The organism is Ferruginibacter paludis (assembly GCF_030409685.1).
GTDB classification, from domain to species: Bacteria; Bacteroidota; Bacteroidia; order Chitinophagales; family Chitinophagaceae; genus Ferruginibacter; species Ferruginibacter paludis.
Genome location: NZ_JAUFQJ010000001.1, coordinates 288,358 through 346,028, shown reverse-complemented (window position 1 = coordinate 346,028; position 57,671 = coordinate 288,358). Strand labels below are relative to the sequence as shown.

The window sequence follows — 57,671 nt, the reverse complement described above, 5'->3', positions numbered from 1 at the left end:
CACCTCAACAGGTTCCACTTGTATCAACCGAAATAAATCACTTTTGCCATACCAGCCGGTTCCGATCAAGCCAACCCGCAGCCGCTCCGGCGGTAACATAAAATTTAATCCGTTTACATCGAGGGCACCGAGGGCCAGCGACGCTGTTGCACCTTTAATAAATTTGCGGCGGTTGATTTCGAATGAATTCATGGAAGCATGTTTGAAGTGGATAAGATTTGCTTATTGAAGATAAGTATTGCGATTCATAAAATGCATTATAGATTGACTGGAATTGTTGTAGCAGGTCCGCAGCACCGATTAGTTAAATTGCAACACAACTCAGCTGAATCATACTTTGTTGCATTGATTAACTCTTAATCCAGCTATTCTTTTCCAGCCAATAAATAAGCGGTAACATCAGCCAGATTTTTTTCTGTTAACCCGGTTGTTGAAGGATCAGGCATCAGGCTTTTGGACTGCTTTTTCTTTGAACTTATTTTATCCTGTGCGATAACGTGTTTCTTACCCATGATATCTCTTATTACCAAAGACTGTTTATTATCGGAAACAAGAAACCCAAAAACAGATTCTCCATCCTTTGTATTTACCAGCCATGGTTCATAGCCGAAAACAATAGCGGCACTAGGATTAATAATGGCATCCAGCATGGCCACCTTGTCAAATTTTTTACCAATGGCCGTAAGTTCCGGTCCTATATCATTCCCTGTTGTACCAATGCGGTGACAGGTACTGCAGGTAGTTTTAAAAACAGCTTTACCCAAGGCGGCATCACCGGTTAGCCTGGCAATTGCATCAATGGAAAATGTTTTACCACTACCCTTGTTGATGTATTTACCAGCCTGAACTCTGACAGCTAGATCCGGGTTATTGGAAAGATGCTCCTGCACAACCGGGAATAAAATGGCAGGTAATTTATTTTCTGCCATTAGGCCAATGAGCAACTGTCCACCAACTGAATCGGCTGCCATTTCTTCGGTTCGCCAGCTGCGTTCATCTTTCGACTGACGCTCGTCCAGTATCGTCTGTCGCTTTACTTTCATTGCTGCAAGCTTTCTTTCGTACGCTGTGTTGAGGTTTATTTTTGACCAGTCAATCAAACTATACCAATCATTACTCTGGCGAAAAGACAGCCAGTAAACCGCCTGTTCTTTTACATCCGGCAGGCCAGACTTTGCAACGCTGACCATTGCCGTTGCTGCAGATTGATCGTTTATAAATGCCAATGCCGTGATCATTCTTTTTCTTTCTTCAGCGGGCAATAAGGAGTCGGCAGCTCTTTGTGCGATATCGTTTACTGCATTTACAGGGTGCAGGCGCCAGGCAAAATCAGCCATTCTTTTATTCCATTTAGCAGGTGGCTGTGTATTTTTTTCCGTCAGTAATATTTTCAATTCATCATACCATGCACCCGCAGTGGCATCCATCGCACTCCCCAAAGCTTCAAGATACCATCTGTCCTTACCATCGTATTGCGCAGCGAGTGAAAGCAGTATTTCTTTTTTTGCCGCATACGGTGTATCTCTTAAAGCAATGGCTATTTCCCTTCGTACAAAAGCCGATGTATCAGTTGATAATTGCTTTGCATAAGGCATTATATCAGCAGCTACCTGGCGTAAAGAACGGAACGCAACAGCCCGGAGTGATGCATCCCGGTTGGTTAATATTTTTTCCACTTCCTTTTTCCCATCAGCACCTAATTTAGATAATAACCACACTGCCCTCGCCTGTACAAAAGGATTTTCATCCTGCAATAATGCCTTAACTGGAGTAACAACTGTTGCGCCTTGCTGTCTAAGCTTTTCAAATGCGCTGTTGCGAACATTGACAGCTGGATTTTTAAGTGCCGCTATCTGCCCTTTTACTATACTGAGATCAATCACCGGGTTAATTAGTTTTTTATTTTTGGGAGCAATGCGATAGATCCTTCCGTACCCAATGCTATCCTTCATCTGGTGGCCACCCACAACAGGGTCGTACCAGTCTGCAACATAGATGGCACCGTCAGTTCCAATGGTAACATCAGCCGGGCGAAACCATTTTTCTTTTAGTGTATTCTGTGCGCTGTCATTCCATACATAGCCTTCATTATCTCCGGCAAGTGAAGTGATAAAATTTTCCCGTTTGCCCAAATTATAGCCTGACTGTTGCATGGCCGGATGATACCCAAAAATTACATTCCTACCAGCATCGGCACTTAACAACATACCCCTGTAAGCCTTCCCCAACGCATCACTTTCATTCATAACAACACCGGTAGGTGCACCTGCACCAGAGCGGTCACCGGCAGGCATTACACCCGGATCATCCTGGTGCCAGTGCGCAGCAAAAATATCCTGTCCGGGCCGCTGATCAGCCTGCCAGAAACGTGTACCATCCGTGCTGAAATAACCCGCATTACCGCCTTCCATCAACCAGGTGGTGCGACAAGTTACAACCTGGTCATCATTATCATTCTGCCAAAGGTTGCCATAAGAATCAGTAACCACTTCGTACGAATTACGGAAATTATGTCCCAATACTTTCAGGCCCGTTCCATCAGGATTGATGCGAAGTGCTAAACCGCCCACCCAAACTTTTCCATCGTCACTTTTTTGATTGCCTTCATTGGTATTATTATAAATAGATCCGCCGGTATAGATGCTTCCTGAATGCAGGTTCCAACCGCTTTTATCTTTTACGTGATGCGGGCCTGCGTTACCCACATTAAAATACCAGTTGCCATCCGGCCCGGCGGTGACAGAATGCAGTGAATGATCATGGTCTTTACCACCAAAGCCAGTTAATAAAATTTCCTTCTTATCGGGTTTGTCATCGCCGTTTTCATCCGTATAAACAATCAGGTTAGGAGAGCAGGAAACAATTACTTTATTGCCGATCACAGCAATGCCAACTGGTGAAACGAGGTCGCTGTCCTGTACAAATACTTTTGACGTGTCTGCTTTTCCATCCTGATCGGTGTCTTCCAGAATCATTACCCTGTCGCCACCTGAATGATGTAAAAATTTCGTTGAATCATTATTATAATTCCGGTAATTCACCGCTTCTGTAACCCATATCCTCCCCTTACTGTCCACATCCATATTTGTTGGGTTATACATCATGGGCGACTCCGCCCAGAGTGTCGCAATAAGATCATCAGGCACATACAGCCCGGTTTCATTTTTTGGAGCAGGGGAACGGCATGCATTGAAATAAATTACTATTATAATTGTAATGGAGGTTAATGAAAGAAATCGTTTCATGAAAAGTGATATTAGTAAACAGGTTTCGGGAAAATATTTTTTAAAAACTGAAGATTCTGTTGATAGCTTTCCACCAAATTGGCTCCCCCTGGCATGGCCCATTCTATCTGCATCCATCCATCGCCATAGTAACCGGTTTCATACACTGCATTGCTCACAGTACGCCAGTCAATGGTGCCTTTACCAAGCAGAAAGCCATTTTCCTTCATGTGCAATTCGCCCACCATATGCTTACCCAGTTTTTTAAATTCCTTGACGGTATCAAAACCTGCATCAGCAGTATTACGAAAGTCATAATATACTTTTATATTTTTTGAACCTACCTTATCAATGATATCCATATGCTCATCTGCATCAAGGTAAGATTCTATGCCCAGTGTGATCCCGTTCTTTTCTGCATGCGGCGCTACTTTCTTTAAACGGCTGATCACTTCTTTTTTTCCGGCAGCATCATTGCGTAGATCATTGTTGCTGAAGAACGCCAGCAGTACCATTGAAACATTTAAATTTTTGGCTACATCCACACTGTCCCAAACCCATTCTTCTGTGCGTGCATCAGATTTGTACGGCACGGCATTCAATTCGCCAATGGCAAGACTCGAAATTTTAACACCTGTTTTTTTAGATGCATCAAGATATTGCTGCTGCAAACTTTTATCACGCAAATGCAGGTTATTTTCCAGCGACCCCATGTTTACCATGATGCCATCCAACCCTATCTGCTTTGCAATATCAAAAGCTCCGATATCACTGCTTTTGCCCAGGCTCCAGTCGCAGGCCCCTATTTTAAAAATATTTTTTTTACCCTCAACACTGGCAATGGTGTCAAAAGCATTTCCTGGAAAGACAGCCAGTAAGGCAGCATGTTTAAGTAACTGTCGGCGTGTAAGCATATCGGCAATTTGAATGGCAGAATATTCTGCTCATAAATATAGCATAGGTTTTCAGTGAATAACAAAGTCACTGAAAATATTTTGCAACCCAGCCGGATTTGTGAAATCTGATTGAAAAGTAAACACCGTTTAGAGCCATAGAGCAAATCGCAATTCAGCTATATCTTTCTGTAACTAGCAAATGCCCTTTCTTCTTTTGTAAAACCAACTTTTGGATAATAAGTCATTGCCTCAGGAACAGAAAGCAGCAGAACCATTGTTTGTTCTCCTGCTTTTTCCCTTGTAAGCTCAATCAATTTTTTGCCGATGCCTTCTTTTTGATAACCCGGTTGTACTGCAAGATCTGCGAGGTAGCAACTCCAGCACCAGTCCGTAATACAGCGGGATACTCCAACCAATGTTGCTCCATCCCAGGCAGTAATGACCAGGTTAGAATGAGCGTACATTTTTTTTATCCGCTCTGCATCCCCGGTCGGTCTTGGTAAACCAGCATTATTATATAAGATGATTACCTGTTCTGCTGTTGGTATTACATCTTCTTTATAAACAATCGGCATAAATGAAATTTGTTATTCTAAAAAGATAGTACAAAATACTTATTTTCTGCAGCCCGTAAAAAACCCAATCATTAATTGTTCAATAGTAAAAGGCCCACCCCTCAAATTTTTGATTTGTACACCTAATCCTTAAACATCAACATCAGCTGATCTGCAATTGCTTCCAGCAAATCCCTTTCAATATTTTTGTCTGCTTCCATGTCATCCGGGCTTACCACCGCACGGAAATATCCCTCCTCATCAGGCTCAAACGAAATAATTTTTCCTTTCACGTACACTATTATTTTATAACTATATCCTGCAGTAACTAACTCAGCAGAAAAATGGTAATGTGTCGCATTGTATTGCAGCGGTATGTCAAAAAAATTATCCATGTAAATATTTTCAGCGGCAAGGTAAGGTCATTTTTATACATGTCGCAACATCAATTCGTCTGCAAAATCTTGCAAAAAAAATGCTTTTTGTAAAGTGCTTTTTGCCAAAATCAAAAGTGAACATTTTATAGAAAATATTGGCATGCTTTTTTAGCTCTTGATTGCTGCCGATATTACAAGTAGTTAATTGACCCTGTGATATCTATAAACAATAACCACAAAAATCCTTATCATGATTAACCGGTAAGTGGGCCAGGCACATCAATACAATAGCGTACAGGTATAGTAATAAACTCCTATTACAAATATCAAAATTCTTATTATCCAAATTGATTTATCATACTTAAAATTATTAACCGAATGTTATCAGAATCAAACAGGACGCAGACAACGAATTCAACCGACATAATTAAAAAAGTGGATGAACGGCTTGACAATATTTATGCCGGCTAATGTGAGCGTGTTGTTCTGTAAATTCCTCGTGCCGAGAGAAAAAAAACGGGGAAAAATATGGACACTTTTTGGTAGACTGTTAACGAGTAATATTTAAAATCAATATTTTTTAAACCGGATCCAATACTAATAAATCCTTTTATACATGCCTGTCAACAAGCCCCTTAAGATTCTAATTATTGATGATGATGAAGATGATTTTTTTATTACAAGTGAGTTAATAAAAAAAATAGATAATGGCCATTCATTCACCATTGACAGCTGCTCATTTTATAAAGCAGCATTGGACAAAATCTGCAAAGGTGAATATGATGTTTATTTTGTTGATTACAGGCTGCGTGGACAGACTGGTTTAGAGCTCATCCACGAAGCTATTAACAATGGTTGTGAAGAACCTCTAATACTACTCACCGGTCTTGGCAACAGGGAAATTGATGTGTTAGCCATGCAGGCAGGTGCGGTGGACTATCTTGTTAAATCTGAACTTACAACAGAAAAATTAGAAAGGTGTATTCGTTACGCATTGGAACGGTTTACTTATTTAAAAGCCCTCCGTGCCAATGAACAAAAATTCCGCAACTTTTTTGAAAATTCCCGTGACGGTGTTTTTATGGCAGATGAGCAGCTGATGTTTAAAGATGTAAACCATGCCGCTTCCTTGCTATGCGGATACACAAAAGAAGAAATGCTTCACTTAAGTATTTATGATTTATTGGCGGACAAAGAAAACCAGCATTTAATTGAAAAGGAGTTGGCTGCAGCCGGTGAGTTATCTGATAAAGAATTGGATTTATACACTAAAAACCGGGAACGAATTAATTGCATTGTTTCTGTTACACGTGAAAAAGATGGCAAGGGCCATTTGTATATGCAGGGTATTATTCATGATATAACAAGTTTAAAAAAAGCAGAAAAAATTACCCTTCAAACCGAAAAATTAAAATCTACACAACGGTTTGTGCGCATTCTCGCTCATGAAGTACGCAACCCGCTTAACAATATTTACCTTTCGTCAGACCAGCTGACCTCATTGATTCAGGCGGAAGAACCTGCCTTTTTGCTGGATATTATTACACGCAACAGCAAACGCATCGGAAACCTTATAACGGAACTGCTAAATTCCGCCAGGCCTGCAGAAATCATTCTCGATAAAATTTGCCTCCGCTCAGTAATTGAGGAAAGTATCAATAGTGCGTCAGACAGAATTATGCTTAAAAACATTCGCCTGGAACGTAACTATACCATGGATAGCTTATGGATCATGGGGGATTTTGAAAAGCTGAAACTAGGCTTTGTAAATATTATCATCAATGCAATTGAAGCCATGAAAGACAACGAAGGGAAACTAACGATTGGCATAAAAAATGACAATGCCAATTATGTAGTTACCATTGACGATAACGGCAGTGGTATTAGTGAAGAAAATATCACCAAATTATTTGAGCCTTATTTTACTTCCAAATCAAACGGCATGGGATTGGGACTTGCTGCTACAATGAACATTTTTCAATCGCATTCGGCACTCATAGAAGTGCAATCAAAAATTAATCATGGCACCAGCTTTATTATTAATTTAAAAAAAATGAGCGCGTAAATAATTAAAACTCATGCTAAAGAAGCATTCACACCTGCCCGGAAAAAAGTTTATAATACGACTATTCAGCTCGTTGACAACCTATTTACAATATGAATACACAATCTTGAGCATCCTGTTTATCAAAAGCAATTAAACCCATTTTATCCAATTTTAACACTGTTCAAAATCACGCAATGGCCAATAACAAATCTAAAAACCTAACCTCTGGCAATGGCACTGCTTCCAGTGATCTAAGTGGCATTGCAATGCTTACGGACGATTTACCCGCGGCTGCTAAAAAAAATACGAAGCAGTATAAGGAACCATCTTTTCAAAATGATGAATTGAATGCAAGGGATTTACTGCAGGTTTTAACGGAAGTTAAAAACGGCAATTTTACCGTGCGTATGCCTATTGACCAGGTAGGATTGAGCGGAAAAATTTGTGATACACTCAATGAAATTATATCGCTCAACGAAAAAATGATGCAGGAATTTACCAGGGCGGGCAGTACCATCGGTAAACAGGGTAAATTAACACAACGCATTGAAGTGCCCAGTGGCAGAGGCTCCTGGAGCACCGGTGTAGATTCATTGAATACACTGATATCCGACCTTGTACATCCCACCATCGAAATTGCGCATGTTATCAGTTCGGTGGCCAAAGGAAATCTTAGCCAGGAAATGCCTTTGGAAATTGGCGGTCACACATTGCAGGGCGAATTTTCCAGGATTGCAAAAGAGGTGAATGACATGGTAAAACAATTGAATCTTTTTTCAATGGAAGTTACCCGTGTGGCAAGGGAAGTAGGCTCTGAAGGAAAACTGGGAGGCCAGGCAAAAGTAAAAGGCGTGGGTGGCGTGTGGAAAGATTTAACGGATAGTGTAAATCAAATGGGTAGCAATCTTACAGCCCAGGTAAGAAATATTGCGGAGGTAACAACTGCGGTAGCAAAAGGTGATCTGTCGAAAAAAATAACGGTGGATGTAAAAGGAGAAATACTGGAATTAAAAAATACCATCAACACCATGGTGGATCAGCTCAACTCTTTTTCTTCGGAAGTTACCCGTGTGGCGCTGGAAGTAGGAACAGAGGGAAAGCTGGGCGGGCAGGCACAGGTAAAAGGTGTGGCCGGCACATGGAAAGACTTAACGGATTCTGTAAATCAAATGGCCAGTAACCTTACCGGCCAGGTAAGAAATATTGCAGAGGTAACTACCGCATTTGCCAAAGGCGATTTATCCCGCCAGATTACCGTAGATGTAAAAGGAGAAATCCTTGAATTAAAAAATACCATCAATACCATGGTGGATCAGCTCAATTCTTTTTCAGGTGAAGTAACCCGTGTGGCACGTGAAGTAGGTTCTGAAGGAAAACTCGGCGGACAGGCAAAAGTAAAAGGGGTAGGTGGCGTTTGGAAAGACTTGACAGACTCTGTAAACCAGATGGCAAGTAACCTTACCGGACAGGTGCGTAATATCGCAGAGGTAACTACCGCAGTGGCAAAAGGTGACTTGTCAAGAAAAATTACGGTGGATGTAAAAGGCGAAATTCTGGAATTAAAAAATACCATCAACACCATGGTGGATCAGCTCAATTCCTTCTCCTCTGAAGTTACCCGTGTGGCGTTGGAAGTAGGTACCGAAGGTAAGCTGGGTGGACAGGCACAGGTAAAAGGTGTGGCTGGTACATGGAAGGATTTAACCGATTCTGTAAACGGTATGGCCAGTAGTTTAACCGGCCAGGTGCGGAATATTGCAGAGGTGACCACAGCGGTTGCTAAGGGCGATTTATCAAGAAAGATTACGGTGGATGTAAAGGGTGAAATCCTGGAATTAAAAAACACCATCAACACCATGGTAGATCAGCTGAACTCATTTGGTTCGGAAGTAACCCGTGTGGCAAGAGAGGTAGGATCAGAAGGCCGGTTGGGCGGACAGGCGGATGTGCCGGGCGTAGGTGGAACATGGAAAGACTTAACCGATTCGGTAAACATTATGGCGGGTAACCTTACCAGCCAGGTGCGCAATATTGCCGAAGTAACAACGGCTGTAGCTACCGGTGATTTATCAAGAAAAATTGATGTGGATGTAAAGGGTGAAATCCTGGAATTGAAGAATACCATCAACACGATGGTGGATCAATTGAGGGGTTTTGCATCGGAGGTTACCCGTGTGGCAAGAGAAGTAGGTAGTGAAGGAAAGCTGGGCGGACAGGCAACTGTAGAAGGTGTGGGCGGTGTTTGGAAAGACCTTACTGATTCTGTAAATGGAATGGCCAGTAACCTGACGGGCCAGGTAAGAAATATTGCCGAGGTAACCACGGCTGTGGCAAAGGGTGATTTATCAAGAAAAATTACCGTGGATGTAAAAGGCGAAATCCTGGAATTAAAAAATACCATCAATACCATGGTGGACCAGTTGAATGCCTTTGGTTCAGAAGTTACCCGTGTGGCACGTGAAGTAGGTTCAGAAGGTAAACTGGGTGGCCAGGCGGATGTACCCGGCGTAGCAGGTACCTGGAAAGATTTGACCGACTCTGTAAATAAAATGGCCAGTAACTTAACCAGCCAGGTAAGGAATATTGCGGAGGTAACCACAGCAGTTGCCAATGGTGATTTATCAAGAAAAATTGGTGTGGATGTAAAAGGCGAAATCCTGGAATTGAAAAATACCATCAACACCATGGTGGATCAGTTAAGGGGTTTTGCATCAGAAGTAACCCGTGTAGCAAGAGAGGTTGGTACCGAAGGTAAACTGGGCGGACAGGCCAACGTACCCGGTGTTGCTGGTACCTGGAAAGACTTAACCGATTCTGTAAACCAGATGGCAGGTAACCTTACCGCACAGGTAAGAAATATTGCGGAAGTGGCCATCGCCGTGGCGAATGGAGATATGTCTAAAAAAATTACGGTGGATGTGCGGGGAGAAATTCTGCAGCTGAAAGAAACACTCAACACGATGGTGGATCAGCTGCGGGCCTTTGCATCAGAAGTAACCCGTGTGGCACGTGAGGTAGGTACCGATGGTAAACTCGGCGGACAGGCATTTGTACCGGGCGTTGCTGGTACCTGGAAAGATTTGACTGACTCCGTAAACCAGATGACGGGTAACCTTACCGCACAGGTAAGAAATATTGCCGAAGTAACAAAGGCGGTTGCTTCCGGTGACCTTTCAAAAACAGTGGCCATTGATGTGAAGGGAGAAATTTTGGATCTAAAAAATACCATCAATACCATGGTGGAACAGTTGAACTCATTCGCATTTGAAGTAACCCGTGTGGCCCGTGAAGTAGGTACCGAAGGTAAGCTTGGCGGACAGGCAGAGGTAAGAGGTGTTGGTGGCACCTGGAAGGATTTAACGGACAGTGTGAACATGATGGCATCTAACCTTACCAACCAGGTACGTGGTATCGCAAAAGTGGTAACAGCGGTGGCAACCGGTAACCTGAAACAAAAACTCGCCATCGTATCCCGGGGTGAAGTGGCGCAGTTAATAGATACCATCAATGAGATGATTGATACGCTGGCCTTGTTTGCCGACCAGGTAACAACGGTGGCCCGGGAAGTAGGTGTGGACGGGCGTTTGGGCGGGCAGGCTTCTGTACCGGGCGCTTCGGGCATCTGGAAAAATCTGACAGAGAACGTAAACCAGCTGGCACAAAATCTTACCACACAGGTAAGGTCCATTTCTGAGGTTGCTTCGGCAGTAACCAAAGGAGATCTTACCCGTACCATCCGCGTTGAAGCGAAGGGCGAAGTAGAAGCATTGAAAGATACCATCAACCAGATGATCGCTAATCTTAAAGAGACCACCCTGCGTAACCAGGAACAGGATTGGCTGAAATCCAACCTTGCCAAATTTACCCAGATGCTGCAGGGACAAAAAGATTTGAAGACCGTTACACAACGTATTTTATCCGAACTGGCGCAGGTGGTTACCGCCCACTATGGCGCCTTCTACATCTTAAAACAAAATGAAGATACGCAGGCCGTAAAACTCAGTCTGTTTTCGGCTTATGGTTATAAATCTGAAAAAAATATTCCCACTGAATTTGCTATCGGAGAAGGCCTGGTAGGCCAGGTAGCATTTGAAAAGGAAAGAATTATCTTATCCAATGTACCGGGCAATTATATCAAGATAAGTTCTGGTTTGGGAAGAGCAAAACCAACCAACCTTATCATATTGCCGGTATTGTTTGAAAATAAGGTGAAGGCGGTAATTGAACTGGCATCGCTGGATGTGTTTAGTGAAACCCATATTGACTTTTTGGAACAGCTTACAGAAAGTATCGGTATTGTAATTAATACAATCGAAGCCAACTCCCGTACAGAAGAATTGCTGACACAATCGCAATCACTGGCAGGAGAATTAAAATTACAGCAGGAAGAATTGAGCCGTACCAATGATGAATTGCAGGACAAAGCACTGCTGCTGGTGAAGCAAAAAAATGAAGTAGAAGATAAGAACAGGGAAGTAGAAGAAGCCAGGAAATCACTGGAAGAAAAAGCGGAGCAGCTTACCCTTACTTCCAAATACAAATCGGAATTTTTGGCCAACATGTCGCATGAATTAAGAACGCCTTTAAACAGCTTATTAATTCTTGCCCAGCAATTATACGAAAATGCAGAAGGTAATCTGAATGATAAACAGATCCGCTACGCCAAAACAATTCACTCCTGCGGCGATGATTTAATTCAGCTAATCAATGATATCCTGGATCTTTCCAAAATTGAGTCGGGCTTTATTACAGCTAACATTTCACCTGTTCGCTTTGCAGAAATCGCCGCCTTTGCAGAAACTACCTTCAAACCAATTTCTGAAGCAAGGCACCTGCGTTTCAATATTGAAACGGATGCCAACCTGCCGCCTTCCATGGAAACCGATGTACAGCGGCTTAACCAGATATTGAAAAACCTGTTATCCAACTCATTTAAGTTTACTGAAAAAGGAGAAGTAAAACTGCGCATTTACGAGGCGCATAAAACCTGGAAAACCGGTAATGTGAATTTAGATAACGCAAAAAAAGTGGTGGCCTTCGCCATCAGTGATACAGGTATTGGCATTCCGCAGGAAAAACAAAATATCATCTTTGAAGCATTTCAACAAGCCGAAGGGTCTACGAGCCGCAAGTATGGTGGTACCGGTTTGGGCCTTTCTATCAGCCGCGGTTTAGCCGACTTGCTGGGTGGCACTATTGAGCTGGAAAGTAACACCTCACAGGGAAGCACTTTTACCTTATTTCTGCCAGTGGTTGATAATAATTCCAGCATTAAAAAACTGCCCGCAGAAGCCCTGAATGCATATCAGCAATTTCACCTTGGTCCGGATGCCACAGAAATCGACACATTGTTACATTCTATCCGTGTAACAAGCGAAGGCGACTCAAAGAACCTGGCGATTGTGAATGAAATGATCAATGATACAGGCGACGACAGAACAAATATATCAGCCGGCGACAAAGTGATATTGATTGTAGAAGATGATCTGCGTTTTGGAAAAATCATTATTGAAAAAGCGCATAAAAATAATTTAAAAGCGGTAGTAGCGGTAAGCTATATTGAAGTGTTTGATTTTATCAACCGCTTTGCCCCCATTGCCATTACACTGGACGTAAAACTACCTGATACCAGCGGATGGAAAGTGCTGGATCTTTTAAGGAACGATCTTAATTACCGCCACATTCCCATTCACCTTATTTCGGGTGAAGAAAACAGGAACCTGGCCTTAAAACGGGGTGCCCGCAGCTTCCTCTTAAAGCCCCTGGACAATGATTCGCTGAATGAATTATTTGGAGATATTGTGACCTTCAATGAAAAGGCTGCCAAGAAAATTCTGGTGGTGGAAGACAATGAGCTTGAATCTTCCCAGATAGCAAAAATGCTGGAAAGCGATTACATGAAAGTAGATATCGCCGCTACCGGCAAATCAGCCATCAGTCAACTATTGGCGTTTGATTATGATTGCATTATTTTAGATTATACACTACCCGATGTGTCTGGAACTGACCTGGTAAATGAAGTGGCGGAGGTAAAGAAAAAATTAACACCGGTAATTGTTTATTCAGCCAAAGACTTCACTAAAAAAGAGCTGCACGATTTAAATCAAGCCTCCAATAGTGTATTGTTGAAAGGTGTTAATTCACTGGAACACCTGCTGGAAGAAACGGTGTTACAACTGCACATCAACCACAAGGAATTGGCTGCAGATAAACGCAGGGTGATAGAAAATATCAGGATGAAGGAAGATATTTTAACCGGTAAAAACATATTGGTAGTAGATGATGATGTGCGGAATTTATTTGCACTCACCACTGTCTTTGAACGCTATAACATCAACGTGATTACAGCTGAAAGTGGTAAAGAAGCCATTGAGATCATCAATGACGGTCAAACAAAAACCGATATGGTATTGATGGATATTATGATGCCCGAAATGGATGGCTATGAAACCACTCAAAAAATAAGACGGGAACATAAAAACAGCACACTACCCATCATTGCAGTAACGGCCAAAGCAATGAAAGGTGACAGGCAAAAATGTATTGAGGCCGGCGCATCGGATTATATTACAAAGCCCCTGAAAATTGATCAGCTGCTTTCGTTAATGCGGGTGTGGTTTTATAAATAAATAGAAATAAATAAACTGGATTAATGAAGCAAAGAATTTTGTTGGTAGATGACAGGGAAGACAATCTCTTTTCGATGGAGACTATTCTGGAGCCCGACGGTTATGAATTTGTGAAAGCCAGTTCGGGCCGCCAGGCATTGAAAATACTGTTGGCTGAATTTGACTTTGCGCTTATTCTGATGGACGTAAAAATGCCCAACCTCAATGGCTTTGAAACGGCCGCATTGATATACGAGCGGGAAAAATTAAAACACATTCCTATCATTTTTATAACCGCCAATACCTATGGAGAAGAAAATATTTTTAAAGGCTACCGCACCGGCGCTGTCGATTATATTTATAAACCGGTAAACCCTGATTTGCTGCGTGCAAAAGTAGCCGTGTTTGTAGACTTGTATAAAAAAAATCAACAGCTATTGCTACAGGAAAAAAAATTAACAGCCATTAATAAAAGCCTGCAGAACGAGATCAATGACCGCAAGGCTTCTGAAGAAAAAATTATTGAGCTGAACCACCAGCTATTAAAAAATATTGACGGGCTTGAAAAAGCTAACAGGGAACTGGACAGGTTTGCCTTTATGGCTTCGCACGATTTACAGGAACCATTAAGAAAGATACTGGCCTTCACCGACCGGTTGTACATCCGGCATAAAGACAAGTTGGATGAAGATGGCCTTTTTAATATTGACCGCATTCAAAAATCCGCGGCACGAATGCAGGAGCTTATAAAAGATATTCTTACTTTTTCAAAATATTCTGCGCAGCAGGATCATTTTGAGCAGGTAGATTTAAACCTGCTGCTGCAGGATGTGGTGGACGACCTTAAACCAATGGTAGCAGAAAAAAAAGCCCGCATTGAAATTTCCGGTCTGCCTGTTTTATTTGTAAACCCGGGCCTTATAAAACCACTTTTCTCAAATCTGTTAAGCAACTCGCTTAAGTATTGTAAAAAAGACGAGCCCCCTTTTATTAGAATTTACACTGCAAATGCTGACAATGCAGGCAGGGATGCCGGAGCGCAAACAAAATATTGCAGGATACATGTAAACGACAATGGCATTGGCTTCGGGCAACAATATGCAGAACAAATCTTCGAAATGTTTCAGCGGCTGCACTCCAATACCGAGTACGAAGGTACTGGCATCGGGTTGGCACTTTGTAAACTGATTGCTGAAAAACACAACGGCTTTATAAGCGCTTTAAGCAAAGAAAGTGAGGGCAGCACTTTTATTGTTTCGTTGCCCTTGCATCAGGAGGTAACGAGAAAGGAAATTGCATAATATTTTTTTCTGCTTTGCATCCCCCAGGTTCAGGCCAGCAGGTTTTTTAGATAATTGATGAGCCCTGTAAAGTCGGGTGGTTTTACAAAAAAATTAAAAGCACCCAGCGCATGGCTTTCATCTATAAACGCTTTGTTGGATGAGGTAGAGTAAATAATGACGGGAATATTTTCCAGGAAGGAGGTTTTTTTAATTTCGGCCAGGCATTTCAATCCGTTCATCACCGGCATATTTAAATCCAGAAAAATAAAATCGGGTAATTCAAATAAGCCACCTTTTAACAAAAACAAGGCTTCCTCCCCATTTTTTGCCATAATACACTTGATAGCAGGGTTTATTTCAATCAAGGCCTCTGAAAAAAGCATACGGTCATCTTCATCATCTTCAGCCAAAAAAAACAGGATATTTTTTATCATAGACTTGGGGGCGACTTCAGGGCGTTAAAGATAGTGTAAGGCTAACAATATTTACAGCACAAAAAGAAAAAATCTCCCGACTTTTTTATAAAGAAAAAGAATACTCCTGCAGTAATTAAAAAAATTTACCGAACTGGCTTTCTTTTTAATTTTTTTGACGAAGCTGGTCCACAACAAAGGCCGGCACCTGGGCGGATTGCCCTCCAACTCGAAAAAATAATTTTCATAATTATGTTGATGGCTGATGTTGTTTTTGCATTTTTTTTAGTAATTATCGGTATCAAAGCTGTGCAACCTGTATTTGTTTCCGGCTTAACAATTACACCGTTTTACAAGCTGTAGCAATACCGGTACGTTGTATGATGGTTACTATAACCCATAACTGAACTCACTGGCTTTTATTTGGCTTTTAGTTATTATCTTCATCAATAAAAATATACCGGCATGAAGTCAACGAATGAAATGCTGCCTGACTGATAGTCTGATAATTGTCAACAATAGATAATATTAATATCCCTTAAAAAAGCATGAGCAAGTTTAAAAAAATAAAGCCCAGCACAAGTATCACAAATCGGGCGGCACAATTAATAATGGTACTGCTGTTGGTATTGTCAATATCCACAACCGCCCAAATAAGTTTTACTGCGGGCGAGCTAAAATTGAGCATCAATGAGCTGGGAAGTGTAACTGAAATCACCAATACACTGATGGGTAACAATGTATTGGCCAAAGATACAGCTGCTCCTTTAATGATTTTGGTGAGTAACAATATTAGGTACCTGCCAACTGCGATGTTGTATAACAAGGCTCAACATACCATTAGGCTAACTTATAAAGCCTCGGGTGTAACCATTGATATTAAAGTGCAGGAAAAGCCAGGCCATCTTGTGATGGAAATTATAAAAGCCGTACCTGCTGAAAAAATAGATGCCGTAGTATGGGGGCCCTATCCAACGATAATTAACAAAACAGTGGGTGAAGTAATTGGCGTTGTACGGGATGGCAGTATATCCGTCGGCATACAGGTGCTGAATATAAAAACACTGGGCGGCAATTATCCCAACAGCGAGGGCAGTACAGATCAAAGAGGCATTGCCGCCGTTGGCAAACCATGGGGCAGTGTATTACAGGCCTATGCTATTAACCGCAACCGCACCCGCAGGGTAGATGCATGGGGTGGTCAGTTTAAAAATATGCCGGTAGCGGCGATGAAGGGCGAATCGGTGGCCGGCAGTAAAATAGCTTTCTTCACCTGCGATGAACCAAAAACACTGGACAGGCTGGAGCAGATTGAACTGGCAGAAAATCTCCCTCATCCAACCATAAATGGAATCTGGTTTAAAAAATCTTCCCTGTTCGGCCGGTCGTATATCATTTCTTCTTTCAATGAAAACAATGTTGATGAGATGATTGGTTATACTAAAAGAGCTGGATTAATATCACTGTACCATGAAGGTCCGTTTAAGAGCTGGGGACATTTTATATTGGATAGTACACAGTTTCCCAACGGCAAAGCCGGGTTGAAACAATGCGTAGATAAAGCCCACGCCGCCGGTTTAATGATGGGCATGCATACACTGACTAATTTTATTAATACCAATGATCCCTACATTACACCCATACCCGACGACCGGTTAAGTATTACAGGCGCTGCTGCATTAATAAAGGACATTGATGCTGCAGCCAAAGAAATAGAAGTGGCATCTCCTGAATATTTTAACCAGCAACAAAACAATAGCCTGCACACAATAAAAATTGGCAAAGAGCTGATCCGTTACAAAACAGTCAGTGCTACTACACCCTACATAATAACCGACTGTCAGCGGGGTGCATTCGGCACCAGTGCTGCAATGCATAAAGCAGGAGATATCGCCGGAAAATTATTCGATCACCCGTATGAAGTATTTTTTCCAGACATTGATATGCAAAGGGAAACCGCTAAAAACATCGCCAGCTTAATGAACGAAACAGGTGTTGATCATTTGGATTTTGATGGCATTGAAGGCGGCCTCGCATCGGGCCAGGGCGATTATGGAACAGAACTATTTGCAAAAGACGTATATGATAATGTGCACCATGATTTTATTTGTGGCACAAGCCGCAGCCTTACGTACTTCTGGCACATGTGCTCATACTATAACTGGGGCGAACCCTGGTATGGTGGTTTTAATGAAAGTATGCAACAGTACCGCATAGATAACCAGGGTTTGTTCGACAGAAATTATATGCCGCATATGCTCGGCTGGTATCTTCTCTCAGACAATACTACTATGGCTGAAATGGAATGGATGCTCGCAAGATCAGCCGGCTATGGAGCCGGCTTTGCAATGGTGATAAAACCGGCTTCCATCAAAAAAAATCCATTGGCGCCCGAACTGCTTGATGCCATCCGCGAATGGGAAACGGCGAGAAATGGAGGTGCTTTTTCAAAAGAGCAGCAGGAAAGACTCAAGGATCCAAAAAATGAATTTCATTTGGAAAAAATTGCAGATGACAAATGGAATCTGACCCAATTTGCAGTATCGCCTGTTTTTGTAAGAGAAAAATTTATAAGGCAGCCTGGTGAACCGACCTACACCACCTGGAACTATCAACAGCAATGGAAGGAGCAAGCGCTCCAGTTTCGGTTAACGGTTAAAGGCAAAGAAGGCAGCGTTAGCAATATAAAAATGCAGCTGGATAACTATGCTGAGATTAAAATACCGGTGCAGTTAAGTGCGGGAGAAACAGCCGTGTGCGATGGAACTACCTCGCTTAAAATATATGATACAAAAGGAAAACTAAAAGCTACACAACAACTACCAGGCTTGCCGCCGGTTTTGACAAATGGCAGCCACAGTGTGGTCATTGATTGTACTTTTGGAGGTGAAGAACCACCAACATTAGCAATGCAGTTTAAAGGAAAAATGGTAACTGAAACCTGCTCCATCGGTAAATTGTGAATTGCGTTGTACTTTGCCATTGTCTGTATGCAGCTTACGAAACCACTTGTTGAAAGATCCGAAATGCTTCGAACTGGTCAATTTTATTTACCCCTTATTTTATAATATCATGCGAACCGACATCTGTCCAGGGTAATGCACTTTGGATGCAGCGTTTGATTTATTGAGTAGGAATTATCAAAGAAAATTTTTCCGTACCTGGTAAAAATAACCGGCATTGAACAGATGACTTAGCACTTGCAGGAATTAGCAACGCGGTACTGTTCAACAAGCCGAAGCAAATCCCTCAATATTTCCGGAGTAATATTTATCAATAAAGATCGCTGTTTCCTGAATAAAAAAGCCGCCTCATTCGCATGAAACGGCTTCTTTATCTATATCTAAAAATGATCGGTGAAGATCTGTACTTAAGCTAGGCCAGCGCTGCAGCCGCCTCTTTGGTTGCCACTTTTGGTTCAGCTACAACTGCAGATTTAACTGTTTTTACAATACGGGCAGCCACTTTATATGGATCTGCTGCACTGTTTGGCCTGCGGTCTTCCAGCCATCCTTTCCAGCCCTTTTCTACGGCTCCGATTGGAATTCTGATAGATGCTCCCCTGTCGGAAACACCATATTTGAATTCGTCAATAGACGCTGTTTCATGCTTACCGGTCAGGCGAAGATGGTTATCGGCGCCATATACAGCGATGTGCTCTTTGATAACAGGACGGAAGGCTTCACAAATTTGCTCGAACGTTTCACGGCTTCCGCAGGTTCTTAATGTATGGTTGGAGAAGTTGGCATGCATACCACTTCCGTTCCAGTCAAGGGCGCCCAATGGCTTACATTCCCAGTTGATAGAAATACCGTATTTTTCCCCGATTCTTTCCAGTAAATAACGGGCGATCCAAATCTGGTCTCCCGCTTCTTTTGCACCTTTTGCAAAAATCTGGAACTCCCACTGGCCGGTAGCCACTTCGGCATTGATGCCTTCTACATTCAGACCCGCTTCAAGGCAAACATCCAGATGCTCTTCCACCATATCGCGGCCGAATGCATTTTTAGCGCCTACTGAGCAATAATAGGGTCCCTGCGGACGTGGATAGCCACCTTCAGGAAAACCAATTGGTTTATCTGTTTCTGTATTCCATAAAAAATATTCCTGTTCAAATCCAAACCAAAAATCATTGTCATCATCTTCAATCAACGCCCTTCCATTGCTTGGATGTGCCGAACCGTCAGATGACAGTACTTCGCACATTACAAGGAAACCATTTTTACGCTGTGGATCAGGTACTATGTAAACTGGCTTTAGCAAGCAGTCTGACGAACCTCCCGGAGCCTGTTCAGTAGAAGAACCGTCGAAGGACCACACAGGGCAATCTTCCAGTTTACCGGAAAAATCTTTTTCAATTTTTGTTTTGCTGCGCAGGCTCTGAATTGGTTTATAACCGTCAAGCCAGATGTACTCTAATTTTGAGGATGCCATGGTGGTAAATTTATTTTTTAAAAAATGATTTTCTTACTGGACGAGGTCCGCTGTCACCCTTTAGCTCAAAAAACAGGCTTTGCTTTGTATCCATATTCAAGTAGTTAGCAATAGCCCGTATGTTTTAAAGTTTGACGGCTCGAAAATAGTAAACTTTTTTAAAAAATATACATGTTATTAAAATAATTATGTTATTCCGTTGCTAATAATGTTAATAACCTTGATATTTTATCTGCAAATAATAACTTTTTATAATTTTTGTTAAATAATTTGATCTATTCTCAATTGATTTTGAAAATCATATTTAATTTTAATATTACTAAGGATAAGGTTTAAAAGGTTTCGATTTCGCTTTCTTTTAAGTTAATTCGGTCCTTTTGCATTAGCATGACGATATTATTCCGTTAGGGCATCCATCCATAGCTCCGCAAAAAAGCAGTCAGCCGCGGATCATTCACACCCATTGCCGGGATCCAGTTGCTGATCTTTTCCCTGTTCCACCAACGTTCGGGTTTGTCACCTGCTTTCGCAAAACTATAGCGGTATAAAACCGCCCGGATATAGTGCGGTGGTTTATCGGGAAATGGATTGGATGCAAACAAGCCAACCGCCCCAGGGTCGTTGAGCAGCAGCTTCCACTGCAGGTGCAAAGTCCATGGATAATCATCCTGCGAGCCCATAGCGGCAAACCACATTTGCCAGTCGAGCCGCAAGTGATAAGGCGCTATTTGCGGCGGCCGTTTATCCAGTAATACGGGCAGGCTTTTGTACAGGTAAGGTCTCCAGCTGGCATTGTCGGTTGAATCTGCATCTGCCGTTCCTTCAAATACTACATTCAGCCGCTCCTTTCTTATACTGCCAAATGCACCATAGGTATTTACAAGGTCCAGCGGATCAAATGACCTGTTCATTACCTGCCCGGGCGACACCATGTTAAGTGCCGGCTGAATACTGAGCAATGCGATGACAATTGCTATGCCCCAGGCTGTGTTTACCATAGGTGTTGAAATGACGGCATTGGCGGCCGCAGCTTCAGCTTGATTGACCAGGCGCCGTGGAAGCAATCTGCGCCAGAAGCCATCGTCAAAGCAAGCCAGTGCAGGAACAATGGAAAGCCAGTTTAAAAATGAGAGGTTGCCACTGAGGATAAGGTTAAACTGAAATAAGATAATGACAATGCCTGCAATGTGGCGTGCGATCCGTGGGCAGAAAACAACAAAAGGTGCGGCCAGTTCTGCCAACCAGTTAAACCATACGCCCATTTTGAGCGCCGTATGCGGCAGGAAGTGAAACCAGCGGCTCAGCGGCCCGGGTATGGGTTGCGTTTCAAAATGATAATAAAGGGCGGTGCTGTTGCGCCACACTTCATCACCCCGTATTTTTATTAACCCTGCGCCAAGCATCAGCCGAAAAATAAGCCAGCGGAATAACACAATAATAATAAAAGGTGGCGGCCGTTTTGGAAAAGGCCGCATATCCAGCAAAGGGCAAAGAAAGATGGCAAGGAAACCGGTTTCTGTAAGTTGTATTTCCCAGCCAAACCCATACCACTCCTGCCCCACATGAACAATAGATAAATACAGCAGCCAGAGCACGCCCATCATCACAGCGTTGGCGTAACCACACACTACAACAAGCGAAAGTATCAACCCAGCCCATGAAACCATCAGCAACATCGCATCGGAATGGCCAAACCAAAAGATGGATGGCAAACGAAGAAAGCCACCGGCTTTACCCAGCGAGTGGCTGATTTGCTGTAAATAACTATCAACCGGGGTCAGTCCGTCTTTACCAATTAAAGGAATAATTTGATTAACGGCTACTAAGAAAGCAATGGCATAAACAGCGCCCAGTAAACGCAATATCATAAAGCGGGTGAGCCAGTACGTTGGGGCCGCAGCAGGCATTTCTGCAACCGCATTATCCGTTTTTACTTCCATTATTCTGCTGCTTTAACTTGATTGTTTTGGTACTGTTATGCTGAATATAATTTGCAAAAACCAATCCTAAAAGCGCTGATGACAACTGATTGTAAGGAAGTCTTTCATTAAAAGGACGCTGTGATTTATCCGCGAAACAAACCTATTTTTTCTTCGAGATGAAAAATATCTTTAAGTGCCCGCTTTGCAGCGTAGTAGCCACACATGCCATGCGCTCCCCCGCCCGGCGGGGTAGAAGCCGAACAAATATAAATACCCTTTGCCGCAGTGCGATAGGGCGAAAAGCGAAGTGCAGGCCGTGTAAACAATTGGGTAATATCACTCACACCACCGTTGATATCTCCACCCACATAATTAGCATTGTATGATTGCACCTGTACCGTGTTCATGGTATGTTTCGCCAATATGGTATCGCAAAAACCAGGAGCAAAACGTTCCACCTGTTTTTCAATAACGCTTGTCATGTCTTCCTGCGACCCATTGGGCACATGACAATATGCCCAGGCAGTATGTTTTCCTTCCGGTGCCCGCGATGGATCGACCAGGCTAGGCTGTGCCAGTAAAACAAATGGTCTTTCAACTAGTTTTCCTTTTGAAGTCTGCAACTCCCCTGCTGCAATTTCAGCAAATGTATTGCCCAAATGCACAGTGCCGGCTTGTCTGCACTCAGCAGCAGTAAAAGGTATGGGGCTATCCAGCGCCCAATCAATTTTAAATACACCCATACCATACCTGTACCTGTTCAGTTGCCATTTATACAACGATGAAAACCGGTCGCCTGCTATTTGCAACACTTGCTTCGGGTCAAGGTCAAACAAAACAGCACCCGAGGTTGGGAGTTGGCCAAAAGACTTCACTTCAACATTGGTTTCAATGGTGCCACCCAGTGAAATAAAATAGGCAGCGAGCGCATCTGCAATGGATTGTGAACCTCCAGCTGCAACAGGCCATCCCTTTAAATGACCGGCAACGAGCAATACGAGCCCGATAGCAGAGGAGGCGATATTAGTGAAGGGTTGCATGGCGTGTGCAGCCATGCCCGCCCATAAGCCTTTTGCATGTTGAGAAGAAAACCGTTTTGACAAAAATGAAGCGGATGTCAATGCTTTTATAGCAAATTTTGCCAGCGCCGCAGGATGCTCCGGAAAATGAAGTGGCCCTAATACATCGGGTGCAAGGGCCGGCCAGTCATTCAATAAAAGTTGTATTAATTGGATGTATTGCTTTTCATCTGCACCCAAGCCCGCCGCTGTTTCTGCTAACGATTTTTTTAATACCGCAGCGCTGCCATTATCAAAAGGATGCGCAGCTGCGACAGCAGGATAAATATAGTGTAGCCCATTTTTTTGTAAAGGCAGTTGTTGAAAGAATGGTGAGCCTGCAGCCAGCGGGTGAACGGCAGAACATACATCGTGTTTAAAACCCGGCAGCGTTAGCTCCTTTGTACGCAGGCCACCGCCAATGGTATCTTTTGCTTCCAACAATAAAACAGACAAGCCTGCATACTGCATGGTAATAGCAGCAGCCAAGCCATTAGGGCCGGAACCGACCACCACCACATCGTACTCTTTTTTGCCCATGCTGCTATTTTTATTGCTGGTATGCTAAAGTTATACCAACATCGCGGAGATTTTTCCGCCATGCTACTCTTCAGTTGCGCCAGATAGTTTTGTCTTGTTGATGACAATATTCCATCGTAACATGCTGTGGGTAGAATATATATATATATATATATATTAAATGCCCGCTACGTTCCGTAGGAATGCTATCTGCGCAAATAAAACACAATCCACACTACGTTCCTATGGAACGTGTGCTAACAATTTGTTGTTGCCACCCACATAATGCCCCGACGGGGCAACGCCACCATCCTGACTAAATTGAATTGGCGGCTATGCTCGCTACAAATCTAAATATCGAAAAGAACGATCCTTTTTTTATAAACGAAGCTTTGCATTATTTCTGATCAATCAGGCGTACACCCTGCACACGTTATCATCTGTGGTTTCAAATAATGCGCTATTCACCCCAAAGTAAAAAACACTCCTCATTTCCGGCTACAACAAAAGTAGATCTGGCTACAGTTGTTATTTTGATGAACCTGAATTTTGCAGAAACAAATGAACAACAAAATGAAAATTATCATAACAGGCTCCTTAGGGCATATCAGTAAACCACTGGTTAATATATTGGTACAAAAAGGGCATGCCATTACAGTAGTCAGCAGTAAAGCCGAACGGCAAAAAGAAATTGAAGCTGCGGGTGCCACCGCTGCGATCGGCTCAATGGAGAATGCTAATTTTTTAGCAGTCACTTTTAAAGGAGCAGACATTGTGTATGTGATGGAAGCAGTTGGTGCACACAATTTCTTTGATAAAAATTTTGACATCATGGCTGCTATTAACAGCATTGTTGACAATTACAAAGAAGCTATACAACAGGCGGGTGTAAAGCGGGTGATCCATCTCAGCAGCATTGGTGCCCATACCAATAAGGGCAATGGCATACTGGCTTTTCATTACAACGCGGAAAATATTTTAAAACAATTGCCCAACGATGTTGCGATTAAATTTATGCGTCCTGTTGGTTTTTACTACAACATGTTTGCGTTTATACCAACCATCAAAACGCAAAACTGCATTGTTTCAAATTATGGTGGTAATGAAAAAGAACCCTGGGTTTCGCCGCTGGACATTGCGAAAACGATCGCTGAAGAAATTGAAAAACCTTTTACTGGCAGGGAGATTCGTTACATAGCAAGCGATGAAGTTTCACCAAACGAGTTGGCCGCCATTTTAGGTAAAGCAATTGGAAAGCCGGATTTAAAATGGCAGACAATTCCCGACGAACAATTCATGAACGGTTTACTCAAAGCCGGCATGAGCCCCCAGGCCGCGAAGGGCTTGACGGAAATGAATGCAGGCAGGCGAAACGGTATATTGTACGAAGACTATTACGATAACAAGCCGCAGTTAGGCAATATAAAACTGGCTGACTTTGCAAAGAAATTTGAAGCCGTCTATAACCAACAATAACTAACTTCACAACATGCCAAACAAGCAACCCTGCCGGATTAAAACGATCAAAGAATTTCACGGGTTCAGGGGTTTGCCGATGCCTGAACATCCGTTGATCAGTGTGGTGGATTACGCGGCTATCAGGCATTTGCCTGAAAACAATACCCTCAGCTGGGTGCTGGATTTTTATTCTATTTCATTGAAAAGAACTTCCAATGCCAAAATGAAATATGGCCAGCAGGAATATGATTTTGATGAAGGTGTTATGTTCTTTATGGCGCCCGGACAGGTTTTCAGCGTTGAGGTTAATTCGAATGCTCCTGCCAAACATTCAGGATGGATATTACTAATCCATCCTGATTTTCTGTGGAATACGCCTTTGGCCAAAAAAATTAAGCAGTATGACTATTTCGGCTATTCAGTAAATGAAGCCTTATTTCTTTCAACGAAAGAAGAAGCTACCCTTTCGCATATTATACAACATATAGAGCAGGAATACCACGCCAACATCGACAAGTTTAGCCAGGATGTAATCATTGGCCAGCTGGAATTATTGCTTACTTATTCGCAACGGTTTTATGAACGGCAGTTCATTACCAGGAAAATATCCAACCATCAAATTCTCCATCGCCTGGAAGCTGTTCTTACGGACTATTTCAACAGCAACGATTTAATACAGAAAGGTTTGCCTACCGTTCAATATATTGCTGAATCACTGAATGTATCGCCCAGTTATTTAAGTGGTTTGCTGAAAGTGTTTACCGGGCAAAGCACACAGCAGCATATTCACGACAAGCTGATTGAAAAAGCCAAAGAAAAATTATCTACTACCAATTTATCCGTCAGTGAAATTGCCTACCAATTAGGATTTGAACATCCGCAATCTTTCAGCAAATTTTTCAAAACAAAAACGCAGTTGTCTGCCTTGGAATTCAGGCAATCGTTTAATTGACAAGACAAGTCTGTGTAATGTATCATTGGGAAATTTTTCCATACACTTACCCCCTGGTTCTATACCGCAACCAGTCTATTAATAAATCCATCGTTCGTCTACCGCCAAAACAAAAAAGCTCAAAAAAAATCTGAAAAAATTTGCGTAGTCAAATAACTACATATATATTTGTAGCCAAATAGCTACACGATGAATTTAAGACGCGATGTATTTCAAGCCATAGCCGACCCTACAAGAAGAGCCATATTATTGTTGGTTGCTTCGCAATCGATGACGGCCGGTGCAATAGCGGCCAACTTTGACACCGCAAGGCCAACGGTATCCAAACACCTGCAGATACTTACTGAATGCGAATTGCTTACACAGGAACAAAGCGGAAGGGAAATCTCCTATCATACCAACGCAAAAAAAATGAAGGCAATCGCCGACTTCATTGAGCCATTCCGCAACATGTGGGATGACCGGTTTAACAAACTGGAAACCATTATGAAAAAATATAAACGCAAATAACATGGAACGAAAAACTAAAATACATGCCGAAGATGGTAAACCGGATTTGCTGATTACAAGGGAATTTGATTTACCGCTGGATTTGTTGTTTAAAGCGCATGCTGAACCTGAATTGGTGGAACAATGGATGGGAACAAAAGTGCTGAAACTGGAAACTAAAAAGCACGGCGGCTGGCAATTTGAAACGAGTGATCCCAAAGGCAATGTTGTGTTCAGGGCCAATGGCGTTATCCATGAGTTTGTTCCCAACCGCAAAATAATCCGCACGTTTGAAATGGAAAATACGCCCTTTGATGTGCAGCTGGAGTTTCTTGAATTTGAACAACTAACTGACGATACCAGCAAACTCACTATGCAGATAGTTTATAAATCGGTTGCGTTGAGGGACGAGATGCTGAAGTTACCTTTTGCCTATGGCCTTAATATGGCGCATAACCGTTTACAGGACTTTGTACAAAAATTAAAATAACATAGCATGGCAAAGAGGAATACAATTATTTACTGGATTGCAACAACACTGTTATCTTTTGGTATGCTGGGAAGTGGCTTCGCACAACTCTTTCATGCAAAAGAAATGATTGATTTAATTGTTCCGCTGGGATATCCGTTGTATTTTTTGTACATCATTGGCGTTTGGAAAATATTGGGTGTAGCAGCTATTCTCCTTCCGGGATGTAAGCTGGTGAAAGAATGGGCCTATGCAGGTTTCTTCTTCCTGATGACAGGAGCATTGGTATCGCACCTGGCAAGCGGCGACACTACCGTTAAGGGGATTATCGGGCCTTTTATGCAGACAATTTTTATTGTTTTGTCCTGGTATTTCCGGCCACCGGAACGAAGAATTATTGCAGCCATTTAATAAAAATCCAAATGCATTGAATGGTTGATGTACATTTAGGAAGCAGTGTAAATTGAATTGTGTGAACCCAGGCAGAATGGGAAAAGTTGCTATAAAAAACTGAACTTGAACGGAGCGTCGCCTGTGTCGCTGCCATGAAATACAAATGCCTGCAAACAAATTTTATCTGAAGTAAAAAGCATAAACAACATGAACAAAAAGTTGTCACCGGGTGAGCGTGAAGAACTACTCAAAATATTAAAGGCCCGCTTTGAAAAAAATATGAACCGCCATAAAGGGGTTGAATGGAACCTTGTACAAACTAAGCTGGAAGCCAGTGCAGAGAAGTGTTGGTCGCTCAATGAAATGGAAGCATCTGGTGGCGAGCCGGATGTGGTTGGCTATGATAAAAAAACGGGGGAATACATTTTTTATGATTGCTCGGCGGAAAGCCCCAAAGGCCGCAGGAGCCTTTGCTACGACAGGGAAGCGCATACAGCAAGGAAAGAATTTAAACCGGCCGACACAGTGATAGACATGGCGGCTGAAATGGGTATCGACCTTTTAGATGAATCGCAATACAGGGCTTTGCAACAACTGGGAAAATTTGATACAAAAACTTCCAGCTGGATAACTACACCTGCAGCCATCAGAAAACTGGGCGGTGCTCTTTTTTGCGACCGACGCTACGACACCGTCTTTGTATATCACAATGGTGCGGAATCATACTATGCTGCCCGTGGCTTTCGTGGCTCATTAACCGTTTAATAAAAAACATCCCATGACAAAGAAGATACTAAATCCCGCTGTTGATTTTTATTTTGATAAAGCCGGCACCTGGCAGGAAGCGACCAGGCAATTACGGATGATTGTACTTGACACCGGCCTCACTGAAGAATTGAAATGGGGTTGCCCATGCTATTCATTGGAGGGCAGCAATATTGTGTTAATACATGTGTTTAAAGAATATTGTGCCTTGTTATTTTTCAAGGGAGCCTTGCTGGAAGACAGTAAAAATATCCTGATTCAACAAACGAAAAATGTGCAGGCTGCCCGGCAGGTACGGTTCACCAATGTAAAGGACATTGTGAAGCAGGAAAAAACGCTGAAGGCATATATTCAGCAAGCCATTAACGTGGAAAAATCAGGACTGAAAGTAGATCTTAAAAAAACGACCGAATACACCATACCTGAAGAATTTCAAACCAAACTAAATAAACAACCTGGTCTTAAAGCCGCCTTTGCTGCATTGACGCCCGGTCGCCAAAGGGCCTACCTGTTACATTTTTCAGCACCCAAGCAAACCAAAACACGGGAGGCCAGAGTTGAAAAATATATACCACAAATACTGGAGGGGAAGGGATTGAATGATTAGTGCAGCTTATGTATTCAATACAGTAATGTATTACCAAAAGTGAATGATTCTGTACTGAAATGATAGCAAAGAACTGGTATTTAATCACCGCCTCTCCCACTCGCCGCATCAATAATTTTTCCAAAGAAAATCGCATTCATCATCAGCCTGGTGCCACCCAGCCAAAACGCCCTGAAGTTGGGATTGTTATCAATATTGATGATTCTGCCTGTGCCCACCGTATTGACAATTACCGCGGCGGTATTCTTCATTGCATCGCTGTTTTCTTTACTTATCCACCCGCTTTGCAAAGGGTTTTCTTTGTAATAAAAAGGCGTTGCAAAAGGGTTTTTGCTTTTCTCCATAAACACTTTGTTGCTCTTAAAAAAGCTGATTATTTTTTCGGTATAGCCATACGCCAGCGGATGCGTGAGGTCAACATCTGCACCAAAGATGGCACCACTCATTTGTTGTGCCCCATCAATTTCTTCTTCCTCACCGTAAGCAATTCGCCTGGTGCTGTCAACACCGGTTTTAATTTTTTTAAGTATGACAGAATTGATTCCATTTTGAGAAGCCCATTGTACGGCTTCTTCCAGCAATATCAACGTACCACCATTGCTGATCCATGTCTTTAATTTCTCTTTATTTAATTCTGCATAACTGCCACCTACCATTACCAGGGTATTGTATTTGTTTAAATCTGCCCGGTTAAAAATAGCTGGTTCCAGATGAGTAGTGGGTATGTTCATCCGCTGGTCAAGCAAATGCCACACTTCCCCAGCATCGGTAGCATTCACGCCGGCACCGGCCAGCATGGCAATGGTTGGTTTGGTGAGGGCAACCAGTTTTCGGCTGCCCATATCAATGCCGCTTATTGCATTGCCTGTTTGCAATGCATAAAAAGGCAATGCATATTTTTTTGCGATATCGCTTAGCAGGGAAAATAATTTATCTGCATCCAGTGGTTGATTATTTACGGGTATCAACACAGTGCCTGGGTGAAAGTCTTTTGTTGCTGCAGTCAACGCCATTTCAAATTTTTCGGTGGCTGTTTTTGTGATGATATTGTTTTTCTGCAACTCGTAGAGCGCAGCAGGCGCCAGCAGGTCGGTCCATTCCATTAAGTAACCGTAATTGCTTTTACCACCATTTACTTCACCCGTTAAACGGTTGGCTTCTGCTAATTGTTTACCCAGTAAATTCTTGTTGAATTGCGTTGCACTCAACTCACTATAAGGCATACCAAAAGCCAGCGGCATAGTCCATGCGGTAATATCATAAAACAGGCTGTCTTTATAATTGAGTGTCTTCTCAAAAAAAGTTTTTATCAGTTTGTACTGCGGTTGCTGCATAGGAACAATAAATGCATCGCCCGCTTTAAAAGTTTTGCCGTTGGATATGATGTCATTTTTGGGTGCATATATTTCAATACGGTGGCGCAACAACATCGTTACAAACAGGTTGGTTTTATTCCTGTCTGCTCCGTCACCAAAAACATAGGCTTGCACAGGTGCCGTAGCAGCCTGCTGCAGCGAAGTGGTATAAAATGTACGTTGCCAGTCTAAAAATTCTTTACGCAAATTGTTTGCCCCTTCCAATGTAGAGAGCGTTGTTACAAACTGGTTTTTGACAGTAGCAGGAAAACGCAAAATACCATTCACTGTTTCCTGCGCATGGCCACGACTGCTGGCTTGTTCAAACAAAATACCAATGGCGCCATTGATATCGGGATAGGTGGAACCCTTGCCATAATAAAAATCATCGTAACTCTCTTTTGTAAAATACAGGGAACCGATTTTATCCAACGCCTTTGCATGAAACTTAGCCAGCTTGCTGGTAAGCTCCTGGTTTTTCTCCGGCGTTAAAGGATTCACCCTTGCAGAAACACCGGGTTGAAAAAAGAAAGTAGCGTTACTCCCCTGCTCATGATGATCTGTTAAAATATTGGGCCGCCATTGATGAAACCACTGTAACCTGTTCTGGCTTTCCACATGCACGGCCGGCAACCAGTCCCTGTTAAGATCGAACCAGTAATGGTTGAACCTGCCACCGGGCCACACTTCATTGAACTCCCTGCTGTTGGGATCGGTAACCAGGTTTTTACTTTTATGCTGGTTGGCCCATGTAGAAAAACGTTGCAGTCCATCGGGGTTAAAAGATGGATCAAATAGAATCACGGTATTTTCAAGTAAATCATCGATTGCTTTCCCCTGTGCCGCTGCTAAATAATAAGCACTCACCAATGCCGCGTTGGCGCCACTTGGTTCATTGCCGTGAATGGAATGACCGATCCAAACCACAATGGGCATGTGCTCAATATTTACAGAAGCAGATTTTGATGGATCGCTTAATAATAAATGTTGTTGCCGTATTTCTTCCAGGTGCTGCTGATTTTTTGGTGAGGTGATGATCAACAACACCTGCGGACGGTCTTCATAAGTAAAACCCATCGTCTCCAGCTTAACCCTACCGGGAGCCGAGGCTGCAATGGCTTTCATATAATTCACCAGCCGGTCGTGGGTTACATGCCACTCGCCTACTTCGTGATAGATTATATCTTTTGGTTTAGGGATGGCCGGGTTGTACGTTACATCATCCGGCAAATAATAACTTAAGTCCTGTGCTGTAGCCTGCAAAGTCATCAAAGAAATAATGATCCAAAAAAATAGGTGCTTCATAAGTTATCAGTTAAGCATTGAAAATAAGTTGTTTGGCCAGATAAAAAAAGATGATTTTTTGGATGATTTGCATTATGGCATCGCTTGTTCATTTGCAAATATTTTACAGGCAATGCAATACCTTCAACCCTTTGCGGGGCTGATAACGTTACATTATCTAATCACTGGTTGTTGCAATAACAATGCTTCTGTATCAATTCAGAAAAAAATAAAAATAAAGCCATAAATATTTGTGCAGCCAGGTAACTGCATTATATTTGCAGTCAAATAACTGCACAAATGGAAATCCGCAGAGATGTTTTTCAGGCCATAGCCGACCCAACCCGCAGGGCGATATTGGGTTTGGTGGCTTTACAGGCGATGACGCCCGGCGCCATCGCCGGCAACTTTGATTCGACCAGGCAAACAATTTCAAAGCACATACAAATATTAACGGAGTGCGAATTGCTGAAGCAAACCCAATCCGGCAGGGAAATGTATTACCAGTTCAACCCAAAAAAAATGAAAGAAATAGCAGACTGGATCGAACCTTACCGGAAATTGTGGGAAGGCAGATTATCAGCAATGGATGACCTGCTGAAAGAAATGCAAACGAAAAAAACAAAATCAAAAAAATAATCAGTTCACCAATTAAAAGTAAACAACATGACAAAGCAACTCTATCCCTGCTTATGGTTTGACGGTAAGGCCAGGGCAGCGGCCGATTTCTACTGTGGCATTTTTCCAGATTCAAAAGTGTTGCATGATTCAGGAATGGTAGTGAATTTTAAATTGAACGGGCAACTCTTTATGGGCTTAAATGGCGGCCCCCATTTTACATTTAACGAAGCTGTTTCTTTTGTTATTCCCTGTAAAGACCAGGCTGAAATTGATCATTACTGGTACAAGCTGATTGCGGATGGCGGACAGGAAAGTATGTGCGGCTGGTGCAAAGATAAGTTCGGATTATCCTGGCAGGTGGTGCCGGAAATACTGGGTCAACTGATGTCTGATCCCGAAAAAGGGCCACGTGTTGTGCAGGCATTTATGAAAATGAAAAAATTTGATATTGCAGCGTTGCAAAATGCATGAGTATAAAAAATTTCAAATAAAAAAGTTATGGCAAAGCAGATTGAAGTTACCAGGACATTCAATGCTCCTGTAGAAATGGTTTGGCAACTTTGGACAGCGCCCGAACTGGTAAAGCGCTGGTGGGGTCCAAAACACTTTACCTCTCCCGTTGCAAAAATCGATTTCCGGAAAGGTGGCAAATCTATTGTCAGTATGCAGGCACCACCTGAAATGGGCGGCCAGGTATTTTATTCTGCCTGGGTATATGTAAAAATTATTCCCCTTCAATCAATTGAGTTCATTCAAAGTTTATCTGATGAAGCCGGCAATAAAATCAATCCCACGCAGGTTGGGATGCCGCCCGATTTTCCTGCAGACATTCAAACCACTGTAACGTTCAAAAAAGTTGGCAATAGTGAAACAGAAATGACGGTTACCGAATACGCCGATTTTGGTACTATCAGCAACTTTGCACAAATCGGTTTGGAACAAAGCCTGGACAAGATGGTGGATATTTTCAGTAAAAAAGGGTCATAAAAAACACGCAGGGCCCACTTATTATTTAACTTTATAAATGATAGCAATCATGGTAAACCCGACTCATAATAATGACAGAAAAAGAAACAATTTCAGCCTACCCCAAAGTGTACTTGTACAAAAGAATTGTGCAGGCAAAATTGTTTATTGATGCCAACTATCACCTCAATATAGACCTGGATAATATTTCAGACGAAGCCTGCTTCTCCAAATTTCATTTCATCCGCCTGTTTAAAAAAACATACGGCAAAACACCACACCAATACCTCACCGTTGTGCGGATTGAAAAAGCGGCACAGCTGTTACATACCGGCCTGAATGTGTCTGACGTTTGTTATGCGGTTGGCTTTGACAGTGTAAGTTCTTTCAGCGGCCTTTTTAAGCGAATTGTTGGCCAGTCACCTTCCTCCTATTTGGCAGCGCACCAGCAAACAAAAACACAGATAACGTTAACGCCGCTGGCTTTCGTGCCGGGTTGTTTTGCCTTTCAGCATGGATGGACTGAAAATAGCAATTTTGAAGAAGCCAGGCTGTAAACCATTCCCGACATTTGCTGCACAACAAAAACCACCACCATGATAATGAAAATGACGCATGTTTGCGTATACGTTCTCAACCAGGAAAGCGCCTACGATTTTTACACCAATAAACTCGGGTTTAAGGTAAAGATGGATGTACCTATGGGCAAGGATACCCGTTGGTTAACAGTTACCCCACCCGAGCAACCCGACCTGGAAATCACTTTGTTTCCTGTGGCAGCCGGCAACATGTTTTCTGAAGCCGCTGCACAATCCATGAAGGAACTGATCAGCAAAGGCAGCTTTGGGCCGGGGGTTTTTACCTGCAGGGATATTTATGCAACGTACGAGGAACTAAAAGGCAAGGGAGTCGAGTTTGTAAAACCACCCACCAAAGAATTTTACGGTACAGAAGCCTTGTTTAAAGACGATTCGGGTAACTGGTTTTCATTAGCTCAGCTTGCATAAAACAACAGCAATATGAAATCGATATTTGATCCATCAATAAGAGCCGAAATTATCAACAGAATTAATACACTGCAGGAAAATAGCGGGGCACAATGGGGCAAAATGACACTTTACCAAATGCTGAAACACTGCACGCTTTGGGAACAAATGATACTCGGAAAGACGACTTACAATCAAGTATTCATGGGCCGTTTGTTTGGCCGAATAGCCCTGAAAAAAGTTTTAAAAGATGAGCAGCCTTTGGGAAGAAATTCACCTACCATTGCCGCACTTAAAATTACGGACGATGGTGATATCGCTGCGCAAAAGAAAAAATGGATTGCGCTTATTGAAGAAGAGGCCCATTTTTCAAATCCTGATTTTGTGCATCCATTTTTTGGAAAGATGACCAAAGAGCAAATTGGTTACATGGCTTATAAACATGCCGATCATCACCTGCGGCAGTTTAATGGTTAGCGTATAATTAACCGCCTTTTGATTCGGTTGACTGAATTAACTGCCTGAGTTGGTATACGTTATTATCTGCGGCGGAGCATATTACTACCTGTTCCGGAACGGGGATAAACAAAACCACCTTTAAGCATAGATTAAGCTTACCTTGGACGCCAGTAAAAAGTTATGCAATCCAATACAGAAGTAATTAAAAGCCTTACAGAACAAAATGATGAACTTGAAAATTATTTCAGGAATACCATCATTCCCCAGTTATTTGTAGATGCCAGCCTAATACTGAGGAAATTTACACCTCCGGCTATGAAACAATTCAGTTTGTCGAACGTAGATATTGACAGGCCCATGGCCGAAATTCACGACAATTTCAGATATCCGTCCATAATAGAAAATATCCAAACAGTCATTGACAGCAATGAAATTCTTGAAAAAGAAATTCAGACAACTGACCTTCGCTGGTACCAAATGAACATCATTCCTTACATCCAAAAAGAAAACAATCAAACAAACGGAGTAATCATCACCTTTGTAGAAATCACTTTTCGTATCAGGGATTTAAAAGAACAGGAAAAATTAATCTCAGATCATGAAACACTGTTGGACACGCTTTCGCACGACATAAAAAACCCATTGGGTAATTTGATACTGGCAATTGATGAATTCAAAACCAGCGGACTGGAAAACCAGGAAAGTTTTGACACCCTGCTGGGTATAGTGGAAAGAGCGCTAGGCAAAATACAAGACCTGATTGAAGACTTAAGCGAAAGCAGGGCAAAGGAACATAAATATAAATCGCATGCAGAGCTGTTGAATTTTGAACATATCCTGGAAGATGTGCGGCTTACCCTGAACGAAGATATCAGGACTTCAGGCGCCATTATAAAAACAGATATACAAATTTCAGAAATTACTTTTTCCAGGAGAAAATTAAGAAGTATCATTTACAACCTGCTCAACAATGCAATCAAATACCGGTCCCCGGAAAAAAGTCCTGCCATCACAATTAGCATTATTCCTGATGACGAGTACATCGTTATTTCAATCACAGACAACGGTATTGGCATTGACGAAAGTAAACACGAAGCAGTGTTCTCCAAATATTACCGGCTTGACAATTCGCTGGAGGGGTCGGGCATCGGTCTGTACCTAGTAAAAGAGCTCGTTGTAAATTCCGGCGGCAAAATTTTATTGGAGAGCGAGCCGGGTAAAGGAACAACCATCCGGGTGTTTTTAAAAGACCTGGTGAAGACTCCTTTACTAAGTTCCTGAACCTACTCCCTGTCAAAAAAAATGCAGAATGAAAAAAGACTACCCTTCGGGCAGTCTTTGTAATATCATTTACCATTGGTACTTAGTCTGCAGACTCAGCTACGCAGGTACAATAATTCATTTTCGTTCCCCAGTTGCCGGCGGTTGTACTAATTTCTGATCCTGCACCCCAGGCGGTTTGTGCGTCTGTCACTCTTCCGGCAGCATCCAGTTTAACCACAACAGCATGCGCAGCTATACAGCCGCATTGTCCCAAACCAATGGCCGTAACAGGAACTTTGCAGGTAAATGTAGTAGTATAATTTTGTGTACCCTTGTATGGAAACTGGCCCGGAACGGGATTGCCTTTCTTGTTTACCGGTATGCCCTCACAGTCGCCAACATACAAATGTGTTTGTGTAAGCAGGTAGCCATTGGCCGTGGTATAGGTTACATAAATAAAATCGTTGTCATTACTTACCGAAATAGTCCCTGCATCTATATGCTGTCCTGCAATGAGTGAAACTGTTGTGGCGGGGCAGCCCACGCCAAGGTAACCGAGGCTACCGCCGGCTGTGTTATCCACCCTGCTTGTTGAACTATGGGCGGGTGAAGCAGCCATCATTGTTGTTGTTGTTGCCGTTGCTACAATTGTTGGTGTTATGGCTTCTTTCTGGCAGGAAAATAAAGTGGTAAACAATATTACTGTAATAAGAGATGGGATACGCGTTGTCATACAATTTAGTTTTTTAGGGTTAATGAAAATATCTTTCAATATTTAAACACATATTGAACCAACAATACAACTAATTGAAAATAAGGTAATTGCGATTAGTCAGCGTTATTAATTTGTCCGTTTAACGGAATAAATACCATAATTCTTCCAGATTATAGACGATTGAAAACAATTTTCTGTGCTGCCGATAGATTTCATGAAACAATTTTCAATTTCTATTTATTATGAGGTGCTTCAAGGAAAAGTTTTGGCAGTAAAAGGCTTTCTGCAACAATAACCATTGAGCATTAGCACGCGCCGTTTGTATAGTATGCACAATACCCTTAAAAATTATAACAATATTTTCAATCATCACAGTTAAAATACTACCGGTATGACTAACAGCAAGGAAATAACCTCACCACAATTTTACGCACGAACAGGCGGGCTGGCGTATTTGATTATTATTGTAGCCGGTGCTTTGGGAGAATTGTTTATCCGCAATACAATGATTGTACCTGGTGATGCAGCCGCAACGGCCCGGCATATCGCAGCTGCTCCTTTTTTATGGCGAATTGGTATTGCCGGTGATCTGGCAATGCATGTGTGCGACCTCATCCTGGCCATTGTATATTATACCTTATTCAAACGGGTCAATAAAAACCTGGCCATACTTTCGGTGTTGTTTGGGTTGATTCAGACAGCTGTGTTGGTAGCCAACAAATTAAATTTAATGTTGCCCTTGTTCTTTTTAGGCAATGCAGCATACCTGAAAGCATTTGATCCGCAGCAGTTGCAGGCGCTGGCAGCCATTTCTATCAAAGCGCATGAACATGGCTTTGCTATTGGCCTTATCTTTTTTGGATTTGAATGTTTGATTGATGGTTACCTTATTTTTAAATCGGGCTTTTTACCGAAATTTTTAGGCGTCCTTATACTGGTCGCAGGTCTGTGTTATTTGGTAAACAGTTTTACACTGATTCTTTTCCCTGCATTTGCCAATTCCGCATTTACCATATTAATGGCGCCCATATTTATTGCCGAATTATCCACGTGCCTCTGGCTTTTAATAAAAGGAGTGAATGTTGCAAAATGGAACAGTTTGGTGAACAGTCAGCCGGCAGTTTGATTTCTTAAGCCAATGAAAAGATGCTCTGACTTTTAAAAAGATTAAGCAACTTATAAACCGTTCAATCAACAAGTTAGCATTCAACGATTCGGATTGCCGGATCAAAAGTCCTCTGATTATTTTCGGAGCATCAGAGTTATTTCATCCAGCCATTGGTTTTCATCCAGTCAAACAAGGGCCGCATCCATTGTTCTGTTGGCTGGCTAAGTACAAAACCATGATTTCCTTTGGGATATAAATGCATCTCGACCGGTACGTGATGATGCCGCAACGCCTCATAAAAAAGAATGCTGTTATCAACATCTACTACTTTGTCTTCTTCACTATGCGTTATCCAGGCGGGCGGCGTTTTGTCTGTAACATTTTTTTCGTTGGAGAAGAAATTGATTTTTTCCAATGGTATGTTTTCGCCGAGCAAATTTTGCCTGGACCCTGCATGAGTCAATTGATCTGTCATTGAAATAACAGGATAAACCAATACCATAAAATCAGGCCGCAAACTGGTATGTTCTTTATTGGGGATAAACGCAGAATCAAAATGTACAGCGGCTGAAGCTGCCAAATGGCCACCTGCAGAAAAGCCCATGATACCTATTTTATTTGCTTCAATATGCCAGTTCACAGCGTTCTCCCTAACCTGCTTGATAGCCTGCTGGGCATCCTGCAAGGGACCGATACTTTTATCTTTCATGATGGAATCGGAAGGCAGGCGGTATTTTAAAATAAAAGCAGCCGTGCCCTGTTTTATAAACGCATTCGCAATATTGATTCCTTCTGCCTGGTAACTTTCCATGCCATATCCGCCGCCCGGGCAAATGATAACGGCGCTACCATTGGCGCTGGCTGCGGCAGGCAAATACACTTCCAGCGTCGGGGTGGCAATACTTTTATAACCACCAAAATGGCCGTCCCAATTGATGGTAATCTCCTTCATATTATTAGGAACCGAATTGGGTATGGCACCGGTGTATAAAGGAATTACTGTTTGTGCAAGTAGTCTGGCTGCACTTAGCACCAGGCTGATAAAAAAAAGTATTTTAATCCTCATATTTTAATTTTATTTTTTAAGAAAAATCATTTTACCTGTTTGAAAGCAAGGCTGCTGAATATTGATCTAGATAAATTGTACAACCAGCATGCAATTGCAAGATACTTGCAGGATAAAGATTACTAACCGGTTGTTCAATTGTATTTTTTACTGCTGTTGCTTTCCTGCTGTCGGGCACTGAGCAAATAATATTTTTTGATTTTAAAATTTGTTTTACCGACATGCTGATGGCTTGTTGCGGTACTTCTTCCAACGATTTAAACCATCCTTCACCCAATTGCTGTTGCCTGCATGCGGCATCCAATTGTACAACAATATAGGGGTCATCAGTTTCAAAGTCTGCAGGCGGATCATTAAAAGCAAGATGACCATTTTCTCCAATCCCCACCAGCGCCACATCAACCGGATGCTGTGCTATTAAATCGTTCAGGCGGGCGCACTCTGCTGCTGCGTTTGTTTCTCCATCAATTAAATACACCGCTTGTAAGGGTGGCAGTTTTGATAAAAATCTTTCCCGCAAATATTTTCTAAAACTCGCAGGATGTGTTACCGGCAAACCAATGTATTCATCCAGGTGAAACATGGTTACCTTGCTCCAGTCAATATCCTTTTCAATAATTAATTGGTTGATGGTTTCAAACTGGCTTGCACCCGTTGCCATGATGATATTAGCTGTGCCATTTTTTGCAATGGCCTCATGGATCAGTTGCGCAGCAACTGCTCCGGCAGTTTTACCCAGTTCAACAAGAGACGCAACTATTTTTACATCCATTATAATCAGAGTTTAGTATTGTTAACCGTGAAGACCTTAAAAATTGAATTCGCCGCATTCACCACTCACCGCTGACCACACCACTCACATCCTCACCTGTGTATTACCCCCATTTGCTAAAGAGATATCAACGGGCACATTTGTCTTCCACGAACCGGACGTAAAATCAGGTACATCAATTGAATTGGAGCGATGGGCTACGGAAAACTCGCTTAACGGTGCAATAGAACTCCAGAGCGCCGCATCATACACATCCATATCTACCGGCAGCCCGTTTCTTAAACAATCAATCGTACGCCAGTCCATTAAAAAATCCATGCCGCCATGTCCGCCAACCTGTTTCGCCATTTCTCCTACTTTTTTTACAATGTTGGGCGTGTACTGATCTTCTATTTTTTTATAGGCTGCTTCATCCAGCCAGTCTTCATGACCAAACGCAATGCGGCCCGGCAGCGGATATTTTATGCAGGAACCTTTGGTACCACTTATTTTATGAATGCGGGAATATACATTGGGCGAGGTCACATCATGCTGCAGCATAATGGTACTTCCCTTGTTTGTACGAATGGTGGTAGTATTCATATTTCCCCTGAATTTTTTACCGGCAAAAGGTTTATAAAAATCATCTTTGGCAGCCAGTTCTTTTGCTTCGGCACCCATCTGAAAATCTTTACCCGATACCGCCACCAGGAAATCCATTTTATCACCACGGTTAATATTCATGGCCTGCGCCACGGGTCCCAGGCCATGCGTAGGATACAAATTACCATTCCTGAAATTTTCTTTCAGCCGCCACATATCATAGTATTTTTCTTTGCTGAAATTGCCTTCCAGCAATGTGTGCAGGTAGGCGCCTTCGCCATGAACAATCTCACCAAACAATCCCTGTCGTGCCATATTCAATGTAAGCAGTTCAAAAAAGTCGTAACAACAATTTTCGAGTATGATGCAGTGCCTGCGGGTTTGTTCTGACACATGTACCAGCTGCCAGCATTCTTCTATCGTCTTAGCTGCAGGTACTTCCACGCATACATGTTTGCCTTGTTGCATAGCATACACTGCCATGGGTGTGTGGAGAGCCCAGGGCGTTGCGATGTAGACCAAATCAATGTCTTTGCGGTCACACATCTTTTTCCATTCATCCGTTCTGCCCGTATAAATATCCGGCTGATGTATCGTGCCTTCGAGCGATTTTTTTACGGCATTTACTTTAGCTGTCCTGATGTCGCACAGTGCCTTTATTTCTGTACCGTCAATATGCGTCATCCTTTCCACCGCAGCCGGACCGCGGTTACCCAGGCCAATAAAACCAATCCGCACCGTATCTATTTTTGGTGCAGCAAAACCACACATGTTGAAATGACTGGCATTGCTTTCCGGAAAATAGTAAGGCAGTTCTGCGGCAGCTTGCAGCACAGCGGCGCCGGCAACACCAACACCGGTAAGACCTGAATATTTTAAAAAACTTCTGCGGTTACTTTTCATTGAAATTTATTTTTTCTGCAGTAATTTATGTGGCTTATTTTTTCAACCATTTATCAAACCAGGCAAAAGCTTCTGCCTGCATCTTCTCATCAAACTTATGGGGACCGGGATAATAAGAACAGTTAAAATGATTGGCTGCGCCTGCTTTTGCATACACATCCCGTAAAATTTTATCCGCTGCTTTCATCTCCGGCAGCGTATACAAATCATCCTGTTCATCATTTAATACCAGCGTTGCAAGCGGTGCACGCAAGCCTAAAATTTCAGGGAAGTCCAGTTCGTTGGGCAACAGGGGTACGTACACCATCCAGGTATGCGTAAAAGATTTATGCAGTACAAAATCTTTCCAGGTTGTCATGAATCCAACGCAAACGGCACACTTGATTCTTGGGTCGAGTCCACCCATAAAAACGGTTCTTAATCCGCCGCCGGATAAGCCGCCGCAACCAATCCGGCTGGCATCCACATCTTCACGCTCACATAAAACATCCAGCGCTATTTTATCTTCTGCAAAGAAAACACCCGGCCAGGTTGTACCTGCACTAAACAATGATTTCGCCATAATATGTTCATGCTCGCCGGCCCATTTATTATAAGCTGCAATGCCATCTGCATTTTGCAGATCAGGATCTGTTAATCCATACCGCATTTTTTCAGGCACATCCTGCAGCATTACCTTTCTGCTGGCAAACGTAAAAGCATCCGCCACCAACACAACGTAGCCTCTTTTCGCCATTTCGTTGGCCCAGGCAAAACCTTCATAATATTCTTTCTGATGGTCAGCCATCAAAGCCAATTGCCGGTCGGATGTTTTCGTGATTTTTTTTGTACCGAAAAATTTATTGCCGCCATGATCGTGAAAGGCTAGAATGGCGGGCAGCTTGCCCTTTGCATTGACCGGCTTTAACACAATGGCTTCAGTAGCCCGGCCATAAGGCAATTGCCAGTTTAACTCTTCTATATGCAAGCCATCGTAGTCATATTGTTTTACCATATTTATCGCAGGCTTATTGCCAATAAACGGCACAGCCATACGGTCAGTCACCTGTTTTTTTGCAGTCTTTCGCCAGGCATCCAGGTTGGCAAATTCTTGTTTACGGAAGGATAAGGAAGGCAATTTATCCTTGCGCAAGCCTGCGGCCCAATCGCCATACTGGCCGATGATACTAAGGCTGGCATTATTTTGATTATTGTTTTCCATGGCAGAAAAATTATTTACAGCGGATAAATTTTCAGGAGGAGAAGGGAAAATGTTTTCAACAGGAGATAATCCTTTCAGCGATCCGCCTCCTGCAATACCCAGGCAGGCGAGACTACCCAACTTTAAAAATTGGCGGCGTTTATTTTCCATCTCTATTTTTTTAAAAGTTCAAAATAAACAATTTCAACAGTAACCAACCCGCTGTGGATGCATCCAAACCCATCGGATACGTGGTTAGTAGAAAATACTTTTACCTGTCACTGTCCGCTGCGGGGAAAATACACATTCACTTCAGGATGCATTGTATACAACCTATAGGCCTTGCCGTCATTCACTATTATGCCACTTGATTTATCGTTGCTAACAATAGGATTTTTAGCATATTTTTTCCAGTGCACCAGGTCTTTCGAAACAGCTACGTTGGTACTCCATTCGTGCCAGTCTTTAAAAGCAGATGCATGGTAATATCCATAATACAATCCATCATATTTTATAACCTGGTTCATGGCAACTGCATACTGGTCGTAGGTTTCAGGGCCCATCTTCAGTACCGGATCATCCTGCATATTTGTCCATACCTTACAATCGGCTGAAGTGGCCAGCCAGATTCCAAGATCATCCCTTTCATACAAAAGGTACCAAAGGTTATTTTCTTTCAATACACAGGGAGTACCAAAAGGTCCTTTCGAAATAGAGGTACCGTCTTTACGGCGTATATCCAGGTTGCCCTGCTCAGTCCAGTGAATGCGGTCGGTTGAAGTTAGCATATGCGCCGTATCTCCCCTGCCTTCTGCAAACATGTAATACACACCGGCTGATTTTACAACACACATATCTTCCACCCAGCCGCCGCTGTATACAGGATTGTCTTTGTACCTCGTCCAGGTAAGGCCATCCCCTGAGGTGGCATAGCCTAAATGTTTTATATCACTGGTGTCAGTATAGCCGGTATACCAGAGATGGTAGCGGTTGTCTTCTCTAATTATATAGCCCCGCTCCCTGATATTTTTATCCCATGTATCAGCACCTGTTCCCCCAAATAGCGGGTTATTTTTGTAAGGAGTAAATTCAACAAGAGCTTTGGCAAAACCATCGCTGGTATACTTTGACAACCGTTGAGCGGTAGCGTATTGAAGAATAGTTATCGCTGATAAAATAAGAAAAGCAGGTTTGTACATATTGGTTATTCTTATTGTTGAAAGTAACTATTTTTTCTTTATCTGCAACGGTTCTTTCATTACCGGCGGCCTCGATTCATTTCACTTATCAATCGGTTGCTGATTTATCAAAAACCGGCAACTAATGGCAGCTATGTAGAAAACCATGCTACGTGGCGGTCGATCTTTCTTTAATTCGCACTATTGTAAACTTTTCGCAATCGGATGTGTTTTGTATCATCAACAACAATTCTGCATTTTGAAAATATTGCTTACAGGCGCCACTGGCTACATTGCGCAACGATTATTACCCGAATTACTTAGTGCAGATCACTATGTGTATTGCTGTGTAAGAGACAAAGGACGTTTTGACTTACAAAAGTTTGATGACCCTGATATTGCTGTGATTGAAGTTGATTTGTTACAGGAAGCCACTTTACAAAATATTCCTGCAGATATTGACATCGCTTATTACCTGGTGCATTCTATGAGTACGGGCACGGGAGACTTTGAAAAAATGGAAGCGGCATCGGCGGAAAATTTTAAAAGGCGAATGGCGCAAACAAGTGTAAAACAGGTCATCTATCTTACGGGCATTGTAAACGAACAGCACTTATCAAAACACCTTCAATCCAGGCAACAGGTAGAAGAAATTTTAAAAACAGGACCTTACGCTTTTACCGCTTTGCGTGCCGGTATCATAGTAGGGTCAGGCAGCGCTTCTTTTGAAATTATCCGCGACCTGGTGGAGAAGCTGCCCGTGATGGTTACACCAAGATGGCTGAATACCAAAACGCAACCGATTGCCATTCGGGATGTGGTTGCCTATTTAAAAGGCGTTATTGGCTTGCCGCAGGCACTCGATACCAGTTTCGACATCAGCAGCGGCGAAGTGTTTACTTATAAAGAATTATTGCTAAAATTTGCTTCGGTAAGAGGCCTCAAAAGAAAAATTATTGTGCTGCCTGTGCTAACGCCACGGTTGTCATCCTACTGGTTGTATTTTGTTACATCTACCAGTTATCAGCTGGCTAAAAATTTAGTAGACAGTATGAAGGTAGAAGTAATTGGTAAACCCAATAACCTGGGCGAGCTCCTGCACATCACTCCCACGCCTTATGAAAAAGCCATTGAACTGGCCTTTGTAAAAATTGAAAACGACCAGGTGCTTTCCAGCTGGAAAGATGCACTCAGCAGCAACATTTTGTACAAAGGTTTAACTGCTCATCTGCAGGTGCCAAAAGAAGGTACTTACAAGGACAAAAGAAAAATGAAGGTAACAGATGTGCAAAAAACAATGGATAAGATATGGCGCATCGGTGGTGCCAACGGCTGGTATTATGGCCGTTGGCTCTGGATTACAAGAGGCTTGATGGATAAGATGGTGGGCGGTGTAGGCCTGCGCCGGGGCAGAAGAAGCCCAACGCAATTGTATCCCGGGCAGGCACTTGATTTTTGGCGGGTTCTGATTGCAAGTAAAGAAGATAAACGCCTGTTGCTGTACGCAGAAATGAAATTACCCGGCGAGGCCTGGCTTGAATTTTTTATCAATGAAAATAATGAGTTGGAGCAAACAGCTACGTTCCGCCCGCTGGGCTTGAGCGGCAGGTTGTACTGGCTGGCGGTGTTGCCTTTTCATGGTTTTATTTTCAGGGGCATGTTAAAAGCTTTGAGTGAATAGCATGTAACTCTCCCCCGACGAGGATTATAATTCTTTCAATAAATATTTATTGCTGTTTAAAAAATGAATGACCGAAATCAAGTATTGCTTTGATAACGATCATTGTAATGAAAGGTATAAAACAATCTATTTGTAAAAATACCGCTCATGACAACAGCAACATTAAAAGAAGCCGCAATAAATACTGATACGATCGGCATCATTTGCCAGCGAAGGGCTGTAAGAAAATACAAGGATAAACCGGTAAGCATTGAACTGATCGAAAAAATCCTGGATGCCGGCAGAATGGCGCCATCGGCAATCAACAAACAACCCTGGAAATTTTTTATTCTTACCCGTAGGGAAACCATCCGGCACTTTTCAAAAGAAATTAAGAAAGTAGCAGTAAAAGATTTTGTAAAGGCAGGTCCTGCACAAATATTAAAAACAGTTACCCATTTGTTGCATTTTTTGCCAGGAGCTATCGAGTTGTTTAAAAGTTCGGACCATGTATTCTATGGTGCTCCCGTAGTGATTTTTATTACCGCACCGGCCGATAATGAATGGGCTTCGCTGGATGTGGGCATGTGTGCGCAAAACATGATGCTGGCGGCGAAAGCAATGGGCCTTGACAGTTGCCCGGTAGGATTTGGAAAGTACGTAGAACACACCAAAATCTATTCCCTGTTGACTATACCTAAATCGGATGAAGTGAAGCTGGCGCTTATTTTTGGCTATGGTAATGAAACCCCGGAAATGCACAAACGTGTCCGTAACAATGCCTTTTTTATAGATGGAAAAACGCCGGCCGAAAAACAATAAGTCAGGCAGTACGCCTGTTTTTTAGCAGCCAGTACAAACCCTTCACATTTGCTTTCCATTGCGGCAGCAACAAAATCAATATGATTTCTTCCGCAAGATCAGCAGCAGTAAATAAAGCTGCGGTATAAAATAACCAGTACACAGGCTGTTGCAGAAAAAATAACAGGATAAAGAATACGCCCTGGAACAAGGCCGACAGTTTGGCAAGGTAAGTATGAAAGCTGCTCGTTTTACCATACCGGCTAAACGCCAGTACGTTTTGCACAAGAAACAAAACCAATAGCAAAATAAATATTGCCTTCTGCTCCCTCACAAATGCCATCTTAAAAAATACAACTCCAGCCATTGCCGCTACAATGGTAAGATCATCTGCAACAGAATCAAGCCTGGCTCCAAAAAGGCTTGTTACCTTTAATTTACGGGCCAGGTAACCATCCACCGTATCTGTTAAAAAACTCAGTGCCAGCAGCCATTTAAATATGTCAGACTGCCCAAGACTGATCAGCAAAATAAGCACCAGCGAAGATATCAGCCGGTACAATGTAATGCCGTTGATAAGGTAATAACGTAATCCGCCCCCATATTTGTTAGTTGCCTTATTCATTCATACTGTTGTTTTCGCCGATCTCCATCGTTTTAATTGTGGCAGACTATTTACTGCTATGTCAATTATTTGCTGATCGATCTTTCGGTTTTCCATTTGCAGCCTAACTACCGAAGTCATTTCATTCAATGTCATTTTTGGATTAATGAACGCTCCTTGCTGGTAGCAATACGTGCAGTATTCCTGGCTTTTTGAACCATCCATTTCGGTCCCCTGGAGGGCGGGGTCGTCAATGGGCATGCTGCAACTTTGACAAAACAATTTCTGTTCCATACTGTCTCATTTTAAAAGATGAAGTGGTTTAAGTATTCATTGCAAGTGTGCAATTTTGATAATTGGTTATTATCATTAAAGTTATACATACATGGAAAATTCTTCAATGACGGGAGTTAATACGTTACATGATGAAAGTCAATTTAAAGCCCTATGCAAAACACGACTTCTGGTTAAAAAAATTGAACGGTTTTACTGTACCGTAAAACCATATCGTAACGAAACCCTCAGGTAGTGATAGTTCTTATTTACAACATCAAAATTGCGATACTGGTTTTGCAAAGTCATTAAACCTGGCTCCGCACAAACTGAAAAATTATTCTTTAATCTGAATCTTATTTCGCTGGTAATACTGTGCATAAAGTAATTGGCCGTATTTCCATTGATGGTTCTTAACCAGCCGCCCCTGTAACTGATGGTGTAAAAAAAATGTTTTGCTATACCAAAAGTGCAACTGCCATTTATAGCAATACCAGCACAGTAATCATAATTTCTTTCTTTATAAAAATAGATATCAGGTACCGCAGCCAGCAATATCAGCCCGGTACCTGCGGCAGTATTTATCTTTAGATTTTTTGAGGCCGAAAATTCAGATAGCAAATGCAAACGGATACTTTCAGCACTGTAGAAAAAAGCTTCGTTATTGATATAATCGTAATTGGCAGACAATAAAAGTAAATGGCGGTCCTTGTCTTTCGACTTAATCCGCCAGCCCTTTAATGAGCCGTAGACACTGGCGATATTTACTTTGGAACTGTCATCATTTGAAAATTCGGCGTTGACGGCAATATTGCTGAAAGGCGTTTTGTAATTTTCAAAAGGGGTGCCATACAACAATTTCACATGGCCATAGAGGGTAAATGCTGCGTTCAAATTCGTGCTTTTAAATCTGCGCAATCCTACGTCAAATTCGGTGTATACTTTAGCTGAATCCCGTTCAGCTGAATTGGCCATCACTTTGCCCCATTGCCCGTTTACTATGCGGTTAAAACCATTCACAGGGTTAATCATAAAAGCCAGCACTTCACTCGTTTGCCTTCTGAAGCCACGCTTGCGGTTATCAACCATTTTTTGAGATAAACGGTAAGTCATCTCACCCAGCACAACACCACCGAAACCAGTATTGATAAGGTCGTTTGGAGCAGGCGCCTGCACTTCTGAAAATGTTTCCCACAAATAACTGCCAACAAAAGTCGCCGGAACGGACTGCCAAAAACTATATCCATTTGCCCTGAAAGCACTGTAAAACTGGCTGCCATGATAAGGGTGACCAAACTGGTTGGTGGTAAAACCGTCACCATCCCAAACCCAGCTACCCGGGCTTAAATTATCGCCAATGGTTTTAAAGGAAATGCGGGTATAATCTACTTTCCGGATGTATTGATCTACTAAAAAAGGAGTGGTTTCTGCCAGCATCAGCTCCAGCACAGCCCGGCCAAATCTTTTTTCAACAATGCTGTCACTGAATTTATTTTCAGGCACACTGTCAATGGCATAAACCTCTTTTCTATCAGCGAAGTCACCACCAAAAACCGGGACTGCAGAAGTGAAAAAAGTAAGAGTTGAAATAAGGTAAAGGATTACCCAGGCTTTATGTTTTTTGATGAAAGGAGCAACAGGCAACATTTTAGAAAAGTTTAACCTGCTTAACATTATTCCTTTTAAGCAGGGGTACGTGAAAGCCTGCACCGGCTAAACGCCAAACGGATAAGTTTCAGGCACCTGGTTTCCGTCTGGTTCAATGTGCAGCGGATGCAAGGCATTTGTTTCATCCAGGAAAATAAAAGCATTGTAACGCAGTGGTAAAATGGTAGGCACGTAGTTGCCGTATTGTTCATACTGCGGATTGTATACCACCCCAATCGCCCGGTGACCGATGTGATTTTCCATGAACATATCATTGCCTGTAAAATCATCCATCAGCAATAATTTATTTTCTGCACCGGTCTGATGCAACAAGTATTCCCAACTGCCCCTGGCAGCCTCCGGCATTTGAATAGATTGCATTGCAGCACCCCAGCTTCGTCCCGCCATTACTGATCCTTTATAAGAACCAAAGCCAACAAGAAAAACACCCTTATCGTGGTGCTGCAGCCTTGCCAGTTCCCCAATGTTAAACATGCCTTCTTCAGCCATATCGGTGGCCCTTGCATCGCCTACATGCGTGTTATGTTCCCATACAATTGCTTTGGAATTTTCACCGTGAAAATTCAGCAGCCGTTCCAGCGTATCGGCCATATGCCTGTCCCGGATGTTCCAGCTGTGGGGCCCTCCTTTGATCATAGCACGATAATATTTTTCCGCTTCTACCGCAACGAGCGCATTCTGTTCGGCATTAAAAACATTTTCATGATCGGTATTATATGACGGCATTTTATTACGAATCTCTTTTAACAAGGCCACCACATCTGCCTGGCACAAATCCGGCACAAACTGGGATGCCCTTGCATAAGACTGGCCTTCATCTTTGCTGTATGGTTCGAAGCATTTATACGCGTTTTCTGCAACCCTTAAAGCAGCCCTGTCTGTTTTTTTAAGGTAATCCATAATGCTTTCCATACTTTCCCACAGGCTGTACACATCCAGGCCGTAGAAGCCGGCTTTTTTATTGGCAGGCAAGCCCTGGTTATGCAGTTGCAGCCAGTCTGCCAGCGCTGTAATTTCCCAGTTGGCCCACATCCAGGTTGGCCAGCGTCTGAAGGCCTGCAATATTTTCAGTGCACCTTTATCGGCAATGTCATATCCTTTTACAAAACGGTTCAGCCGGTAACAATCCGGCCAGTCACCTTCCACCGCAATAAAATCAAAACCCTTTTCTTCTATCAGCCGTTTGGTAATATGGGTGCGCCAGGTGTAGTATTCATGTGTACCATGACTTGCTTCGCCCAGCATCACGATCCTTGCATCTCCAATACTGTCGAAGAGGGGCTGCAGGTCTGCCTTGCTTTGCAGCGGGTAAGCTTTGCTTTTGATATAAGCCGTTGCATCTCTTTCATGAAACGACACTTCTTTTGTAAAATAACGGCGCATGATCTATAATTTACCTGTATTGCTGAAGTTGAACAACGGGTGCTCCAATAAGGATATGCAACCCGTTTTAATCCACCTACAAAGCAATTAAATTTTACAGTCATTTTTAATGTTGGTGATCAATATCAGAGTTGATTGCTGTCAGTATTCTTTTGTATTAAGCGGCTGCTTAATGAGGACCGTCAAAGGTTTATTTGACAGTGGTCATTGTATTTGGCAATGCCAAATAGTACGTTTGCATTGAGTTAACCCCAGGTTGTTTACAGAACACCAGATTGGAAAAGACCTTTATTTTATTATTCAACAAATTGATACTATGGATATGCTTTTTGATAAGGAAATAACCATCCCCGTTGGTGATCTGAAGGTGCAGGGATACCTGCAAATTCCTTTACACGCAAATGCCATCATCCTTTTTTCTCATGGTAGCGGAAGCAGCAGGTTAAGCAAGCGCAACCAGCAGGTAGCACAACAGTTGCAAAATAAAAATTTAGGCACGCTACTTTTTGATTTATTAACCGAGGAAGAAGACATGTATTACCGCAACCGCTTTAATATTGATTTATTAAGCAAAAGATTGGCCGGTGCGACTGAGTGGCTGAAATCACTTTCCGCCGCAAAAGAATGCCGCATCGGCTATTTTGGCGCCAGTACGGGAGCCGCCATTGCGCTAAAGGCTTCGGCTGTGTTGCCAGACATAGGCGCTGTAGTATCAAGAGGCGGAAGGCCCGATCTTGCAATGAGCAGTTTATCAAAAGTAACCGCCCCTACATTGTTGATTGTGGGCAGTTTGGATACCGAAGTAATTAAATTAAACAAAGAAGCTTACCTGCAATTAAAATGTAAAAAGAGTTTTGAAATCGTTGAAGGCGCATCGCATTTATTCGAAGAACAGGGCAAACTGGCTATAGTAGCTGAACTGGCCAGCCAATGGTTTGAAAAATATTTAACAACAAGCCGGGTGGCCGGATCAGTTTAATGCGACTTAATTAAAATGGAGTAGGAAAAATTAAATCAGGTAGATGTTCCAGGACAGAATAGAAGCTGGATTGCTGCTGGCAAAACAGCTGAGAAAATATAAAAATGACCCCGGCATTGTACTCGCTGTGCCCCGGGGAGGAGTACCGGTAGCTTATGTAGTTGCCAAAGAACTAGGTTTTCCGGTAGAACTGATACTTACCAAAAAGATCGGTCATCCAAACAACAGGGAATATGCCATTGGCGCAGCCAGCCTCACTGACTTTTTTGTTATCCTGCACGAAGATATACCACTGGATTATATCGAAACTGAAGTAAAAAAAATAAGGCAGAGATTAAAGGAAATGTATGGCAGTTTCATAAGCCATACAACCCCGGAAAAACTGGAAGGTAAAACGGTTATTGTGATAGACGACGGTGCGGCCACAGGCAACACTCTTTTGTCAACCGTACATGTGTTGCGCAAAAGCAAGCCTCGTAAAATAGTCATTGCTATCCCGGTTGCTTCGCAAAGCGCCGTTGACAAATTATCGCAGGTAGCCGATAATGTGGTTGTATTGCTTGTACCGCACAGGTTCTATGGCGTTGGCGCATTTTATAAAAGCTTTGAACAGGTAACTGATGAAGAAGTACAGCTATATCTGGATAAATTAAATGAACTTAAAAAAGCCGGATAGCCACAACGCTTAAATGTAATTATACGAAGAATGAAAGACAACACATCTTTCATTCTTTTGTACCGCTATTGAAAGCTTTCCCGTTATACCTTTACCGTACTAACAATATCTTCCTGCGGCTCCTTCTGTTTTTTAACCTGTTGCATCACCATCCGCTTAAGTTCTTTAAGCGTTTCTTTTGCTGAAGCTTTAAAGTTCTCCGTGCGGGACTTGGCTGTGATTGTATCAGCAAAAACGGCTAGTTTTATTTCGCAGATTTTATTTTCAGCGGCAATGATTTTATCATCCGCTTTCAGCAGCACTTCTGCAGAAGAGATGTCCCTGTTCAGGTGCGAAAGCTTCATCAGTTCGGCGCTGATTTCTTTTACCAGGTTTTCCGGTACGCCTTTAAATGGAGTTTGAAATTCAATTTTCATACTGATTGTTTTATAAATAATGATCTCTTTTTTTATAATAACTTTTACGGCAGTTACTGCTTCAACAATAATCACAGCCTGTGTAATAATTAATAAATCATGCTGGTTTCACAATCCAAAGGCATAATAATATATGCCCGAAATACCAGGATAAATGCCTTCCAGCAGAACGCCTTCTTTACTGTCTTGTAAAGAGCGGATAAATTCATCCGTATTATTCACCGGCTTTCTGTTCACTTTCGTAACAATAAAACCTTCCTGCATTTGGGTTGTGCGGCCAATTGTTCCGTCGTTAATGGTGGTGATTTTTACGCCACCAGCCAGGTGCAACATTTCTTTTTCTTTAGCGGAAAGATTGGCTATTCCGACACCCAATTTTTTCAACAGCTCGGTGGATGGAGTTACAGTTTCGGATGGTAACTGTTCTGGCATTAACGTTACCTCTATCATTTTTTCTTTTCCGTTTCTTATCAATGTCAACTGCAGCTTTTCACCGGGCTTGTATCTTGCAATTACTTCCCGAAGTTGCGTAGCTGTTTCTACTTCGTGCAGCCCCACCTTTGTAATTACATCTTTAGGAAGAATACCAGCCTTGGCTGCTGCGCTGGTTTGCTGAATGCTGTCTACCATAACGCCTGTGGTATTAGCTATGCCCAGCATTTTAGCTTTTGCACCATTCATATCACTTATAATAATACCCAGGTAGCCACGCATTACTTTTCCATACCTTAACAAATCATCAATGGTTTTCTTTACTATTTCAACTGGTATGGCAAAAGCGTAGCCTGCATAAACACCCGTTGGGGTTGAAATGGCAGCGTTAATTCCAATCAGCTTACCATTAATGTCTACAAGTGCACCACCGCTGTTGCCGGGGTTTACCGCGGCATCTGTTTGTATAAATGATTCAATGGCTGACTTGTCAGAAATGATATTGATGTTTCTTGCTTTGGCGCTTACTATCCCTGCCGTTACGGTAGAAGCCAAATTAAAAGGATTGCCCACAGCCAGTACCAAATCGCCTACTTCAACCGAATCTGAATTACCAAATTCGATAAACTCTAATTTTTGTTCATCAATTTTCAACAAAGCAAGATCTGTGGCCGGATCAGTACCAACTATACCGGCCTTATAACTACGCTGATCGTGCAATATCACTTCAATACTGTCTGCATCAGAAACAACATGGTAGTTGGTAACAATATACCCGTCGTTACTTACAATTACGCCTGAAGCACTACCCATCCTTACGCCCACATCATCCTGCTGACGAAAATACCGCCGCCATAATTCATCCCCGAAAAAATCTTTAAAAAAATCGGGCATATTATTTTGCGCTTTTACGGACACAGAAGATTTAATGTGCACAACGCCCGGGGTTGCCTTTTTAGCCGCATACCTAAAATTAAATACTCCCGGGACAGAAGGATTGAATGACAGCTGGCCCTCATTTTTAATGCCCTGCTGCTGTTTTTCTTCAAACGTAGTAACGGTTGTTTTACCACTCAGCACGGCACTTTTCCTAGCCTGTCCATGACATCCTGCCAATAACAAACAGGCAGCCATCAATATTAGCAGCAACTTTTTCATTTATTCTGATTTATTGAACTTATTCAGGTGCGGTGTTTCTTGATTAAAGGACAATTTTTATTCACAGCTATGGCGGCATTCCAACACTATTTATGGGCGATAAAAACAGGTACTTTATGTGTTGCAATAATATCCTGTACAAAACTCTTTTTAAACAGCTGCAAAAACTCAGTGCCGCCATAAGATCCGCTTACCAGAATTGATGACTTCCTTTCTGCCATCCAGAAACTAAAATGCTTTTTAGGATCCACATTCAATTTATATAAGGTAAGATCGCTGAAATGCCTTGCGGCTAATTCCTCTATCTGAATTATATCCGGAAAATCAACGTCACTATCCGGGCTGGCGTATACGAGCAGTGTCTCATGATCAGTCAGTTCAGGAAAAATATAGGCAAACTGTTTAATAGCAAACAGGGCTTCTTCGCTGCCATCGTAGGCCAGTACGGTACTTTCCGGAAATTCAAAATGTTCCGGTACCAGTAACACCGGGCATTCCATGTGTTGCAACGCTTCTTTTAAATAGTGACGGGAAAACTGCAGCCCGGTATCCTGGTAAAATATTTCACTTCCCAAAATTACCAGGTCAGCAAAGCGGCTTTCATTTTTTAACTCCGGTAGCGCCAGTTCGTAAAAATCTTTGTGTACCCGAAAATCGATACCATTACCGATACAGCGTTTTTCAAAATGCGCAATATTCTGCTTTACCACTTCCGCTTCTTCCGTTTCCATTACGGGAGTAAACGGTGCACCAAGCGCATCACCATAACTCCAAACATTGGCCAGTTCGGTTTGGGGTAAAAAAACACCGGTCAATAACACGGGTTGTAACTCATTTAGTCTGCGGGCAAATTCAAAAGCGCCTTCAGAAAAATGAGTTCCTTCAAACGCTATGATTATCTTTTTCATAAATCATTTTTTATTAAAAGAAACTAATTAACACCATGAAATTATTTACGGCGGCAGCCATTTCAAATGACGCAGGGTAGATGAAACACTGATTGAGGTTAGTAAAACTGCGGCTGTTTTGTTAACAACCCAGCTTACCCGAAACACATTTGCCGGCGAGCATAAAACATGCATACATTTCAATACCCTTTTGTTATAACTGAATGATCACAATCAATATTTACGATGACGATGTTCATTGTCCGCCAGCTTTAGCAGCTGTTTCTTTGAAGTGTAAACACACAAATATATTGTTAAACCAAAAAATAGTAAGAACATGAAAAGCGATAGTCAAATTCAAAAAGATGTGATGGAGCAACTGAAGTGGGAGCCATTTTTAAACGCGGCTGAAATTGGTGTTGCTGTAAAAAATGGCGTTGTTACACTCTCCGGAATGGTTGATTCCTATTTTAAAAAATTAACTGCAGAAAGCGCAGCAAAAAAAGTGGCCGGTGTAAAAGCCATCGCCGAAGATATACAGATAGGCGTTTCTCCTGCAGGCAAGAAAACAGATGCTGAAATTGCGGAAGCTGTGCTGAATGCATTAAAGTGGCATTCAGGAGTAAAAGAAGAAAAGGTAAAAATAAAAGTAGAGGATGGCAATGTGCGGCTGGAAGGAGAAGTTGAATGGCAGTTTGAACGCGACAATGCAAAGACTGCCATACAGCATTTAACAGGCGTGCGGTCGGTTACCAATGTAATTGTGGTGCATCCTAAAATACAGCCTTACGAGATTCAGCAAAAAATCAGGAATGCGTTTCAAAGAAGTGCCAATATTGATGCTGGCAAAATACAGGCGCAGGTAAGTGGCAGAAAGGTGACACTCGTTGGAACGGTAAGATCCATTGCAGAAAAGGAAGACGCTGAAAATGCCGCATGGCAGGCACCTGGCGTATCAGTGGTTGAAAGTGAGTTAAAAATACAAGCGCCTGAACCTGCTTACAGCGAAATATAATCGCCGTGCGCATACCAATGTATTTTAAAAAACTGCCTTCGTAAATGAAGGCAGTTGCTGCATACAAACAGGCACATGCAAAAATTAATTTGTGTAAGATCTACATGAAAAATATTTACAGCCCTGTTCTTTTTAAAAGCAGCAAACATTTATTATCTCTCCATCATAGCTACTAAAAATATGAACCGCACATTGCCATCTGCGCAAACGAAATACCAAACGCTTGTTACCCGGCTACTGGATACAGCGGGCGTAAAAATCGGCGGACCCAACCCGTGGGATATACAGGTACACAATGATGGTTTTTACAAAAGAGTACTAGCTGACGGCGAGACCGGCATGGGTGAATCTTACATGGATGGCTGGTGGGATGCAGAACGTGTGGATGAATTGATTTGTAAAATATTGCAGGCAGATCTTGATAATAAAATCTCCCTGCATTGGCCGGAATTATGGCGGGTAACAAAATTAAGACTGCTGAATCTGCAAACAAAAAAAATGGCTTTTGTCAATGGCCAAAAACATTACGACCTGGGCAATGATCTCTTCCAGGCGATGCTTGACAGCCGGATGAATTATAGCTGCGGATACTGGAAAAATGCCAGCTGTCTTTGCCAGGCTCAGGAAAATAAACTGGATTTAATTTGCCGAAAGCTATACCTGAAACCGGGCATGCGGGTGCTTGACATAGGCTGCGGATGGGGTGCATTTGGAAAATTTGCGGCCGAAAAATACGGAGTAAAAGTAGTTGGCATCACCGTATCCAAAGAGCAAATGAAACTGGGACAGCAACTATGCGGGGGCCTAAATGTTGAATTCAGGATGATGGACTATCGCAACACTACAGGTCAGTACGACAGGGTGGTAAGTGTGGGAATGCTTGAACATGTGGGATATAAAAATTACCGCAGTTTTTTTGAAACCTGTTGCAGATGTTTAACTGACGGTGGCTTGTTTTTGCTGCACACTATAGGCAGCAATCATTCAGTCCGGTCAATTAATGGGTGGACGAATAAATATATTTTTCCAAACGCCATGCTGCCTTCTCTTTCGCAGCTTTCAGTTGCTACAGAAGGACTTTTTATTGCAGAAGACCTGCACAATTTTGGAACATATTATGATGATACATTAATGGCATGGTATCACAATTTTAAAAATAACTGGCACCAAATAGAAAAAGATTATCCTTCCCCATTTTTCCGCATGTGGGAATATTACCTGCTTTCAAGTGCAGGTGGGTTCAGGGCAAGAAAGATGCAGCTCTGGCAAATTGTATTGTCCAAATACGGCGTTGCAGGAGGATATGAATCGGTGCGCTGAAATGTTAGTAATCTTTTTTTGCGCAGATTCATTTGCCAAATAAACTAGTCGGTCAACGCAACAGCCGGTTTTCTCTTCCAGTTTAGATTTAATAAAATACCACCGAAGCTGATACAGGCCATTACAAAAATTAACAACCATCCAACAAAAGGAGCAGCCTGTACAATTTTTAAAATGATGAAGAGACCAAAAGCTGCAAATACCAACCTCCAGTAACTCCACTGATGATTATTGCGGTTATTGAACCAGTTGGCACCAACTACTGAAATGATGACTGTTGCAAGCAGCAGCAGGGTTATATAAACAAAAAACAACAGCAGCCCAACCGGTACACCCACGATGGTAAGGAAAGCAATAACAGCGGCAACAGGTGTTGCTATAAAAAATAAAAAACCATACCCAAGGGATTTTATGCTGCTGGCGAAAATAGTGTCAGCAGCCTTTCTAATGGTGGCAGCAAACAGGTATTGCACAATCATTATCATTAACAATGCCATACCAAGATACCATAACAAACCCAGTACAGAAGCCGCACCCAGGTAATACCATTCGCTGTTTTGGATACGCAGTGATGGATCGTAAGTCGCCTTACCATTCTTTACCGATTGTTTAAAATCAAGCGAGCCGGCCTTGTTCCAGTAACGAACATCCCCGTTAAAATTGGCAGCATTGCCAATTACAATATCCCGGGCAGCGAGTACAGCATTGCCCGCCACATTACCATTTATTGTTAGTTTATCAACTGTGCAATTTAACCCTTTCATGATATTTCCATTTAAGGTCAGTTCCCCGAAAGCACCTCTTAATTCTCCATTTACATTACCGTCCATCGCAGCTTTTCCTCCTGTGGCGAGCAGCCCCCCGATTGTTATACCCCTGTCAATTATAACGCTTCCACCGGCAAGCACAACATCGCCCGTTACATTTTTGCTTATGCGTATATTACCTCCTGCACAGCGGATATCATCACCTGCAAACCCGTTGAATGTTACGTTACCGCCCGCCAATAAAATATCATTTGTAACAGTATCATTAATGATGATAGTGCCGCCGGCGATAATTAAATCGCCGTATATGGGCGCATTGATGGTGACAGTGCCGCCTGCTATGTACAGGTCATCGTGTACGGGCTGGCTGATGGTTGTATTATTTCCGAATTCAATTCTAAAAGCTGCTGCGGTAAAAAAGCCGCAGCATAGTAAAATGAAAAAAAACATGTGTCTCATAAAATAATATTTGAACGTTTATATGTCCCTAAAACTTAGCCATAAATAAACTATTTTCTACCATTTTTTTAAATGTCCTGGGTCAATAATAACCGTGATTATCGTCATTTTTTATGGGCGCATCTACCGTATTAAATTGTTTAAGCAGGGCACTCCTGTGTTTATCAGGACGGAGTAATCAGGATGGACCTGTTAACAGAATTGGCTATCGCAGTCCGCTTAACCTGATCTGTTATAAAATAAACAGACACGCTGATGACGGCCGCA

Annotated in this window: 50 protein-coding genes (2 of these 50 only partly in view); 25 read left to right on the top strand and 25 right to left on the bottom strand. The window is 42.4% G+C overall.

The window, feature by feature from the left end; translation table 11 throughout:
- The 5 genes from QWZ08_RS01500 to QWZ08_RS01480 all read right to left on the bottom strand — a co-directional run.
- Nucleotides 1-192, bottom strand: partial view of a Gfo/Idh/MocA family protein gene (locus QWZ08_RS01500; RefSeq protein WP_290335407.1) — the beginning only. Its footprint begins 1,176 nt before the window's first position; 192 of the gene's 1,368 nt are visible here — the first part of the coding sequence; the start codon lies at nt 190-192; its stop codon lies off the left edge, out of view.
- A 173-nt stretch (nt 193-365) separates the two neighbouring features.
- Complete coding sequence (locus tag QWZ08_RS01495) at nt 366-3,245, bottom strand: PVC-type heme-binding CxxCH protein (RefSeq protein ID WP_290335406.1); 2,880 nt, start codon at nt 3,243-3,245, stop codon at nt 366-368.
- 11 nt (nt 3,246-3,256) lie between these two features.
- Nucleotides 3,257-4,138, bottom strand: coding sequence for a sugar phosphate isomerase/epimerase family protein (locus QWZ08_RS01490; RefSeq protein WP_290335405.1), 882 nt, complete (start codon nt 4,136-4,138; stop codon nt 3,257-3,259).
- A gap of 158 nt (nt 4,139-4,296) precedes the next feature.
- Nucleotides 4,297-4,695 carry a GNAT family N-acetyltransferase gene (locus QWZ08_RS01485; protein ID WP_290335404.1) on the bottom strand — a complete coding sequence of 133 codons (399 nt, stop codon included), beginning with the start codon at nt 4,693-4,695 and terminating at the stop codon, nt 4,297-4,299.
- A gap of 122 nt (nt 4,696-4,817) precedes the next feature.
- Nucleotides 4,818-5,069, bottom strand: coding sequence for a hypothetical protein (locus QWZ08_RS01480; protein ID WP_290335403.1), 252 nt, complete (start codon nt 5,067-5,069; stop codon nt 4,818-4,820).
- A 598-nt stretch (nt 5,070-5,667) separates the two neighbouring features.
- On the opposite strand from QWZ08_RS01480, the gene QWZ08_RS01475 reads away from it, so the two are divergent.
- The 3 genes from QWZ08_RS01475 (at nt 5,668) to QWZ08_RS01465 (ending at nt 15,007) form a co-directional block, all read left to right on the top strand.
- The gene (locus QWZ08_RS01475) at nt 5,668-7,116 is read left to right on the top strand and encodes a hybrid sensor histidine kinase/response regulator (RefSeq protein WP_290335402.1); all 1,449 of its coding nucleotides are present in this window, start codon (nt 5,668-5,670) and stop codon (nt 7,114-7,116) included.
- Between the two features lie 176 nt (nt 7,117-7,292).
- Nucleotides 7,293-13,727, top strand: a complete 6,435-nt coding sequence (locus QWZ08_RS01470) for a HAMP domain-containing protein (protein WP_290335401.1) — start codon at nt 7,293-7,295, stop codon at nt 13,725-13,727.
- A gap of 23 nt (nt 13,728-13,750) precedes the next feature.
- The gene (locus QWZ08_RS01465) at nt 13,751-15,007 is read left to right on the top strand and encodes a response regulator (protein ID WP_290335400.1); all 1,257 of its coding nucleotides are present in this window, start codon (nt 13,751-13,753) and stop codon (nt 15,005-15,007) included.
- A 29-nt stretch (nt 15,008-15,036) separates the two neighbouring features.
- On the opposite strand, the gene QWZ08_RS01460 is transcribed toward QWZ08_RS01465, so the two are convergent.
- Complete coding sequence (locus tag QWZ08_RS01460; RefSeq protein WP_290335399.1) at nt 15,037-15,423, bottom strand: response regulator; 387 nt, start codon at nt 15,421-15,423, stop codon at nt 15,037-15,039.
- A gap of 527 nt (nt 15,424-15,950) precedes the next feature.
- On the opposite strand from QWZ08_RS01460, the gene QWZ08_RS01455 reads away from it, so the two are divergent.
- Nucleotides 15,951-18,365 carry a hypothetical protein gene (locus tag QWZ08_RS01455; protein WP_290335398.1) on the top strand — a complete coding sequence of 805 codons (2,415 nt, stop codon included), beginning with the start codon at nt 15,951-15,953 and terminating at the stop codon, nt 18,363-18,365.
- 412 nt (nt 18,366-18,777) lie between these two features.
- Here QWZ08_RS01455 and QWZ08_RS01450 read toward each other — a convergent pair whose 3' ends face one another.
- From QWZ08_RS01450 to QWZ08_RS01440, 3 genes are all read right to left on the bottom strand, one after another.
- Nucleotides 18,778-19,836, bottom strand: coding sequence for a glutamine synthetase beta-grasp domain-containing protein (locus QWZ08_RS01450; RefSeq protein ID WP_290335397.1), 1,059 nt, complete (start codon nt 19,834-19,836; stop codon nt 18,778-18,780).
- Nucleotides 19,837-20,240: 404 nt separating this feature from the next.
- Entirely contained in the window at nt 20,241-21,776 is a 1,536-nt protein-coding gene (locus tag QWZ08_RS01445) for a lipase maturation factor family protein (RefSeq protein ID WP_290335396.1), read from the bottom strand.
- A gap of 125 nt (nt 21,777-21,901) precedes the next feature.
- Entirely contained in the window at nt 21,902-23,356 is a 1,455-nt protein-coding gene (locus QWZ08_RS01440) for a phytoene desaturase family protein (protein ID WP_290335395.1), read from the bottom strand.
- 552 nt (nt 23,357-23,908) lie between these two features.
- On the opposite strand from QWZ08_RS01440, the gene QWZ08_RS01435 reads away from it, so the two are divergent.
- From QWZ08_RS01435 to QWZ08_RS01405, 7 genes are all read left to right on the top strand, one after another.
- The gene (locus QWZ08_RS01435; protein ID WP_290335393.1) at nt 23,909-24,811 is read left to right on the top strand and encodes an NmrA family NAD(P)-binding protein; all 903 of its coding nucleotides are present in this window, start codon (nt 23,909-23,911) and stop codon (nt 24,809-24,811) included.
- Nucleotides 24,812-24,824: 13 nt separating this feature from the next.
- On the top strand, nt 24,825-25,745 hold the full coding sequence (locus QWZ08_RS01430) for a helix-turn-helix domain-containing protein (RefSeq protein ID WP_290335391.1): 921 nt from the start codon (nt 24,825-24,827) through the stop codon (nt 25,743-25,745).
- A 189-nt stretch (nt 25,746-25,934) separates the two neighbouring features.
- Nucleotides 25,935-26,255, top strand: a complete 321-nt coding sequence (locus QWZ08_RS01425) for an ArsR/SmtB family transcription factor (RefSeq protein WP_290335389.1) — start codon at nt 25,935-25,937, stop codon at nt 26,253-26,255.
- A 1-nt stretch (nt 26,256) separates the two neighbouring features.
- Nucleotides 26,257-26,724, top strand: coding sequence for an SRPBCC domain-containing protein (locus QWZ08_RS01420; RefSeq protein WP_290335387.1), 468 nt, complete (start codon nt 26,257-26,259; stop codon nt 26,722-26,724).
- 6 nt (nt 26,725-26,730) lie between these two features.
- A complete protein-coding gene (locus tag QWZ08_RS01415) occupies nt 26,731-27,114 on the top strand; it encodes a DoxX family protein (protein WP_290335384.1) in 384 nt (127 codons plus the stop codon).
- Nucleotides 27,115-27,303: 189 nt separating this feature from the next.
- Nucleotides 27,304-27,861 (top strand): DUF4256 domain-containing protein, encoded by a 558-nt coding sequence (locus tag QWZ08_RS01410; RefSeq protein WP_290335382.1) that lies wholly within the window; start codon nt 27,304-27,306, stop codon nt 27,859-27,861.
- A gap of 13 nt (nt 27,862-27,874) precedes the next feature.
- Nucleotides 27,875-28,468 carry a YdeI/OmpD-associated family protein gene (locus tag QWZ08_RS01405; RefSeq protein ID WP_290335381.1) on the top strand — a complete coding sequence of 198 codons (594 nt, stop codon included), beginning with the start codon at nt 27,875-27,877 and terminating at the stop codon, nt 28,466-28,468.
- Nucleotides 28,469-28,548: 80 nt separating this feature from the next.
- Here the strand turns inward: QWZ08_RS01405 and QWZ08_RS01400 are convergent, their stop codons facing one another.
- Nucleotides 28,549-31,128, bottom strand: a complete 2,580-nt coding sequence (locus tag QWZ08_RS01400) for a M14 metallopeptidase family protein (protein ID WP_290335380.1) — start codon at nt 31,126-31,128, stop codon at nt 28,549-28,551.
- Between the two features lie 279 nt (nt 31,129-31,407).
- On the opposite strand from QWZ08_RS01400, the gene QWZ08_RS01395 reads away from it, so the two are divergent.
- The 7 genes from QWZ08_RS01395 to QWZ08_RS01365 all read left to right on the top strand — a co-directional run bounded on the left by QWZ08_RS01395 (nt 31,408) and on the right by QWZ08_RS01365 (nt 35,420).
- Complete coding sequence (locus QWZ08_RS01395; RefSeq protein ID WP_290335378.1) at nt 31,408-31,746, top strand: ArsR/SmtB family transcription factor; 339 nt, start codon at nt 31,408-31,410, stop codon at nt 31,744-31,746.
- A 27-nt stretch (nt 31,747-31,773) separates the two neighbouring features.
- A complete protein-coding gene (locus QWZ08_RS01390) occupies nt 31,774-32,199 on the top strand; it encodes a VOC family protein (protein ID WP_290335377.1) in 426 nt (141 codons plus the stop codon).
- A 27-nt stretch (nt 32,200-32,226) separates the two neighbouring features.
- A complete protein-coding gene (locus QWZ08_RS01385; RefSeq protein ID WP_290335376.1) occupies nt 32,227-32,715 on the top strand; it encodes an SRPBCC family protein in 489 nt (162 codons plus the stop codon).
- A 71-nt stretch (nt 32,716-32,786) separates the two neighbouring features.
- Entirely contained in the window at nt 32,787-33,251 is a 465-nt protein-coding gene (locus QWZ08_RS01380; protein WP_290335375.1) for a helix-turn-helix transcriptional regulator, read from the top strand.
- 39 nt (nt 33,252-33,290) lie between these two features.
- Complete coding sequence (locus QWZ08_RS01375) at nt 33,291-33,701, top strand: VOC family protein (RefSeq protein WP_290335374.1); 411 nt, start codon at nt 33,291-33,293, stop codon at nt 33,699-33,701.
- Between the two features lie 12 nt (nt 33,702-33,713).
- Nucleotides 33,714-34,157: a DUF1569 domain-containing protein gene (locus QWZ08_RS01370; RefSeq protein ID WP_290335372.1), complete on the top strand. Its 444-nt coding sequence runs from the start codon at nt 33,714-33,716 to the stop codon at nt 34,155-34,157.
- Between the two features lie 162 nt (nt 34,158-34,319).
- Nucleotides 34,320-35,420 (top strand): sensor histidine kinase, encoded by a 1,101-nt coding sequence (locus QWZ08_RS01365; RefSeq protein ID WP_290335370.1) that lies wholly within the window; start codon nt 34,320-34,322, stop codon nt 35,418-35,420.
- 82 nt (nt 35,421-35,502) lie between these two features.
- On the opposite strand, the gene QWZ08_RS01360 is transcribed toward QWZ08_RS01365, so the two are convergent.
- On the bottom strand, nt 35,503-36,135 hold the full coding sequence (locus QWZ08_RS01360; RefSeq protein WP_290335369.1) for a hypothetical protein: 633 nt from the start codon (nt 36,133-36,135) through the stop codon (nt 35,503-35,505).
- A 373-nt stretch (nt 36,136-36,508) separates the two neighbouring features.
- On the opposite strand from QWZ08_RS01360, the gene QWZ08_RS01355 reads away from it, so the two are divergent.
- Nucleotides 36,509-37,243, top strand: coding sequence for a DUF4386 domain-containing protein (locus QWZ08_RS01355; RefSeq protein WP_290335368.1), 735 nt, complete (start codon nt 36,509-36,511; stop codon nt 37,241-37,243).
- A gap of 136 nt (nt 37,244-37,379) precedes the next feature.
- Here the strand turns inward: QWZ08_RS01355 and QWZ08_RS01350 are convergent, their stop codons facing one another.
- The 5 genes from QWZ08_RS01350 to QWZ08_RS01330 all read right to left on the bottom strand — a co-directional run bounded on the left by QWZ08_RS01350 (nt 37,380) and on the right by QWZ08_RS01330 (nt 42,927).
- A complete protein-coding gene (locus tag QWZ08_RS01350) occupies nt 37,380-38,291 on the bottom strand; it encodes an alpha/beta hydrolase (protein WP_290335367.1) in 912 nt (303 codons plus the stop codon).
- Nucleotides 38,292-38,322: 31 nt separating this feature from the next.
- Nucleotides 38,323-39,063, bottom strand: coding sequence for a glucosamine-6-phosphate deaminase (locus QWZ08_RS01345; RefSeq protein WP_290335366.1), 741 nt, complete (start codon nt 39,061-39,063; stop codon nt 38,323-38,325).
- Nucleotides 39,064-39,147: 84 nt separating this feature from the next.
- Nucleotides 39,148-40,548, bottom strand: coding sequence for a Gfo/Idh/MocA family protein (locus tag QWZ08_RS01340; RefSeq protein ID WP_290335365.1), 1,401 nt, complete (start codon nt 40,546-40,548; stop codon nt 39,148-39,150).
- A gap of 34 nt (nt 40,549-40,582) precedes the next feature.
- A complete protein-coding gene (locus tag QWZ08_RS01335) occupies nt 40,583-41,899 on the bottom strand; it encodes a dienelactone hydrolase family protein (protein ID WP_290335364.1) in 1,317 nt (438 codons plus the stop codon).
- A 107-nt stretch (nt 41,900-42,006) separates the two neighbouring features.
- The gene (locus QWZ08_RS01330) at nt 42,007-42,927 is read right to left on the bottom strand and encodes a glycoside hydrolase family protein (protein ID WP_290335363.1); all 921 of its coding nucleotides are present in this window, start codon (nt 42,925-42,927) and stop codon (nt 42,007-42,009) included.
- 238 nt (nt 42,928-43,165) lie between these two features.
- Between QWZ08_RS01330 and QWZ08_RS01325 the strand changes: the two genes are divergently transcribed.
- Together QWZ08_RS01325 and QWZ08_RS01320 are read left to right on the top strand one after the other, a co-directional pair.
- A complete protein-coding gene (locus tag QWZ08_RS01325; protein WP_290335362.1) occupies nt 43,166-44,587 on the top strand; it encodes an SDR family oxidoreductase in 1,422 nt (473 codons plus the stop codon).
- Nucleotides 44,588-44,734: 147 nt separating this feature from the next.
- Entirely contained in the window at nt 44,735-45,388 is a 654-nt protein-coding gene (locus QWZ08_RS01320; RefSeq protein WP_290335361.1) for a nitroreductase, read from the top strand.
- 1 nt (nt 45,389) lies between these two features.
- On the opposite strand, the gene QWZ08_RS01315 is transcribed toward QWZ08_RS01320, so the two are convergent.
- From QWZ08_RS01315 to QWZ08_RS01300, 4 genes are all read right to left on the bottom strand, one after another.
- On the bottom strand, nt 45,390-45,992 hold the full coding sequence (locus tag QWZ08_RS01315; protein ID WP_290335360.1) for a CDP-alcohol phosphatidyltransferase family protein: 603 nt from the start codon (nt 45,990-45,992) through the stop codon (nt 45,390-45,392).
- Complete coding sequence (locus tag QWZ08_RS01310) at nt 45,993-46,265, bottom strand: zinc ribbon domain-containing protein (protein WP_290335359.1); 273 nt, start codon at nt 46,263-46,265, stop codon at nt 45,993-45,995.
- A 192-nt stretch (nt 46,266-46,457) separates the two neighbouring features.
- Nucleotides 46,458-47,891, bottom strand: a complete 1,434-nt coding sequence (locus QWZ08_RS01305; RefSeq protein ID WP_290335358.1) for a DUF3943 domain-containing protein — start codon at nt 47,889-47,891, stop codon at nt 46,458-46,460.
- Nucleotides 47,892-47,957: 66 nt separating this feature from the next.
- Nucleotides 47,958-49,295 (bottom strand): erythromycin esterase family protein, encoded by a 1,338-nt coding sequence (locus QWZ08_RS01300; protein WP_290335357.1) that lies wholly within the window; start codon nt 49,293-49,295, stop codon nt 47,958-47,960.
- Between the two features lie 316 nt (nt 49,296-49,611).
- Here QWZ08_RS01300 and QWZ08_RS01295 point away from each other — a divergent pair, with 316 nt between their 5' ends.
- Nucleotides 49,612-50,274: a dienelactone hydrolase family protein gene (locus QWZ08_RS01295; RefSeq protein ID WP_290335356.1), complete on the top strand. Its 663-nt coding sequence runs from the start codon at nt 49,612-49,614 to the stop codon at nt 50,272-50,274.
- A gap of 43 nt (nt 50,275-50,317) precedes the next feature.
- A complete protein-coding gene (locus QWZ08_RS01290) occupies nt 50,318-50,950 on the top strand; it encodes a phosphoribosyltransferase (protein ID WP_290335354.1) in 633 nt (210 codons plus the stop codon).
- Between the two features lie 83 nt (nt 50,951-51,033).
- Here the strand turns inward: QWZ08_RS01290 and QWZ08_RS01285 are convergent, their stop codons facing one another.
- From QWZ08_RS01285 to QWZ08_RS01275, 3 genes are all read right to left on the bottom strand, one after another.
- Nucleotides 51,034-51,366: a hypothetical protein gene (locus QWZ08_RS01285; protein WP_290335353.1), complete on the bottom strand. Its 333-nt coding sequence runs from the start codon at nt 51,364-51,366 to the stop codon at nt 51,034-51,036.
- Nucleotides 51,367-51,474: 108 nt separating this feature from the next.
- Entirely contained in the window at nt 51,475-52,956 is a 1,482-nt protein-coding gene (locus QWZ08_RS01280; protein WP_290335352.1) for a Do family serine endopeptidase, read from the bottom strand.
- An 86-nt stretch (nt 52,957-53,042) separates the two neighbouring features.
- Nucleotides 53,043-53,864 (bottom strand): universal stress protein, encoded by an 822-nt coding sequence (locus QWZ08_RS01275; protein ID WP_290335351.1) that lies wholly within the window; start codon nt 53,862-53,864, stop codon nt 53,043-53,045.
- Nucleotides 53,865-54,180: 316 nt separating this feature from the next.
- Here QWZ08_RS01275 and QWZ08_RS01270 point away from each other — a divergent pair, with 316 nt between their 5' ends.
- A complete protein-coding gene (locus tag QWZ08_RS01270; RefSeq protein ID WP_290335350.1) occupies nt 54,181-54,858 on the top strand; it encodes a BON domain-containing protein in 678 nt (225 codons plus the stop codon).
- Nucleotides 54,859-55,038: 180 nt separating this feature from the next.
- Nucleotides 55,039-56,178, top strand: a complete 1,140-nt coding sequence (cfa, locus tag QWZ08_RS01265) for a cyclopropane fatty acyl phospholipid synthase (protein ID WP_290335349.1) — start codon at nt 55,039-55,041, stop codon at nt 56,176-56,178.
- Nucleotides 56,179-56,222: 44 nt separating this feature from the next.
- Here cfa and QWZ08_RS01260 read toward each other — a convergent pair whose 3' ends face one another.
- Both QWZ08_RS01260 and QWZ08_RS01255 read right to left on the bottom strand, forming a co-directional pair.
- Nucleotides 56,223-57,404: a hypothetical protein gene (locus QWZ08_RS01260; protein WP_290335348.1), complete on the bottom strand. Its 1,182-nt coding sequence runs from the start codon at nt 57,402-57,404 to the stop codon at nt 56,223-56,225.
- Between the two features lie 164 nt (nt 57,405-57,568).
- Nucleotides 57,569-57,671 carry the final stretch of a DUF6629 family protein gene (locus QWZ08_RS01255; RefSeq protein ID WP_290335347.1) on the bottom strand. It continues 587 nt past the right edge of the window, so the window shows 103 of its 690 coding nt (coding positions 588-690); its start codon lies beyond the right edge, outside the window; its stop codon occupies nt 57,569-57,571.

What these genes read in the sequence shown, in the direction of transcription:
- QWZ08_RS01495 (WP_290335406.1), bottom strand. Translation starts at nt 3,245, where the DNA reads ATGAAACGATTTCTTTCATTAACCTCCATTACAATTATAATAGTAATT.
- QWZ08_RS01490 (WP_290335405.1), bottom strand. Translation starts at nt 4,138, where the DNA reads ATGCTTACACGCCGACAGTTACTTAAACATGCTGCCTTACTGGCTGTC.
- QWZ08_RS01485 (WP_290335404.1), bottom strand. Translation starts at nt 4,695, where the DNA reads ATGCCGATTGTTTATAAAGAAGATGTAATACCAACAGCAGAACAGGTA.
- QWZ08_RS01480 (WP_290335403.1), bottom strand. Translation starts at nt 5,069, where the DNA reads ATGGATAATTTTTTTGACATACCGCTGCAATACAATGCGACACATTAC.
- QWZ08_RS01475 (WP_290335402.1), top strand. Translation starts at nt 5,668, where the DNA reads ATGCCTGTCAACAAGCCCCTTAAGATTCTAATTATTGATGATGATGAA.
- QWZ08_RS01470 (WP_290335401.1), top strand. Translation starts at nt 7,293, where the DNA reads ATGGCCAATAACAAATCTAAAAACCTAACCTCTGGCAATGGCACTGCT.
- QWZ08_RS01465 (WP_290335400.1), top strand. Translation starts at nt 13,751, where the DNA reads ATGAAGCAAAGAATTTTGTTGGTAGATGACAGGGAAGACAATCTCTTT.
- QWZ08_RS01460 (WP_290335399.1), bottom strand. Translation starts at nt 15,423, where the DNA reads ATGATAAAAAATATCCTGTTTTTTTTGGCTGAAGATGATGAAGATGAC.
- QWZ08_RS01455 (WP_290335398.1), top strand. Translation starts at nt 15,951, where the DNA reads ATGAGCAAGTTTAAAAAAATAAAGCCCAGCACAAGTATCACAAATCGG.
- QWZ08_RS01450 (WP_290335397.1), bottom strand. Translation starts at nt 19,836, where the DNA reads ATGGCATCCTCAAAATTAGAGTACATCTGGCTTGACGGTTATAAACCA.
- QWZ08_RS01445 (WP_290335396.1), bottom strand. Translation starts at nt 21,776, where the DNA reads ATGGAAGTAAAAACGGATAATGCGGTTGCAGAAATGCCTGCTGCGGCC.
- QWZ08_RS01440 (WP_290335395.1), bottom strand. Translation starts at nt 23,356, where the DNA reads ATGGGCAAAAAAGAGTACGATGTGGTGGTGGTCGGTTCCGGCCCTAAT.
- QWZ08_RS01435 (WP_290335393.1), top strand. Translation starts at nt 23,909, where the DNA reads ATGAAAATTATCATAACAGGCTCCTTAGGGCATATCAGTAAACCACTG.
- QWZ08_RS01430 (WP_290335391.1), top strand. Translation starts at nt 24,825, where the DNA reads ATGCCAAACAAGCAACCCTGCCGGATTAAAACGATCAAAGAATTTCAC.
- QWZ08_RS01425 (WP_290335389.1), top strand. Translation starts at nt 25,935, where the DNA reads ATGAATTTAAGACGCGATGTATTTCAAGCCATAGCCGACCCTACAAGA.
- QWZ08_RS01420 (WP_290335387.1), top strand. Translation starts at nt 26,257, where the DNA reads ATGGAACGAAAAACTAAAATACATGCCGAAGATGGTAAACCGGATTTG.
- QWZ08_RS01415 (WP_290335384.1), top strand. Translation starts at nt 26,731, where the DNA reads ATGGCAAAGAGGAATACAATTATTTACTGGATTGCAACAACACTGTTA.
- QWZ08_RS01410 (WP_290335382.1), top strand. Translation starts at nt 27,304, where the DNA reads ATGAACAAAAAGTTGTCACCGGGTGAGCGTGAAGAACTACTCAAAATA.
- QWZ08_RS01405 (WP_290335381.1), top strand. Translation starts at nt 27,875, where the DNA reads ATGACAAAGAAGATACTAAATCCCGCTGTTGATTTTTATTTTGATAAA.
- QWZ08_RS01400 (WP_290335380.1), bottom strand. Translation starts at nt 31,128, where the DNA reads ATGAAGCACCTATTTTTTTGGATCATTATTTCTTTGATGACTTTGCAG.
- QWZ08_RS01395 (WP_290335378.1), top strand. Translation starts at nt 31,408, where the DNA reads ATGGAAATCCGCAGAGATGTTTTTCAGGCCATAGCCGACCCAACCCGC.
- QWZ08_RS01390 (WP_290335377.1), top strand. Translation starts at nt 31,774, where the DNA reads ATGACAAAGCAACTCTATCCCTGCTTATGGTTTGACGGTAAGGCCAGG.
- QWZ08_RS01385 (WP_290335376.1), top strand. Translation starts at nt 32,227, where the DNA reads ATGGCAAAGCAGATTGAAGTTACCAGGACATTCAATGCTCCTGTAGAA.
- QWZ08_RS01380 (WP_290335375.1), top strand. Translation starts at nt 32,787, where the DNA reads ATGACAGAAAAAGAAACAATTTCAGCCTACCCCAAAGTGTACTTGTAC.
- QWZ08_RS01375 (WP_290335374.1), top strand. Translation starts at nt 33,291, where the DNA reads ATGATAATGAAAATGACGCATGTTTGCGTATACGTTCTCAACCAGGAA.
- QWZ08_RS01370 (WP_290335372.1), top strand. Translation starts at nt 33,714, where the DNA reads ATGAAATCGATATTTGATCCATCAATAAGAGCCGAAATTATCAACAGA.
- QWZ08_RS01365 (WP_290335370.1), top strand. Translation starts at nt 34,320, where the DNA reads ATGCAATCCAATACAGAAGTAATTAAAAGCCTTACAGAACAAAATGAT.
- QWZ08_RS01360 (WP_290335369.1), bottom strand. Translation starts at nt 36,135, where the DNA reads ATGACAACGCGTATCCCATCTCTTATTACAGTAATATTGTTTACCACT.
- QWZ08_RS01355 (WP_290335368.1), top strand. Translation starts at nt 36,509, where the DNA reads ATGACTAACAGCAAGGAAATAACCTCACCACAATTTTACGCACGAACA.
- QWZ08_RS01350 (WP_290335367.1), bottom strand. Translation starts at nt 38,291, where the DNA reads ATGAGGATTAAAATACTTTTTTTTATCAGCCTGGTGCTAAGTGCAGCC.
- QWZ08_RS01345 (WP_290335366.1), bottom strand. Translation starts at nt 39,063, where the DNA reads ATGGATGTAAAAATAGTTGCGTCTCTTGTTGAACTGGGTAAAACTGCC.
- QWZ08_RS01340 (WP_290335365.1), bottom strand. Translation starts at nt 40,548, where the DNA reads ATGAAAAGTAACCGCAGAAGTTTTTTAAAATATTCAGGTCTTACCGGT.
- QWZ08_RS01335 (WP_290335364.1), bottom strand. Translation starts at nt 41,899, where the DNA reads ATGGAAAATAAACGCCGCCAATTTTTAAAGTTGGGTAGTCTCGCCTGC.
- QWZ08_RS01330 (WP_290335363.1), bottom strand. Translation starts at nt 42,927, where the DNA reads ATGTACAAACCTGCTTTTCTTATTTTATCAGCGATAACTATTCTTCAA.
- QWZ08_RS01320 (WP_290335361.1), top strand. Translation starts at nt 44,735, where the DNA reads ATGACAACAGCAACATTAAAAGAAGCCGCAATAAATACTGATACGATC.
- QWZ08_RS01315 (WP_290335360.1), bottom strand. Translation starts at nt 45,992, where the DNA reads ATGAATAAGGCAACTAACAAATATGGGGGCGGATTACGTTATTACCTT.
- QWZ08_RS01310 (WP_290335359.1), bottom strand. Translation starts at nt 46,265, where the DNA reads ATGGAACAGAAATTGTTTTGTCAAAGTTGCAGCATGCCCATTGACGAC.
- QWZ08_RS01305 (WP_290335358.1), bottom strand. Translation starts at nt 47,891, where the DNA reads ATGTTGCCTGTTGCTCCTTTCATCAAAAAACATAAAGCCTGGGTAATC.
- QWZ08_RS01300 (WP_290335357.1), bottom strand. Translation starts at nt 49,295, where the DNA reads ATGCGCCGTTATTTTACAAAAGAAGTGTCGTTTCATGAAAGAGATGCA.
- QWZ08_RS01295 (WP_290335356.1), top strand. Translation starts at nt 49,612, where the DNA reads ATGGATATGCTTTTTGATAAGGAAATAACCATCCCCGTTGGTGATCTG.
- QWZ08_RS01290 (WP_290335354.1), top strand. Translation starts at nt 50,318, where the DNA reads ATGTTCCAGGACAGAATAGAAGCTGGATTGCTGCTGGCAAAACAGCTG.
- QWZ08_RS01285 (WP_290335353.1), bottom strand. Translation starts at nt 51,366, where the DNA reads ATGAAAATTGAATTTCAAACTCCATTTAAAGGCGTACCGGAAAACCTG.
- QWZ08_RS01280 (WP_290335352.1), bottom strand. Translation starts at nt 52,956, where the DNA reads ATGAAAAAGTTGCTGCTAATATTGATGGCTGCCTGTTTGTTATTGGCA.
- QWZ08_RS01275 (WP_290335351.1), bottom strand. Translation starts at nt 53,864, where the DNA reads ATGAAAAAGATAATCATAGCGTTTGAAGGAACTCATTTTTCTGAAGGC.
- QWZ08_RS01270 (WP_290335350.1), top strand. Translation starts at nt 54,181, where the DNA reads ATGAAAAGCGATAGTCAAATTCAAAAAGATGTGATGGAGCAACTGAAG.
- cfa (WP_290335349.1), top strand. Translation starts at nt 55,039, where the DNA reads ATGAACCGCACATTGCCATCTGCGCAAACGAAATACCAAACGCTTGTT.
- QWZ08_RS01260 (WP_290335348.1), bottom strand. Translation starts at nt 57,404, where the DNA reads ATGAGACACATGTTTTTTTTCATTTTACTATGCTGCGGCTTTTTTACC.